Source organism: Kordia jejudonensis (assembly GCF_001005315.1).
Classification (GTDB): Bacteria; Bacteroidota; Bacteroidia; order Flavobacteriales; family Flavobacteriaceae; genus Kordia; species Kordia jejudonensis.
This window is the reverse complement of the sequence record NZ_LBMG01000051.1, coordinates 1-41,179: the sequence shown is the minus strand read 5'-3', so window position 1 is coordinate 41,179 and position 41,179 is coordinate 1. Positions and strand designations below refer to the sequence as shown.

General features: G+C 33.8%; 39 protein-coding genes and 1 pseudogene. 20 read left to right on the top strand and 20 right to left on the bottom strand.

Annotation, left to right across the window (positions count from 1 at the left end; genetic code table 11):
- Positions 1-60: 60 nt before the first annotated feature.
- On the bottom strand, positions 61-1,812 hold the full coding sequence (locus AA089_RS19420; RefSeq protein ID WP_046758661.1) for a M14 family metallopeptidase: 1,752 nt from the start codon (positions 1,810-1,812) through the stop codon (positions 61-63).
- 183 nt (positions 1,813-1,995) lie between these two features.
- Between AA089_RS19420 and AA089_RS19415 the strand changes: the two genes are divergently transcribed.
- The 3 genes from AA089_RS19415 (at position 1,996) to AA089_RS19405 (ending at position 8,107) form a co-directional block, all read left to right on the top strand.
- The gene (locus tag AA089_RS19415; protein ID WP_046758660.1) at positions 1,996-3,636 is read left to right on the top strand and encodes a SulP family inorganic anion transporter; all 1,641 of its coding nucleotides are present in this window, start codon (positions 1,996-1,998) and stop codon (positions 3,634-3,636) included.
- 87 nt (positions 3,637-3,723) lie between these two features.
- Positions 3,724-5,937 (top strand): ATP-binding response regulator, encoded by a 2,214-nt coding sequence (locus AA089_RS19410; RefSeq protein WP_046758659.1) that lies wholly within the window; start codon positions 3,724-3,726, stop codon positions 5,935-5,937.
- Entirely contained in the window at positions 5,927-8,107 is a 2,181-nt protein-coding gene (locus tag AA089_RS19405) for an ATP-binding protein (RefSeq protein ID WP_053002593.1), read from the top strand. Before AA089_RS19410 ends, AA089_RS19405 begins: the two co-directional genes overlap by 11 nt.
- Before the next feature lie 141 nt (positions 8,108-8,248).
- Here AA089_RS19405 and coaD read toward each other — a convergent pair whose 3' ends face one another.
- A complete protein-coding gene (coaD, locus tag AA089_RS19400; protein ID WP_046758658.1) occupies positions 8,249-8,713 on the bottom strand; it encodes a pantetheine-phosphate adenylyltransferase in 465 nt (154 codons plus the stop codon).
- A 36-nt stretch (positions 8,714-8,749) separates the two neighbouring features.
- Positions 8,750-9,730: a D-alanine--D-alanine ligase gene (locus tag AA089_RS19395; protein ID WP_046758657.1), complete on the bottom strand. Its 981-nt coding sequence runs from the start codon at positions 9,728-9,730 to the stop codon at positions 8,750-8,752.
- Positions 9,731-9,852: 122 nt separating this feature from the next.
- On the opposite strand from AA089_RS19395, the gene AA089_RS19390 reads away from it, so the two are divergent.
- Entirely contained in the window at positions 9,853-10,437 is a 585-nt protein-coding gene (locus AA089_RS19390; RefSeq protein ID WP_046758665.1) for a PASTA domain-containing protein, read from the top strand.
- Positions 10,437-11,477, top strand: coding sequence for an RluA family pseudouridine synthase (locus AA089_RS19385; RefSeq protein ID WP_046758656.1), 1,041 nt, complete (start codon positions 10,437-10,439; stop codon positions 11,475-11,477). The genes AA089_RS19390 and AA089_RS19385 overlap by 1 nt, the downstream gene beginning before the upstream one ends.
- Positions 11,478-12,040: 563 nt before the next feature.
- On the opposite strand, the gene AA089_RS19380 is transcribed toward AA089_RS19385, so the two are convergent.
- A complete protein-coding gene (locus tag AA089_RS19380; RefSeq protein WP_046758655.1) occupies positions 12,041-12,484 on the bottom strand; it encodes a hypothetical protein in 444 nt (147 codons plus the stop codon).
- Positions 12,485-12,519: 35 nt separating this feature from the next.
- On the bottom strand, positions 12,520-13,074 hold the full coding sequence (locus AA089_RS19375; RefSeq protein ID WP_046758654.1) for a hypothetical protein: 555 nt from the start codon (positions 13,072-13,074) through the stop codon (positions 12,520-12,522).
- A gap of 524 nt (positions 13,075-13,598) precedes the next feature.
- Here AA089_RS19375 and AA089_RS19365 point away from each other — a divergent pair.
- From AA089_RS19365 to AA089_RS19350, 4 genes are all read left to right on the top strand, one after another.
- Positions 13,599-14,261, top strand: coding sequence for a VOC family protein (locus tag AA089_RS19365; RefSeq protein WP_046758652.1), 663 nt, complete (start codon positions 13,599-13,601; stop codon positions 14,259-14,261).
- Between the two features lie 25 nt (positions 14,262-14,286).
- Complete coding sequence (yaaA, locus tag AA089_RS19360; protein WP_046758651.1) at positions 14,287-15,045, top strand: peroxide stress protein YaaA; 759 nt, start codon at positions 14,287-14,289, stop codon at positions 15,043-15,045.
- Positions 15,046-15,049: 4 nt separating this feature from the next.
- On the top strand, positions 15,050-15,778 hold the full coding sequence (locus tag AA089_RS19355; RefSeq protein ID WP_046758650.1) for a tetratricopeptide repeat protein: 729 nt from the start codon (positions 15,050-15,052) through the stop codon (positions 15,776-15,778).
- A 121-nt stretch (positions 15,779-15,899) separates the two neighbouring features.
- Positions 15,900-16,655, top strand: a complete 756-nt coding sequence (locus AA089_RS19350; RefSeq protein ID WP_046758649.1) for a uracil-DNA glycosylase family protein — start codon at positions 15,900-15,902, stop codon at positions 16,653-16,655.
- Positions 16,656-16,776: 121 nt separating this feature from the next.
- On the opposite strand, the gene rlmF is transcribed toward AA089_RS19350, so the two are convergent.
- The 14 genes from rlmF to AA089_RS19280 form a co-directional block, all read right to left on the bottom strand.
- Positions 16,777-17,700: a 23S rRNA (adenine(1618)-N(6))-methyltransferase RlmF gene (gene rlmF / locus AA089_RS19345; protein ID WP_046758648.1), complete on the bottom strand. Its 924-nt coding sequence runs from the start codon at positions 17,698-17,700 to the stop codon at positions 16,777-16,779.
- On the bottom strand, positions 17,670-19,469 hold the full coding sequence (locus AA089_RS19340; RefSeq protein ID WP_046758647.1) for a DUF885 domain-containing protein: 1,800 nt from the start codon (positions 19,467-19,469) through the stop codon (positions 17,670-17,672). The genes rlmF and AA089_RS19340 overlap by 31 nt, the downstream gene beginning before the upstream one ends.
- 45 nt (positions 19,470-19,514) lie before the next feature.
- A complete protein-coding gene (trpA, locus tag AA089_RS19335) occupies positions 19,515-20,276 on the bottom strand; it encodes a tryptophan synthase subunit alpha (RefSeq protein WP_046758664.1) in 762 nt (253 codons plus the stop codon).
- A gap of 67 nt (positions 20,277-20,343) precedes the next feature.
- Complete coding sequence (locus tag AA089_RS19330; protein WP_046758646.1) at positions 20,344-20,628, bottom strand: GIY-YIG nuclease family protein; 285 nt, start codon at positions 20,626-20,628, stop codon at positions 20,344-20,346.
- A 46-nt stretch (positions 20,629-20,674) separates the two neighbouring features.
- Positions 20,675-21,862, bottom strand: coding sequence for a tryptophan synthase subunit beta (gene trpB, locus AA089_RS19325; protein ID WP_046758645.1), 1,188 nt, complete (start codon positions 21,860-21,862; stop codon positions 20,675-20,677).
- Positions 21,863-22,023: 161 nt separating this feature from the next.
- Positions 22,024-22,302 carry a GIY-YIG nuclease family protein gene (locus AA089_RS19320; RefSeq protein ID WP_046758644.1) on the bottom strand — a complete coding sequence of 93 codons (279 nt, stop codon included), beginning with the start codon at positions 22,300-22,302 and terminating at the stop codon, positions 22,024-22,026.
- A gap of 44 nt (positions 22,303-22,346) precedes the next feature.
- Positions 22,347-23,045, bottom strand: coding sequence for a phosphoribosylanthranilate isomerase (locus AA089_RS19315; protein WP_046758643.1), 699 nt, complete (start codon positions 23,043-23,045; stop codon positions 22,347-22,349).
- A gap of 169 nt (positions 23,046-23,214) precedes the next feature.
- Entirely contained in the window at positions 23,215-23,493 is a 279-nt protein-coding gene (locus tag AA089_RS19310) for a GIY-YIG nuclease family protein (protein WP_046758642.1), read from the bottom strand.
- A gap of 62 nt (positions 23,494-23,555) precedes the next feature.
- A complete protein-coding gene (trpC, locus tag AA089_RS19305; RefSeq protein ID WP_046758641.1) occupies positions 23,556-24,338 on the bottom strand; it encodes an indole-3-glycerol phosphate synthase TrpC in 783 nt (260 codons plus the stop codon).
- Positions 24,339-24,381: 43 nt separating this feature from the next.
- A complete protein-coding gene (gene trpD / locus AA089_RS19300) occupies positions 24,382-25,374 on the bottom strand; it encodes an anthranilate phosphoribosyltransferase (protein WP_046758640.1) in 993 nt (330 codons plus the stop codon).
- 130 nt (positions 25,375-25,504) lie between these two features.
- Positions 25,505-26,071, bottom strand: coding sequence for an anthranilate synthase component II (locus tag AA089_RS19295; RefSeq protein WP_046758639.1), 567 nt, complete (start codon positions 26,069-26,071; stop codon positions 25,505-25,507).
- A gap of 92 nt (positions 26,072-26,163) precedes the next feature.
- Positions 26,164-27,558, bottom strand: a complete 1,395-nt coding sequence (locus tag AA089_RS19290; RefSeq protein ID WP_046758638.1) for an anthranilate synthase component I family protein — start codon at positions 27,556-27,558, stop codon at positions 26,164-26,166.
- 193 nt (positions 27,559-27,751) lie between these two features.
- On the bottom strand, positions 27,752-28,318 hold the full coding sequence (locus tag AA089_RS19285) for a YceI family protein (RefSeq protein ID WP_046758637.1): 567 nt from the start codon (positions 28,316-28,318) through the stop codon (positions 27,752-27,754).
- Positions 28,319-28,375: 57 nt separating this feature from the next.
- The gene (locus AA089_RS19280; RefSeq protein WP_046758663.1) at positions 28,376-28,828 is read right to left on the bottom strand and encodes a MarR family winged helix-turn-helix transcriptional regulator; all 453 of its coding nucleotides are present in this window, start codon (positions 28,826-28,828) and stop codon (positions 28,376-28,378) included.
- A 200-nt stretch (positions 28,829-29,028) separates the two neighbouring features.
- Here AA089_RS19280 and AA089_RS19275 point away from each other — a divergent pair, with 200 nt between their 5' ends.
- From AA089_RS19275 to AA089_RS19250, 6 genes are all read left to right on the top strand, one after another.
- On the top strand, positions 29,029-30,402 hold the full coding sequence (locus tag AA089_RS19275) for a DUF1800 domain-containing protein (protein WP_046758636.1): 1,374 nt from the start codon (positions 29,029-29,031) through the stop codon (positions 30,400-30,402).
- Positions 30,403-30,616: 214 nt separating this feature from the next.
- On the top strand, positions 30,617-31,807 hold the full coding sequence (locus AA089_RS19270) for a DUF1501 domain-containing protein (RefSeq protein ID WP_046758635.1): 1,191 nt from the start codon (positions 30,617-30,619) through the stop codon (positions 31,805-31,807).
- A gap of 62 nt (positions 31,808-31,869) precedes the next feature.
- Positions 31,870-32,421, top strand: coding sequence for a TlpA family protein disulfide reductase (locus AA089_RS19265; RefSeq protein WP_046758634.1), 552 nt, complete (start codon positions 31,870-31,872; stop codon positions 32,419-32,421).
- Positions 32,422-32,430: 9 nt separating this feature from the next.
- Positions 32,431-33,105, top strand: a complete 675-nt coding sequence (locus tag AA089_RS19260) for a thioredoxin family protein (RefSeq protein ID WP_046758633.1) — start codon at positions 32,431-32,433, stop codon at positions 33,103-33,105.
- Between the two features lie 1,415 nt (positions 33,106-34,520).
- Positions 34,521-34,832, top strand: a complete 312-nt coding sequence (locus tag AA089_RS19255) for a rhodanese-like domain-containing protein (RefSeq protein ID WP_046758632.1) — start codon at positions 34,521-34,523, stop codon at positions 34,830-34,832.
- A 10-nt stretch (positions 34,833-34,842) separates the two neighbouring features.
- A complete protein-coding gene (locus AA089_RS19250) occupies positions 34,843-35,238 on the top strand; it encodes a rhodanese-like domain-containing protein (protein ID WP_053002591.1) in 396 nt (131 codons plus the stop codon).
- 4 nt (positions 35,239-35,242) lie between these two features.
- On the opposite strand, the gene AA089_RS19245 is transcribed toward AA089_RS19250, so the two are convergent.
- Complete coding sequence (locus AA089_RS19245; protein ID WP_046758631.1) at positions 35,243-36,058, bottom strand: peroxiredoxin family protein; 816 nt, start codon at positions 36,056-36,058, stop codon at positions 35,243-35,245.
- Between the two features lie 197 nt (positions 36,059-36,255).
- Between AA089_RS19245 and AA089_RS19240 the strand changes: the two genes are divergently transcribed.
- The 5 genes and pseudogenes from AA089_RS19240 to AA089_RS19220 form a co-directional block, all read left to right on the top strand.
- Positions 36,256-37,536 carry a DUF2851 family protein gene (locus tag AA089_RS19240; protein WP_046758630.1) on the top strand — a complete coding sequence of 427 codons (1,281 nt, stop codon included), beginning with the start codon at positions 36,256-36,258 and terminating at the stop codon, positions 37,534-37,536.
- Positions 37,537-37,613: 77 nt separating this feature from the next.
- Positions 37,614-37,841 (top strand): PspC family transcriptional regulator, encoded by a 228-nt coding sequence (locus tag AA089_RS19235; protein WP_046758629.1) that lies wholly within the window; start codon positions 37,614-37,616, stop codon positions 37,839-37,841.
- Between the two features lie 7 nt (positions 37,842-37,848).
- Positions 37,849-38,856 (top strand): potassium channel family protein, encoded by a 1,008-nt coding sequence (locus AA089_RS19230; RefSeq protein WP_046758628.1) that lies wholly within the window; start codon positions 37,849-37,851, stop codon positions 38,854-38,856.
- Positions 38,857-38,971: 115 nt separating this feature from the next.
- Positions 38,972-40,561 carry an alanine/glycine:cation symporter family protein gene (locus tag AA089_RS19225; RefSeq protein ID WP_046758627.1) on the top strand — a complete coding sequence of 530 codons (1,590 nt, stop codon included), beginning with the start codon at positions 38,972-38,974 and terminating at the stop codon, positions 40,559-40,561.
- 78 nt (positions 40,562-40,639) lie between these two features.
- Positions 40,640-41,179, top strand: a pseudogene (locus AA089_RS19220) (helix-hairpin-helix domain-containing protein); the annotation flags it as partial.

Here is a 41,179-nt window from a genome sequence, read left to right as displayed (position 1 = left end):
CAACGAATTACTTAACCTTTACAGAAATGACACAGATTTTTACAATAAAAAAGCTGAAAATTATCTGAGAATTCTAAAAATAGGATAACGCAAATGTGCTTTTTCATAATGATTGGACTGTTTGTAAATCCAGCGTAATTGTTGAGAAGCACTGTTGGAAAAAGTGGTGTCTGTTGCTTTTTTCTGGGTAAATTCTTCGCGTAAGCGTTGATTACTAGCCAACATATCTTTGGCTTCATCTTCAAAAACATATGCCGAAAATCCTTCTTTTTGTTGTAAAATAGTGTCGAAAAAGTTCCAGTTAAAAAACGAATCTACAGCTTCTGGTTCCAAGGTTTCCAATAGATAACGAAATGCTGCTTGATCTGTATATACAATCAAATCTCCTTCACTGAAATTAATTTTTTGCGGTGTTTTTGTCACTTCAGTATTGTAATGTGTATAATGACCTTCAAACGGATTTGAATACGTTTTATAATTTTTAATATGATAGGTTTCTACGTTAATAATAGTATCATTTTCAATAGGTTTCATTGCAACATTATTCAACTCCAAAAGTTCAACAACCGTATGCCAACCTTTTGGAATTACATAGGCTTTTGGAACCACAACTTCTTTTTTCGATTTAAAAAAGTTTGCATATTCTACGTCTTTTGTAAATGGTTTTGAAGGATTATATTGTAAACGTTTCTGTCCAGTAAGGTCACTTGTAATAAAATTACCTTCATACCCTTTAAACCTTAAGATAGACTTATTATTTTTATCTAATTCCCATTGAACTGGATAGGTTTCTGCAGCTACAAAAGAGGCATGCGTCTTTTCGCGGATAGATTTTATTTCAGAATGATGTCTCGTTTCTATGTTTTCAATCAACGCGTCCATTAATGCATACGTTCCTTCCACACGTTGTTTGTAGGGTTTTAGCATGTGCGTTTCGACCATTAAACCTAGCGTATTAAACAATGTTGTATATCCTGTAGAATATCTTGGCGAATCCATAAATTGTGAAAATCCAGCTTCAGGTGTTCTTCCAAAAACATTTACATACGGCGTAATGTCCCAATTATTTTTTTGCAAAGTAACTTCCAAATCGGGCATCATGGTTTCATGTAAAAATTGTCCAGCTTCATGACCCAATTTGTTATGTTGTGTAAATAAATGTGTCAATGTATATTGATAATCTGCACCATTACTCACATGATTGTCCACAAAAACATCAGGTTGAACTTTATGAAATATTTCAGAAAATGCTTTGGCATTTTTTGTGTCAGATTTGATAAAATCACGATTCAAGTCATAATTTCTAGCATTTCCACGAAAACCATAGGCTTTTGGACCGTTTTGATTGGCTCTTGTGCCTGAATTTCGATTCAAACTTCCACCAACATTGTATACAGGAATCGCCGCAATAACTACATTAGCAGGCGCTTTTTTTGTACCATTTGCCAAATCGCGAAGCAATAACATGGTCGCATCAATTCCGTCGCTTTCGCCAGGATGAATTCCGTTATTAACTAATAAAATGGTTTTTTCGTTACGGATTTCATCAAAATCAAAATTTCCGTCAGGATTATACGTTACCAAATGCAACGGTTTGCCCGAATCCGTTTTTCCGATCGTTTCTAAGTGAATTTCGTTGTAAGTTTCTGCTAAATCTTCATAAAAACGGATTACTTGCGGATATGTTGGCGTTTCCGTTCCGTTTGACGTTTCAAAAATTGTAATAAAATCTGAATTAGTTTTTGAATCTTTTTGTTCAGAAGAACAGGCAAAAAATAATGAGAATGCTAAGAGTAGAAGCAGTTTTTTCATGAAGCTTTATTTTGGCTTTTCAAACTTAATCAAAAAAAATAGAAAAAATAGTGCGCTCATTGCGTAGATATTTTACAACATGCAAAAGCATTCTAGTTTCATATTCCGAAAAAACTTGCCAGAAGAAATAATAACTGTATTTTTGCGGCTTCTTAATTTTAAGAAATATTAGAGCAAAGAATTATGACTGAGTTTATTAGAAAGCGTGCGGCGAATGCCAAAAATGATATTTTGAGTGGTTTAACAGTGGCTTTAGCATTAGTGCCAGAAGCTGTTGCATTTGCCTTTGTCGCAGATGTGCCACCAATGGTAGGATTGTATGGAGCATTTATGATGGGATTGATTACGGCGATTTTTGGTGGACGTCCAGGAATGATTTCTGGAGCTACTGGCGCGATGGCAGTTGTAATGGTGGCTTTGGTAAAAAAAGGACATGCGTTTGGTTTAGAAAACGATATGGGCGAACAAGGATTGCAATTTTTGTTCATCACCTTATTAATGGTTGGCGTTATTCAAGCATTGGCGGGTGTTTTTAAACTTGGAAAATTTGTAAGACTGATTCCGCATCCTGTAATGATGGGATTTGTAAACGGTTTGGCAATTGTAATATTTATGTCGCAATTGGCGATGTTTCCACAAATTGCGCCTGATGGCGTTTCTTTTTGGTCAGATGCTGGTGCTTGGTTTTCAGCATTATTTAGCAATGCATCCTTTTGGTTAATGTTCGGATTGGTTGGATTGACGATGTTGATTATGTGGGGATTGCCAAAATTGACAAAGAAATTACCAGAAGCGTTAATTGCTATCATTGTAGTTTCTGCTATTGTTATTTTTGGAAATGTAGATGTTGCCACAGTAAAATCGTTTATAGTAGAAGGAAGTAATGGTACTGCTGACGGATTGAAAGGTGGATTGCCAGTATTTCAATCGGATATTTTTACAGGAAAATTATGGAGCATGGAAGCGTTGTTGATTATGGCGCCATATGCGTTTATTTTAGCGGCTATCGGATTGATAGAATCGTTAATGACGTTAAATTTAATTGACGAATTAACCGAAACACGTGGAAATAGTAACCGTGAATGTTTGGCACAAGGTGGCGCAAACTTTTTAAACGGACTTTTTGGTGGAATGGGCGGTTGTGCCATGATTGGACAATCAATTATTAATATAAAAGGTGGCGGACGCGGACGATTGTCTGGTATTGTTGCCGCTTTGGCTTTATTATGCTTTATATTATTTGCGTCAGGCTTAATAGAACAAGTGCCAATTGCAGCCTTAGTCGGAGTAATGTTTATGGTCGTTATCGGAACATTTGCCTGGAGTAGTTTTAGAATTTTAAGAAAAATTCCCGTAAGTGATGCTATCGTATTAATCGCGGTTTCATTAATTACCGTTTGGCAAGATTTAGCTGTTGCTGTTATTGCAGGTGTTATTATTTCTGCATTGGTATTTTCATGGGAAAATGCAAAACGTATTCGTGCACGAAAGAAAGAATTGGCAGACGGCACAAAAGTATATGAGATTTTTGGACCGTTATTTTTCGGAAGTGTTCAGGCATTTAATAGTAAGTTCGATATAAAAAATGATCCTGACAAAGTTGTGATTGACTTTATGGAATCGAGAGTTTCCGATCATTCTGCCTTGGAAGCAATTTTTAATCTTATTGAGAAGTACGAAAAGGCTGGAAAACAATTGCGCGTGAAACATTTAAGCGAAGATTGTAAGGCTTTAATGGTTAAAGCTTCTCCTAAATTGGCCAATGTAATTGAAGATGCTATCGATGATCCGAGATATTATGTCGTTATGGATCCTGAGAATTAGTCGTTTAGGTTGTTAAGGGTGAAAAAAAGTTAGATAAGTACACTAATTTTTGTACCTTTTCCACAGATTTTTAGCTTACTCCAACCCATGAGTATCATACGTGTTTTATTAGTATTTTTTGTCTTTGTTTCTATATCACATGGACAAATAAACCGTACGGTAGATAAAGATAGTATTATACACTTGCATTCTATTGCCAAAGAACTATCAACACAGCGAAAATTTAATGAAGCACTTTCTGTTGGTCAAAAAGCTTTGGCAAGTTCGAATTTCATAGAGAATGACAGCCTTATTGCTGAAAGTTATCGCACTTTAGGAATTGTATATATCCGAATGGAATATAATAAGCTTGCCATTGAAAACTACCGAAATTCCATTTCATATTATGAACGATCAAACAATCAGAAAGGGTTAATGAAAATCTATAATAACATCGGTTATTATTTATTTAAACAAAAAAAGTACGAAGAAGCAGAAGAACAGTTACGCAAAAGTTTAGCGCTTTCCGAAAATTTCAGTACAGACCTAAGTTCAATCTATCCAAAATATAATATTGGACAGTTATTTTTAGATAAAAAAGAATATTCAAAAGCTTCTGATTGTTTTCAAAAAGTAATTACATATTGCGATACAAGTGAAGCATATTCGGCAACTTCAAAGTTATTACCAACTTCCTATTATTTTAATGGTCAAGCATTACTTGGGCAACAAAAAATAAAAAAAGCAACGGAAGCCTATCAACAAGTTATAGCGTTATCTGATGAAAATGATCCAAATTATTACGAGTTGTTGGCGTTGACTTATGAACAATTGATTGAAGTGTACAGCTTGCAAAAAAATGAATCTGGCGAATTAAATGCGTTAGAAAAGCATATTCAATTTTACGAATTACACAAGAAAAAACAAAAAGATAAAACCTTCGAAGAAATTCTTCTAAAGTACGGAATCGACGCATATGAAAGTCGTTTGGAAATTATAGAAGAAGATCGAAAATTGAAAGAAGATTACATTAATTGGTATGAAAAATTGATCTACGTATTAATTGTAAGCTTGATTATTTTATTGTTGTTTACAGGTTTTTTCTATTTAAATCAACGTTGGCGAGTTCGGACAAATGCATTGTTAAGTAAGCAAAATAGACAACTGTTTGAAGCTAAAAAACAGATTGAAAATGTTTCTAAAATACGGTCAAATTTCTTTTCATTAATCAGTCACGAATTGCGAACACCTTTATATGCAATTATAGGAATGACAAATTTATTATTGCTTGAAAAACCTGCGGAATATCAAGAAAAATATCTGAAATCATTAAAATTTTCAGGCGAACACTTGCTGGCAATCATCAATAATATTCTGCAAATGAATAAAATTGAAGCGAGTAAGATGAATACCGTTGAAGAAATTGTTGATTTAAAGAAAAGTATTCAAAATGTCATTACGTCTGTAAGCTTTCTTGTCAAAGAAAATAAAAATACTATTACTATAAAATATGATGAGGGAATTCCTGATCAATTGTTGGGCGATAGTTTAAAAATATCACAAATACTTTTCAATTTACTTGACAATGCAGTGCGCTACACGTATGATGGAAATATTACACTAGCAATTTCAAAAGTTAGTGAAACCAACGAACATATAACGTTGAAATTTTTAATAAAAGATGACGGTTTAGGCATTCCACAACAGAAAAAACACATCATTTTTGAAAACCTAGAAAAAGGTGTCGTGTTAAGTGAGGACAATGGATATTTGGATTTAGGACTTGGTTTGACTACCGTAAATAATCTACTAAGAGTATTAAAATCGAAACTACATTTAAAAAGTGTATTAAATGAAGGTTCAGAATTTTACTTTCAGTTAGAACTTCTTAAAACCGAAACAGAAGAAGAAACAACTACGGTGTTTGAATCGAAAGTATATAACTTTTCAGGATTAACCGTTTTAATTGTAGACGACAATGCGGTAAATGGTTTATTAACACAAAAAATACTCGAACGAAAACAGATAGAAACTAAAGTGGTACACAGTGGTTTTTCAGCATTGGATATTTTGGACGAGCAAGAATTTGATTTGATTTTGATGGACATGTTTATGCCAAAACTAAATGGTGTTGAAACTATTGAGAAAATTCGTGAAAACAACAATAACATTCCGATTATATTATTAACAGCAATGGAAATTTCTGATGCCTACGCAAAAGTAGTTGATGCACAAATAAGTGGCGTTATTAGTAAGCCGTTTGAACCCGAAATGTTATACGATAAAATTGATACTGTAATTAAGGCTATAAATGAAGAATAACTGGAAATTACATATCATCCTTTTCTTTTTTGCTTTCGCAAATACGTTTGCGCAGGAAGTGAGTAAAGACAGCATCAAAAAACTAAATGATGAAGCTTTTAATCTAACGCGTCAATTTAGTTTTGGAAAATCACTTTCATACAGTTATTTGGCAATTCAGCATTCCACAAATAATAACGATTATGAGTCATTGGCAAGTTCGTACAATATATTAGGAATTACGTATACGCGCATGAACTATTTTAAAAAGGCGCAAAAATACTATGAGAAATCTTTAGAAATTCACACATCATTTGACAACAAACAACAAATTACCTTGTTGTATTATTATTTGGCAAAAATTTCTATAGATCAAGAAGAATATGAAGATGCTAAAAAGTATATCGACCTTGGATATAGTGTTGCAAACGCAACTGGCGACCCAGAAAATATTCTGGTATTAGATTGGATTTTGATTCAACTATACCAACTAAATGGCGAGTACAGAAAAGTAATTGCCTATGTGGAAACCATGGAAGAACGCATCAAAATTGCTTCAAATACAGCATTTTACGAAGCGCGAAAAAATTACTTAGGGTTCATACTTGGAGATACCTATTATCATTTAAAAGAATATGATAAGGCGCAAAAATATTTAGAAAAACATGTAAAAGATGAATATGTTCATAGTAGAGATTTAGCCGTTTCATATAAGCAATTGGCTGATATTTATAAATCGAAAGGAGACATAAAAAAATACAAAGAAGCACAAATAAAATATCAAGAAAACTTAAAAAAAGATTTAGATACAGATCATGAATTGCTCAAAGATGAATTGTTAATGAATTATAGTTTGAGTAAAGATCAGCTCAAATTAGACATATTAGAAGAAAAAAATCAGCGACAAACAGCAATTGTAAATCGTTCGCGAATCATAGTAATCATTATCATTATTTTACTTTTGGGTTGTATATTTTTAGGCGGTTTACTTATCAGAGCCATTTACAAAAAGATAAAAAGTAACAAGTTATTGCGTATCAAACACAATTTATTAGAAGAAGCAAAATTGAAGGCGGAAATTACCTCTAAAACAAGATCGAACTTTTTCTCCATAATGAGTCACGAATTGCGAACACCATTGTATGCTGTTACAGGAATTACACATTTGCTCTTAGAAGAAAATCCGAAACCATCGCAAAAACAATACTTAAAATCGTTAAAATTTTCAGGAGATCATTTATTGTCGTTAGTAAACAATATTCTGCAAGCCAATAAGTTAGAAGATAATACAATTACAATTGGTGCATCAACATTCAACCTGAAAACAAATATTGATAACATTATAAAATCGTTTGATTTACTCATAAAAGAGCGTGAAAACGAATTGCACATTGCGTACGATAAGGACATTCCTGAATTGTTAGTTGGCGATAGTTTAAAGATATCTCAAATTCTAATCAACCTCATTAGCAATGCGATAAAGTTTACCAAAGGCGGAACAATTCGTTTGAGTGTTGAAAAAGTAGATGAAAGTTTAGAAGATGTTTTGCTACATTTCTGCGTACAAGATACAGGAATAGGAATTCCGAAAGAAAAGCAAGAAAAAGTTTTTGAAATGTTTTCGCAAAATTACGATGCTATCAATGAAGAATATCAAGGTTCAGGATTGGGTTTATCCATCGTAAAAAAACTTTTAGAAGTCTACAATAGTGATATTAAACTTGAAAGCGAAGTGGACAAAGGCACAACGTTTACGTTTGATATTCGTTTTCCGAAAACTCAGGAAGCGGTTACAACCATTAGAGAGTTTGACATTGATGGCGTTGATTTTAGTCATCTAAAAATGTTGGTAGTTGATGACAATCGCATCAATCAAATGTTGACAAAGAAAATATTATCTACAAAAAACATTACGACAGATATTGTGGCGAGTGGAGCAGCAGCTATTGAAATTGTAAAACAAAACACGTATGATGTGATCTTGATGGACATTCATATGCCAGAAATGGACGGTTATCAAGCGACGAAAGCCATTCGTCAATTTAATAAAGAAGTGCCGATAATAGCTTTTACAGCGGTTTCTTTGGATGATAGTTTTCACAAAATTCATAACTCAGGAATGAACGACATGATTTTAAAACCATTTGTGGCTTCACAACTATTCAACCTTATTCATAAACATATGAAATAGTTCAATACTTTCGTAAGAAGGTTTATAAATTCAGTTAAATCAACAAACAACGAACAACGAATTGACAAATATCGAATTATGAATTATAAATGTTAAATACTAAATGTAAAAGTATCTTCCCCAACACCCAACACCCAAAACCTAATTCCCTGATTCAACTCTCACACTTTCAGGAACTAATAACGTATAATCTCCGTTGTTACGAATAACTTCACGCACAATAGAAGATGAAATATAAGAAGTACTTGCGGCCGTTAATAAAAAGATAGTTTCCACAGGCGCCAAATCACGATTGGTATGTGCAATGGCTTTTTCAAACTCAAAATCAGCAGGATTTCGTAGTCCACGTAAAATAAAATCTACATTATGTTTTTCACAAAAATGCACCGTTAAACCTTCATAAGTAACCACTTTTACTTTTGGTTCATCTTTAAAAGCATCTTCAATAAACTGTTTGCGCTGTTCCAAACTAAACATGTATTTCTTAGCAGAATTAACACCAATTGCCACGATGATTTCATCAAATAATTTTACGCCGCGTTTGATAATATCATAATGTCCTAACGTAATAGGATCAAATGATCCTGGGAAAATAGCTTTTTTCATTTCTATAAAAATTTTGAAATAAGTTGTAGCAAGGTACTACTTTTTAGATAAAGCCAATTCAATAGCATTTCCAAACAATTCTGGTAAAGAAATTCCAGCAACTTTTGCTTGTTGTGGTAAAATGCTTTCTTCGGTCATGCCAGGAATCGTGTTTACTTCCAGCAAATAAGGTTCATTGTCTTTAAAAATGAATTCACTTCTTGAAAATCCTTCCAATTTTAACACTTCGTAAATGTATTTGGCAACTTTTCTAACATTCGCTTCCATTTCTGGAGAAATTCGAGCAGGCGTAATTTCTTGTGATTTGCCTAAATACTTTGCTTCATAATCAAAAAAATCATTCTCCGAAACAATTTCCGTAATTGGCAAAACGGTTGTTTTTCCTTTATAATTAATAACACCGACAGAAACTTCTACACCATCCAAAAACGACTCAATAATCACTTCATCATCTTCTTTTAATGCAACATCAACGGCATTTTGTAGCTCAGAAATCTTATGTACTTTCGAAATTCCGAAACTACTTCCTGCTTTATTGGCTTTCACAAAACATGGCAAACCAACTTTTTCTATAATGGCTTGTTCGTCAATATCGTCGCCCGCATTTACATAATAGGAAGTTGCACATTGAATTCCGTAAGGTTTTAGGGTAGACAATAAATCACGCTTATTAAACGTCAATGCAGCTTGATACATGCTACAACTCGTATGTGGAATACCCAAAAGCTCCAAATAGCCTTGCATATAACCGTCTTCGCCTGGCGTTCCGTGAATAGCATTAAACACACAATCAAACGTAATCTTTACATCGTCAATAACTACTGAAAAATCATTTCTGTCAATGGGAAATTCGTTGTCATCTGTAGTGACACAAACCCACTTATCTTTAAAAATATGAACTTTATACGGATTATAAATTTCTGTATTTAAATGTGTATACACAACATTTCCAGTTTTCAGTGAGATGGCGTATTCACTAGAATATCCGCCCATTATGATGGCAATATTTTTCTTCATTCGGATAAGAAATAACTCAAATAAACGTTATGCAAACGAAAGTAAATCTTATTGTGGACAAATCAAAGTAGAAAATTAGGAATAATAGTATGTATATTTGTCCCATAAAATCGTTTGTAGACATGAATTTTTTAAAGTTTCTCATATCAAAAGTATTTTTAAAACAGCTTGGATTTGCTGTTGGAATATTGATTGTTATTATTTTTCTTACGATGCAATGGTTGAGCTTTTCAACAAATCAAGGAGATTTCAAAACGGTTCCTGACGTAAGTAAACTGTCGTTTGAAGAGGCAAAAGCCAAATTAGCGGAGAATGATTTAAAATACAAATTACAAGATACTTCTAACTACAATCCTGATTATCCAGCATTCTCAGTCATTGAGCAAAGTCCGATTGCAGGAGAAAAAGTAAAAGAAAATAGAAAAATATACCTAAAAATAAATCCTTCCAAATACCGTGAAATTACAATTCCACACGTGATCCAAATTACGAGAAGAACCGCAGAATCAACTTTAAATGCAGTTGGTTTTGGAGTTGAAAAAGTGACGTACAAAGACAATATTGGAAAAGACATGGTATTAGGATTGCAATACAAAGGAAAGCCGATAAAACCTGGGCAAACGCTGCCAAAAACGTCAAAAATTGAATTGATTTTAGGAAATGGAAATCGTCCAGGCGGAAGTTCTAATGATGAAAACGAAGAATAATGGAGGAATATAACTTTCCACAACCACAAGAGGAATCAGACGAATTATACGAACATTATTCGTTTACTGCCGAAAAAGGACAACAACCGTTACGTGTCGATAAATACTTAATGAATTTCATTGAAGGTGCTACGCGAAACAAAATTCAGCAAGCTGCCAAAGATGGAAATATCTATGTAAATGACAAGCCTGTAAAATCCAATTACAAAGTCAAAGGCAATGATGTCATCAAAGTATTATTTGCGCATCCACCTTATGAAAACTTATTAGTTGGAGAAGATATTCCTATTGATATTGTATATGAAGATGACGATTTGTTGGTAGTCAACAAACCTGCGGGAATGGTTGTGCATCCAGGACATGGAAACTACTCAGGAACTTTGATTAATGCGCTGATTTATCATATTGATAATCTTCCAAAAAACTCAAACGAACGTCCAGGATTGGTACATAGAATTGATAAAGATACCAGCGGTTTGTTGGTAGTTGCCAAAACGGAAGAAGCCATGACACACTTGGCAAAGCAATTTTTCGATAAAACTTCAGAGCGAATTTATTACGCATTAGTTTGGGGAAATGTAGAAGAAGATGAAGGCACTGTAGAAGGTAATATTGGACGACATCCTAAAAACAGGTTGCAAAATACGGTATTTTTTGGCGAAGATGCTGACAAAGGAAAACCTGCCGTTACGCATTACAAAGTGTTGGAACGTTTGGGATATGTAACCTTAGTTTCTTGTCAGCTAGAAACTGGTCGTACACATCAAATTCGTGTGCACATGAAGCATATTGGTCATACATTATTCAATGATGAACGTTATGGTGGCGAACGGATTTTAAAAGGAACAACCTTTACAAAATACAAGCAATTTGTAGACAACTGTTTTAAAATTTTACCACGACAAGCGTTACATGCAAAAACTTTAGGATTCATTCATCCAAGAACGGGCGAGAAGATGAGTTTTAACTCAGAAGTTCCAAATGATATTGCTGAATGCGTTGAAAAGTGGCGTAACTACGCGAAGCATACGGAAATGTAGTTTTTTGGGTGTTTGGTATTTTGTACTCAAAAGTTATTTTTACGCTTTTAGATTGTTTATTTGTCCATTTGTTTATTTGAAATTAAAAAAATTATAAATTTTAAATGCTAAATGTTGAATTTTAAATGTAAAAGTCTTTCTAGCAATCAACAGCGTCACTTCGAGTGAAATTTCCCAAGAAATTTAGTATCGAGAAGTATCAAAGGAACCGATATTTCAAACGTAAAAAAGTATTTTTAAGACCCAAGACCCAAGACCCAAGACCCAAGACCCAAGACCCAAAACCCAAGACCCAAAACCAATTAGTATTGAGAAGTATTTTCGAATATCAAATAAAGAACAAAGACCATCATTCGTGAATTCGTGACCAAAAAAATATTAAATTATAAATGCTAAATGTTGAATTTTAAATGTACAAGTCTTTCTAGTAATTAACAGCGTCACTTCGAGTGAAATTTCCCAAGAAATTTAGTATCGAGAAGTATCAAAGAAACCGATATTTCAAACGTAAAAAAGTATTTTTAAGACCCAAGACCCAAGACCCAAGACCCAAGACCTAAAAACTATTTCTTCACATCAAACAACAATGATTTCTTTTTAAAATCAAGTCGTATTTGGTTATACGTTCTCTTTTTGATGAAGTTCAAATCTTTCTTAGTAATTTCAAAACTAATTTGCGTAATCCAGCGATTGGAAACATTTGAATAATCAGAATCAATTTCGTAATTATCAGACTTTACCGTGAGTTCTTCTTCCGCTAAAAAAGTCAACGTAGCACCTTTCAACGTTTTAATTTTTGTAGTACCTAAAATAAAAGTATCTAAAAAGAGATATCCATTCAGTTCTTGAATGCCAGCCCAAATACCACCATGTTCAGAAATTGCAATTTGATCACCAGGAATATTTTCTATTTTGTTTTCTGTATACGTATCCACATGCGTACGTTCCATAGCACGAATATTTCCCATACGCGCCAACACTTTATCAATTGCTTTAAATAATTTCATGAACCTTTTTTTAAGGGCTGCAAGATATAATTATTCTAGGAAAGATGTGTCAATTGCTCAAAAATATCAAAATGATGAGCTTCGCTTCGCAATTCTATCGTCAGTTTATTTCTTTTAAGTGTAATTCTATATATTTTTTCAGCTTCAAAAAGCGGTGTTAAAATCTCTAAAATTGTTAGAAAAAAGTCAGATTGTTTGCCTTTTGATTTTATCACATAGGTTGGATACGCTTCCAATCTGTTGTAAAGTGGTTTGATGCGATCTGAAAATTTTCGTTTCCGAATAAAATAAGAAACCTTTTCTTGTGATACATTTTGACATGTCCATTCGACCAAAATCAAAAAATTTTCACGCTTTGAAGAACGCAATAACTTTCCAGCACTAGTGAAGATTGCTTTTTTATATTTTAAATCCCATGTGTAATTAGAGGGAATATTTCCATAAATAATATAGCCAACAGTGTTGTACGTACCTTTGACACTTCCTTTTTTGCTCGCAATAAAACGTTCAAATACTTGACAAAATTTCTTGTTTGCTTCGTAAAAAGGAGAATCTTGCTCATGTGGCAATGCATTGGATTTTATTTTCATAGAAAGAAGATTTGTACTATAAGTTTCTTAAAGATACGGATTGTTATAGGTTACTTGTGCCAATGAAGTACTAAATTTTAAATGTCAACTATAAAATATCGAATATCGAATAAAGAATAAAGAATAAAGAACAACGAATATTGAAATTATAAATGTTAAATGTAAAAGTATTTTCGAACAAAGAACAAAGAACAAAGAACAAAGAACAAAGAACAAAGAACAAAGACCCAAGACCCAAGACCCAAGACCAAAAGAAACTAGTATTGAGATGTGAATATTGAGTATTGAGAATTAAATTCAAACAACTAATAACGAAGTTAAAATGTTGAATGCTACATGTTGAATTTTGAATTGAAAAGAATACTTTTAACAAGCAACAAGCAACAAGCAACAAGCAACAAGCAACCATCAACCAGCAACCAACAAACAACCAGCAACCAATCCATAAACAATTCTTATTTCCATATAAAAGATAACTCTTTGAAAGACGATTCGAATTTTTACAAAAATTGTATTTTTATCCTATGAAGATTAGTGAATTAACGCTTTTTACCAACAATTTAGAAGATCAGAAACAGTTTTACACAACAGTGTTAGAGTTGCCTTTGGTGTATGCTGACACAGAAAAATTTATCGTAAAAATTGGTGTTTCTTCATTGACATTTGTAAAAGCAAAAAAGTCAAATCCTGCGCATTTTGCCATCAATATTTCTTCGTATAAAATTGAAGAAGCGTTGTATTGGATTCAAAAACGAACAGCAATTTTACTTTGTGAAGGCGAACAAATTGCCGATTTTTCCAATTGGAATGCAGAAGCGTTGTATTTTTATGATGCAGATGGAAATATTGTGGAATTTATTGCTAGGAAAGACTTAAATATCATTAATTCACATCCGTTTTCTGCAACCGATTTAATAAATATTAGCGAAATCGGAATTGTTTCAAATGATCACAAAACCATATACGAGAAACTTCACGCCATGCGTCCGATTTCAATCTATGATGGAAGTTTAGACCGCTTCTGCGCGTTGGGAAATGCGGAAGGTTTGTTCATTTTGGTCAACAACACAAAGAAGAAGTGGTTTCCAACACAAGAAGAAGCATTGATAGCCGATTTTCAAGTGAAAGGCGACTATAATTTTGCATTTACAAATGGTCAAATAATCACAGAAAAAGAGTACATTTAACAACATAAAAAACGAAAAAGAAAAAATGAAGATTGTCATATCACCAGCAAAATCGTTAGATTTAGATAGCAAAATTCCAACACAAAAATATACAGAAGCTTGTTTCTTAAAAGAAGCCGAACGCCTGAGCAACGTATTAAAAAAGAAATCTCCTAAAAGTTTAGGGAAATTGATGCATATTTCAGATTCGTTAGCCGAATTGAACTGGCAACGTAATCAAGATTGGAGTTTACCATTTAACACAGAAAATGCGCGTCCGAGTATTTACACGTTTAGCGGACAGGTTTTTCAAGGATTAGATGCGTATTCGTTACCAGAAGAAAAAATAGACGTTTTACAAAATACATTGCGAATTCTTTCAGGACAATATGGATTGCTAAAACCGCTAGATTTAATGCAACCATATCGTTTGGAAATGGGCACAAAATTGCCAGTCGGAAAAAATAAAAATCTATACGAATTCTGGAAAAAGAAAATTACCACACAATTAAATGATGAACTTGAAGATGATGAGTTATTTGTAAACTTAGCAAGTAACGAATATTACAAAGCGGTAGACGCAAAAGCTTTAAAAGTTCCCGTAATTACGCCCGTTTTCAAAGATTTAAAGAATGGCGAATACAAAACCATTATGACCTACGCAAAATTGGCAAGAGGTTACATGACGCGTTACATTGTAGAAAAAGAGGCAAAAACGATTGATGATTTAAAAGGTTTCAACTACGAGGGTTATGGCTTTAGTGAAGAAATGTCTAACGAAAATGAATTAGTCTTTACACGATAAACATATGTTTCGCTTTTTTACGCCAATTCTCATCTTTCAAATCTTTTGCTTGTATCATGCATACAAAAACCGCAAAGATTACTTTTGGTATCTCATGATATTGATGCTGCCCGTAATTGGAGCTTTGTTGTATATATTTACGCAAGTTTTTAACAAAAAAGACTTGGAAAAAATCTCTGAAGAAATCGTAACGGCAATCGTACCTTCCAAAAAAGTAAAAGATGCTGAAAAACAGTTGGCATTTGCTGATACATTTCAGAATAGAGTAGCGCTGGCAGATGCACATTTTGAAAATGCTGATTATGAAAACGCAAGCATTCATTATGAAGCGGCATTAAAAGGGAATTTTCAAAAAGATTTCTACGTCATAAAGCAAATGATGGGCGCTATGAATCAATCGCAAAACTATACTGAGGTAATTCGGTTAGCCGAAAAAATCAAAGACAATTACGAATTTGAAAAATCAAATGCACAGTTTATTTACGGTTTGGCATTGGATAAATTGGGACGAATAGAAGAAGCAGAAAAAAATCTAAAACCAATTGACCAACGGTATTCAAACTATCAAGAACGTTTAGTGTTGGCAGAGTTTTATGTTCGAAACGGGAAACGTGAGGAAGCCAAAGAAATTTTGGATGAAATCATTACAGAATCTGAACACATGACGAAACTCAATAAAAAAACACATCGTCAGGTAATTGCGAATGTTCGAAAATATCGTGCAGAACTTTAAAGTAATTTGAAGATTTGAAAATGTGTTAAGTTGATAATACAATTCGTGTAAATTCAACATAATAATTTCCAATCTTCTAATCTTTCAATCTTTCAATCTTTCAATCTTTCAATTTACACCAATGTTCCACCACAAACATCCTTACGAACCTTTCCTTCAATCGGATACTGAAAAACTCATTGTCGGAACGTTGCCACCACCACGATTTTCCACAGGCGATTTACTCGAAAAAGATGTTGATTTCTGTTATGGGAGTTATTACAATTCGTTGTGGTTGTTTATTGATAAAATTCACAATTTGAACTTGCGTTATGACAATTCACAAGAAGCGATTGACGAACGTAAGCAATTCCTAATCAATCATAAAATAGGAGTTTGTGACATTGTAGATAGTTGCAAACGTGAAAAAATAGATGCTTCCGATTTGGGAATGCAACACATTCAATTGCGTGATGTAGTTGGATATTTGCAGAAATTTCCAAGCATTCACACGATTCTATTTACTGGTGGAAACTCTAAAAATGGTCCTGAATATTTCTTCCGAAAACACCTGAAAAATTACAATTTAAAATTAGAAGTTGTATCTGATGTTGTTCCTAGAATTCATAAATTTGATCTCAGTCGAGCTGAAAAAAACTCAGACACAACGTATTCAATATCGACAAAAAAAATGTCACATCGAGCGTGTCACATCGAGCGCAGTCGAGATGCTATTGAAATACAATCAAGAATAATAAAAACCGTTTCACTCACTTCAGCTTCTGGCGCAGCAAACAGAGCAGTCGGAAGCATTCCATTATACCGAAGACTAAAACGCGAAAACCCAAAGTTTACTACGTTTGATTTTCGCGTGATGCAGTATCGGGAATTTTTTTAGTGAAACTCCATTTTGAGAAGTCAGCAAGACGAATTTGTAGCGATTAAAAGTACATTTTCAACAAGTTACTATTTCGTCTCTATTCTATAATTTAACAGCGTAGCGATCTTTTATCTTTTCTTTACGAAAAACGCCAAGCCAAAATCCGACTCACTTTATTTCCTTGTCCCATCGGGATAGTTTTTACCGTTGTGGCGTTGACACGTTTTAGCGCATCATACATTGCTGGAAGATTGTCTTTTTTAGAAACTAAGGTTGTAAACCACGTACATTGTTTGGCAAACTGTTTACTTTCCTGAATCATATTTTTAATAAACTTCTTTTCGCCACCTTTACACCACAATTCATTTGCTTGTCCACCAAAATTAAGTTCAGTTGTTACATTTGTAGTACCTTTTAAATTCTGTAATTTACGCAATGTGCCTTCTTGTGCTTGTTTGGCAGATCGATGAAATGGCGGATTGCAAAGTGTCACAGTTATTTGATCGTCTTGCTGAATAATTCCTTTAAATATTTGATTCGGATTTTCCTGTTGTCGAATTTCAATGCGATCTTTTAAAACTTCATTTTTTGAAATAATGTGCTGTGTATTTTCAATGGAAACTTTATCAATATCAGAAGCAATAAATGTCCAACCGTATTCCTGTGTTCCAATAATGGGATACACCAAATTTGCACCAGTTCCAATATCTAAACACGTAATATGTTTTCCTTTCGGGATTTCATTCTGATTAGATTCAGATAATAAAGTTGCCAAATGATGAATGTAATCTGCTCTGCCAGGAATTGGCGGACACAAATAGCCATCAGGAATGTCCCAAAATTCAATTTGATAATACTGCTTCAACAATGCTTTATTGAGCATTTTAACAGCTTTCGGATCAAAAAAGTTGATAGATTCATCGCCAAATTTGTTAAATGCAACAAATGGTTTCAATTCAGGACATATTTTTGTCAATTGATCAAAATCATAACGTCCTTGATGTTTGTTAAGCGGATGTAATTTTGAAGTTGCTACTGAGCGCTTTTTACGTTTTGAATCCATGCGTTGATTTTATCTTCAAGCAATTGTAATGGAATACAACCTGTACTCAATACTTGATTGTGAAATGCTCTAATGTCAAATTTATCGCCTAATTCCTGCTCCGCTTTAGCACGCAACTCACGAATTTTTAATTGTCCAATTTTATAAGATAATGCTTGTCCCGGCATTGCCATATAACGTTCGATTTCAGAAATAATGCTTGCTTCACTTTCTGCTTCATTATTCAACGAATATGCTATGGCTTCTTCGCGCGTCCAACCTTTTGCGTGCAATCCTGTGTCAACTACCAAACGAATCGCACGGTGCATTTCCATGCCCAACATTCCAAAATATTGATACGGATCTGTGTATAAACCTAATTCTTTTCCTAAGGATTCTGTGTACAATGCCCAACCTTCGCCGTATGCGCTGTACCAAAGTGTTTTTCGAAACGCAGGTAAATCCTCGTTTTCTTGTGTTAAGGAAATTTGATAATGATGTCCTGGAATTGCTTCGTGTAAAAATAAGGCTTCATCTGAAAATACATTGTATGTTGAAGCGTTAGGAATTGGTGTGTAGAAAATTCCCGGACGTGTTCCGTCTAACGAACCTGGATTGTATTCAGCACTTGCAGAAGCTTCTCTAAACGCTTCCGTACGACGAACTTCAAAAGGTGTTTTTGGTTTTACATCAAACAGTTTTTCTATTTGAGGCTTCATTTTATCATGAATCGCATTGAAATTGTCAATAATCTGTTGCGGTTCTGTATAAGGCATCAATTCTTTATTTTCTCGCACAAAATTGAAAAATGCTTTGATATCTCCTTTAAAACCAACTTGTGTTTTTACTTTTTCCATTTCTGCTAAAATTCGTGCTACTTCTTTCAAACCTAGCTCGTGAATTTCATCCGCAGTCATGTTTGTAGTTGTGTAATTTTTTATGGAATGATTGTAATAGGCTTCTCCATGTGGAAGTGCTGCAATTCCGCTACTTTCACGACCAGCTTTTAAATAATCGCCTTTTAAAAATTGATACACGTCATTAAAAGAAGGAATCAATTTTTCCGTTAGCATTTTTGTATACGAAGCTGTCAATTGTTTTTTATCGTCATCTGAAAAATCTGTCGGAAAGTTTTTGATTGGCGAATAAAATAAATGGTTTTCAACATCTTTTGAAGCTAATACTTCAAATTGTGGAATTACTTTTTTTATCAACGATTTTGGCAATACAAATTCTTCTTGAATTCCTTCTTGCATGCGTTCTTTCGCCGTTTGTAACCAAATGTTATATCCTTCCAAACGTTGCAGCCAATTGTTGTAATCTGCAACAGTTTTAAACGGTTGTGCACTTGCGCCACTTGCCAATTGTCCCACCACTAAATTCAATGTCCACATTTGATTTAATGGCAATAAGCGATCATTTTTAAAACTCAGTTGTCTTAAATTCATGTCACAATCCCAACGTAAAATTTCTTTACTCAATTGTTCACTTTCAGAAAGCGAAGCATCTTCAAAGTTTGTAAGTTCTTCTTTAAATGATGCATAATGCGCTTTCATCTTTTCATGATGTTCGTCAGATAAGAAATTCGGAAACTGATCGTTGTACGTGTTTATTCCTGCAAAGGTTGCATTCAACGGATTCAATTCAAGTCCTTTTTGATAATAACTATCTAAAAATTCAGCAAAATTTTGTGTTGATTTTGCAGTTTCCGTTTCGTTATTTTTCTTCTCGTCTTCACAAGAAATGAACGCTACTAGAAAGATTGAGAAAATATAAATGTATTTCTTCATTTGGTGAGTTTGATTAATGAATGTTTAAAAGTACTACTTTTTAGCTTACAGAATTTGTGAAACGAAATCGGCAATTGTTTTTGTTCCGTTTTTAGTCAAATGTTTGATGAAAGCACTTCCTATAATAGCGCCTTTTGCTTTTTTTGTTGCCTGATTGAAGGTTTCTCGGTTGGAAATTCCGAAACCGACAATTTGCGGATTTTTTAAATTCATGGTGCCAATTCTATCGAAATAATCGGCTTGTGTAGTACCAAAACTACTTTTTGCTCCTGTGGTTCCTGCCGAACTCACCATGTAAATAAATCCGTTAGAAATGCTATCGATAAATCGGATGCGTTCCTCAGACGTTTGCGGTGTAATTAGAAACACATTGATCAATCCATATTTTTCAAAAATAGCTTGAAACTGCTCATGATACACGGCAACGGGCATATTTGGAATAATTAATCCGTCAATTCCGACTTCTTGACATTTTTTACAAAACGCTTCAATTCCATATTGCATCATTGGATTTAAATACCCCATTATTATCAATGGAATAGAAACGGTTTTACGAATATCTTTTAGCTGATCAAATAAAATTTGACTCGTCATTCCGTTTTCCAATGCTTGGGTAGAACTCGCTTGAATCGTTGGTCCATCTGCTAACGGATCGCTAAATGGTAAGCCAATTTCGATCATATCGACACCATTTTTTTCCAATTCTTCAATCACGCCAACCGTATCATTCAAACTTGGATAACCTGCTGTGAAATATATGGAAAGTAACTTTTTATCTTCTTGTAATTTTTGGTTTATTCTATTCATGGTATTCATATTTTTTGCATTCCTGCGAAGGCAGGAATCTTCTTTTTCATTTCATAAAAACGTACATCTAGACATATTCTGAAAGATCTTTCCAATCAGGATTTAATCCATTAATTAAATTAATTTTCCATTCACGTTTCCATTTCTTCAATTGTCGTTCTCTTTGGATAGCATTGTTTACATATTTGGTAGTTTCAAAATATACAAGCTTGTGTACATTATATTTTCCTGTAAAAGTCCGTATTCCATTATTCTTATGTTGATATAATCTTCTCTTTAATTGATTTGTTCTACCAATATATAAAACTGTATGACTTTTGTTTGTTAGTATGTAAACGTAATGCGTATCCATGTTTTTTATAAGATTCCTGCCTACGCAGGAATACAAAATGATTCAGTTATAATTTAAAATAATCAATATACGTATTCAAATCCTTGTCGCCACGACCTGATAAATTCAAGATTACAATTTCGTCTGCTTTGAATTTTCGTTGTTCAAAAACAGCTAATGCATGCGACGTTTCAATGGCAGGAATAATGCCTTCTAATTGTGATAACTCTAAACCAGCGGTCATGGCTTCGTCATCTGTAATAGAGATGAATTCGGCACGTTTACTATCATATAAATGTGCGTGCATGGGTCCGACACCAGGATAATCTAAACCAGCCGAAATAGAATACGGCTCTGTAATTTGTCCGTCTTTGGTTTGCATTAATAAGGTTCTACTTCCGTGAATAATGCCGTCTTCGCCTAATACCGAAGTTGCAGCACTTTCGCCAGAATGGATTCCTTTTCCAGCCGCTTCAACAGCAATCAAATTGACGCGTTCGTCATCTAAATATTGATAAAAAGCGCCAGCTGCATTGCTTCCGCCACCAACACATGCAATGACATGATCTGGATACGAACGACCTTCTTTTTCTTGTAATTGCCATTCCATTTCCTCAGAAATTACAGCTTGAAAACGTGCGACCATATCTGGATACGGATGTGGTCCAACCACAGAACCAATGATATAATGCGTATCTACAGGATTGCTAATCCAATCGCGAATGGCTTCGTTTGTAGCATCTTTCAAGGTTCTACTTCCAGATAGTGCCGCACGAACTTCTGCGCCTAACATTTTCATACGTGCTACATTTGGTGCTTGTCGTGCAATGTCAATTTCGCCCATATACACAATACATTCCATGCCCATTAAGGCACAAACGGTTGCGGTGGCTACGCCGTGTTGTCCAGCGCCCGTTTCAGCAATAATTCTCGTTTTACCCAAACGTTTTGCCATCAAAATTTGCCCAATCGTGTTGTTTACTTTGTGCGCGCCTGTATGGTTTAAATCTTCACGTTTTAGGTAAATTTTTGTATTGTATTTTTCAGATAAACGTTTGGCATAAAATAGAGGAGAAGGACGACCAACATAGTCTTTCAGTAATTGTTTGAATTCTTTTTGAAAAGAATCTTCATACATAATTTCCAAATATTTTTGGCGTAATTCTTCTACATTCGGATATAACATTTCAGGAATGTACGCGCCGCCAAATGTGCCGTAATATCCTTTTTCGTTAACGTGATAAGTCTTTTTCATAGTCTTTGTTTTTTCGCGTATGCGGGAATCTATTTTAATTATTTCATTTCCTTTATTTCTAGTGTGATGCTGAATCGAGTTCAGCATGACTGACGTACTGTATAAAATATTGTTACTTACGTCAGCCTGAACTTGATTCAGGCTCTCATAATCTTTTTCTTTTAGTATAGAATTGTTTCTAGAGTTGGGTTTAATTTTTTTATTAAATCAATTTTCCAATCTCTTTTCCAACTCTTCAATTGTTTTTCTCTTGAAATTGCTTGGTTAACGTCTAAAAACTCTTCATAATATATCAAATCGATTACATTATACTTTTTTGTAAACTTAGAACCTACTCCAGCTGCATGATCATTTATTCTTTTTTTTAAATCAGTTGTTACGCCAATATAAAATGTAGTTCTATATGTATTCGTGAGTATGTATATATAACTTTTTTTCATTTCTTGTGTGATGCTGAATCAAGTTCAGCATGACGAATTATTTTCTATATATTTTTTTGTTTAAACTCTTTTAGTAGTTCAATATTCTTCAATCCTGGAACAATTTCAAATTTACTATTTACATCTAAAGCATAACAGTATTTTGACGCGTTACTTTTCATAAAATCATTCAATTTTGTGATAGTTTCCAAACCAATTCCGCCACTTAAAAAGAATGGTTTTGTAGATGGATAGTTTTCCAATACTTTCCAATCGAACGTAACACCGTTTCCGCCAGGTAATTTTCCTTTCGTATCAAATAAGAAATAGTCAACAACTTCTTCGTATTCTTTTAACACAGAAAAATCAAATTCATCTTTTATAGAGAATACTTTGATGATTTCCACAGACGAGTTTCGTTCGTTGAAATTATCATGCTTTACTTGATTCAGCATTTCATCAGTTGCATCTCGACTGCGCTCGATGTGACACTTTTCCTTTAACTCTTTACAAAACTCAGGATTTTCACTTCCATGTAATTGTATGGCTTGTAAATCGTGTAATTTTATCTTGTTTACGATTTCTTCAACAGAAGCATTTACAAAAACACCAGTTTTTTTGATCTCTTTGGGAATTTCAGGAATAACCGTATCAAAATAACGTGATGATTTTTTGTAGAATATAAAGCCCAAATAATCAGGTTGTAAGTTGCTTACAGCCGTCATATTGTCTTCGTATTTCATTCCACATATTTTGAGTTTCATAGTTTGGTACTTATTTATTATTCCTGTGTAGGCAGGAATCTGTTTATTTTTTTCATTTCTTGTGTGATGCTGAATCAATACTCAATCTAGTTCAGTACATGGTTCAGCATGACGTTCTGCGCTAATTTGCGTCATCCTGAACTTGATTCAGGATCTCATAGCCTTTGTTTTATAGATTAATTGTTTCCAATGATGGATTCAATTTCTTTATTAATTCGATTTTCCAATCTCTTTTCCAGTTTTTTAATTGTTTTTCTCTAGCAATCGCTTGATTTATATCTAAAAATTCTTCGTAATACACTAAATCAGTTACGTTATATTTTTTTGTGAATTCAGAACCTTTTCCATCTGCATGAGAAATTATTCTATTTTTTAAATCTGCCGTAATGCCAATGTAGAAAGTAGTTCTATATGTATTCGTGAGTATGTATATATAACTTTTTTTCATTTCATATGCGATGCTGAATCAATACTGAATCGAGTTCAGCATGACGACGTTTTGATTAACTTTCAACTCAATTCTCTAATAAACTCCAACGCACTTTTACCTGGATTTTCAGTTTTCATAAAGTTTTCTCCAATTAAAAAACCTTGATACCCAAAAGGTTTCAACTCGTTGATCGCTTCAACAGAACTAATACCACTTTCTGAAACTTTTACAAAGTCATCAGGAATATGCGTTGATAATTCTTTACTGATATCCGTGCTGACTTCAAAGGTTTTTAAGTTTCTGTTATTTACACCTAACATGTCTAATGATGGCATGATGGATTTTTGCAATTCTTCCAAATTGTGAACTTCCAACAGAACATCTAAGTCTAAACTTTTTGCTGTTTCTGAAAGTGTTTTAATTTCTTCTCGTGTCAATACTGCTGCAATTAATAAAATGACATCTGTGCCATGTGCTTTTGCTTCTAGAATTTGATATTCGTCAATGATGAATTCTTTTCTAAGAATTGGCAATTGCGCACTCGCTCTTGCTAGTAACACATCGTCTAATGATCCGCCAAAGTATTTTCCATCGGTTAAGACAGACATTCCGCAAACACCAGCATGTTCGTATCCTTTGGCAACATCTTCCACACTTGCATTTTGATTGATGACACTTTTGGAAGGCGAGCGTCTTTTAAATTCGGCAATAATTCCTGTATTACTTTTGCGTAAAGCGTTTGCTAATGAAACAGTTTCACGCTCAAATAGCACAGAAGCTTCCAATTGCGAAATCGGAATGATACTTTTTTTAAGTGCAACTTCTTTGTATTTGTCTGCTATGATTTTATCTAAAATGGTCATAAAAATTTTCAATTTTTATTCCCGAGAAATCGGGAACCTCTTATTATTTACTCAATTCCTGCAACTTCTTCAATACTTCCAACGCTTTTCCAGATTGCAAGGATTCTTTGGCAATTTCGAAACCTTCTTTGGCTTCTAAACCTTTTACGGTAGCAATTGCCATTCCTGCATTGGCACAAACTACATTGTTTTGTGGATCTGTTCCTTTTCCTGCTAAGATGTTTGTGAAGATTTCAGCAGCCGAAGCGACAGAATCTCCACCATAAATAGAAGCTTGTGTGTGTTGCGGAACGCCAAAATCTTCAGGAGTTAACATTTCTTCTGAGTTGTTTCTGATTGCTTTTGTTGGTCCTGTTAAGGATATTTCATCGTAACCATCTAATGCGTGTAAAATGGTATAGTTTTTATCTGTATTTTGATATAAATAGCCATACATTCTTGCCAATTCTAAGTTGAAAACACCAACCATTTGATTTTTCGGAAACGACGGATTTACCATCGGACCCAACATGTTGAAGAATGTTTTTACACCGAGTTCTCTACGAATTGGCGCTACATTTTTCATAGCTGGATGAAATAAAGGCGCATGCAATACACAGATTCCTGCTTTGTCAATACATTTTTCTAGAAAGTCTGTATCGTTTGTAAATTTTATGCCTAAATGTTCCATGACATTGGATGAACCACTTACCGACGAAACTCCGTAGTTTCCGTGTTTGGCAACTTTTACATCGGCGCCAGCCGTAATGAACGAAGCTAAGGTTGAAATGTTGAATGTGTCTTTTCCATCGCCGCCAGTTCCACATAAATCTATAGCGTTATAAGCAGATAAATCTACAGGAATACAGAGTTCGAGTAATGCATCGCGGAAACCTTTGAGTTCTTCAATGGTTACGCTTCGCATCATGAAAACCGTTAGGAAAGAAGCAATTTGACTCGGATTGTACATGTCTTTTGACATATTGACAATTACCTGTTTAGCTTCTGCTTCCGAGATGCTTTCGTGATTGATGAGTCTATTTAATAGTTTTTTCATGTTTTTTATAAAGTATTGAGGTTTTAGTCTTGAGTATTGAGATAGTTTTTTAAGAAACAGATTGCTTCTGCTGTTACCTCGCAATGACGTTTTATTTGAAGTCTCATTACTCAATTCTCACATCTAATGTCTATTTACCAACCCAATTTTCTAAAATTTGCTTTCCATGTGGTGTTAACACAGATTCTGGATGATATTGCACACCGCGAACATCGAATTCTTTGTGACGAAGCGACATGATTTGTCCGTTTTCATCAAAAGAAGTTGCTTCCAAACTTTCGGGTAATGGACTGGCAACAATCCAAGAATGATAACGTCCGACATCAAAAGATTTTGGCAAACCATTGAATAAGGATTCATCTTCCACAGAAACTTCCACTTTCGTGGCAACTCCATGATAGACTTCCGATAGATTTGATAACGAACCGCCAAATACTTCTCCGATAGCTTGTTGTCCCAAACACACACCTAAGATGCTTTTCGTTGGTGCATATTCGGCAATAATTGCTTTTAGCAAACCTGCTTCATCAGGAATTCCTGGTCCTGGCGAAAGAATGATTTTTTCATAATCGTCAACTTCTTCAAGTGTAAGTTGGTCGTTTCGTTTTACGGTAACATCACAGTCTAAATCTTCTAAATAGTGTACAAGATTGTAGGTGAAACTGTCGTAATTATCTATGACTAGTATTTTTTTCATTTCTTTTTATTTAGTATTGAGATGTTAGTATTGAGAATTGAGACGCGTTTTATTTTAAATCTCACTACTCAATTCTCATATCTCACTTCTTCTTATATTGTTTCTGCTATTTCCAACGCTGTATTCAATGCTCTTAACTTATTATACACTTCCTGATTTTCGTTTTCTTCGGATGATTTTGCTACAATTCCTGCGCCAGCTTGGTAATGTAATTTATGGTTTTTACTTAGAAATGTTCTGATCATAATCGCGTGATTGAAGTTTCCGTCAAAGTCCATAAAACCGATAGCGCCACCATAAAAGTCACGGTTTGATGTTTCATATTTTTCAATGAGTTGCATGGCTTTGTGTTTTGGTGCGCCACTTAGTGTTCCTGCTGGAAATGTATCAGCTACAACCTGCATGGTTAAGGCGTTTTTATGTTTTTGCGCCGTTACTTTGGATACTAAATGAATGACATGCGAAAAGAATTGCAACTCTTTGTAGGTTTCTACTTTTACTTGATTTCCGTTTCTGCTTAAATCGTTTCGCGCTAAATCGACCAACATGACATGTTCTGCATTTTCCTTTGGATCGTCAAATAGTTTTTTCGCGGAAGCGGCATCTTCTTCATCATTTCCAGTACGTTTGAAAGTTCCAGCAATTGGATGAATTTCGGTGTGATTGTCTTGAACAACCAATTGTGCTTCTGGCGAAGATCCAAAAATTTTGAAATCGCCATAGTCGAAATAGAATAAATAAGGAGAAGGATTGATGCTTCGTAATGCACGATATACATTGAATTCATCTCCTTTGAATTTTTGAATGAATCTTCTTGATAACACCAACTGAAATACGTCGCCACGGTAACAATGTTTTTTGGCTAAAGCCACATTTTGTTTGAACTGCTCGTCATCTAAATTTGACGTGCGTTCGCCATCAATTTTGAAATTATATGTCGTAAAGTTTTTAGAACTTAGTAAATGTTCAATTGTAGCAATATTATCATCTTTTTCATAACAATGTGAAAATATATACGCTTCATTTTTAAAATGATTGAACGCAATGATATTTTGATAAACGGCATAATAAATATCTGGAATATCAAGTGTTTGTTCTTTTTTAGCAATTTCTACATCTTCAAAATACCGAACAGCGTCGTACGCAATGTAACCAAACAAACCATTGTTGATAAATTTGAAATCGTTTTTATCCGTTTCAAACTGTTGTGAAAATTCATGGATTAAGGCAGGAACATCAGTTGTAGCATCAATGGCAAGCTGATTTTTTTCTCCATTTGGAAATTCGCGCGTAAGCGTTTCATTTTCTACTTTAATACTCGCAATAGGATTGCAACATACATAGGAGAAACTGTTTCCACTCGCGTGATAATCACTACTTTCGAGCAATAAGCTATTTGGATATTTATCTCGGATTTTGAGATATACGCTTACTGGCGTAATGGTATCTGCCAGAATTTTTTTGTAGGTTGTTTTTAAAGAATACATAGTTCAGTTTGTTTCAAAAAAAAAGACTTGTCGTGATTGACAAGTCTTTTTATATATCTATTAATAGTAAATAGGGACTTAGCTCACGATTGTTGAAGTTCGTAAGTTCCACCACCAAGTATTTACTAAATTTGTGTTCATTTTTATTGTTTCAACAAATATAAAGAATGCATTCTGAAAATAAAAAGTTTTTTTAGAATTTTAATGTAACATTTAAATCAAATTCATCCTTGATGGCTTTGTCTTTTAATCCATCAATAAATGAAGCTGATTTGTATTTGATTCCAAATTTTGTACGATCTATTTTCAATCCAGCTTCAGCGATATCTTCTTCCAACTCAATGTCAAATGTTATTGGCGAAGTATTTCCTTTAATGGTTAAGTTTGCTGCAACTCTGTATAGATTATCGTCCGTTTCAACTACTTTTCTAAATTTCAAAACAGCTTCTGGATATTTTGTTGTATCAAAGAAATCATCAGATTTTAAGTGTCCATCAAGACTTTTTTTGCTATCTCCTGACAAATCTATGGTATTAATTGTGGTCATGTCAATAATAAATGTTCCGCCCACTAATTTTCCATTTTTGAAGTTTAATGTTCCTTCTTTAAAATCAATTGTTCCTTCGTGTTGTCCTGTAACTTTGTAACCTGTCCAGTTGATGGAGCTTTTTTCTACATTAATTTTTTTGTCTTGTGCAAACGCTGTGGTAACCGTTGCAACTATAAATAAGACTACTAATGTTAAAATACGTGTTTTCATTTTCTTGTTGTTTAATTTATGTCGATTTTGTTTTGTTTCACAATTTTACAAGGATTGCTAACCTCTTAATTTTTCTAATAATATATTGAGTGTTTCGGCTTCTGCTGTGGTAAGTGGCTGAATCGCTTTTTCTTCTAATTCGTTTAGTTTCGGATCAATGGTTTCTAACAAATACAATCCACTTTCGGTAATTACAATTTCTACTTTTCTTCTGTTTTCAGGACAAATAGTACGTTTTACAAAACCTTTTACAAGCAACTTATCAATCAATCGTGTCGTATTACTGTTCTTGTGAATCATGCGTTCTTGAATTGTAGCTAAGTTTGCAGGTTTCCCTTTTTGACCTCTCAAAATTCGCAACACATTAAATTGCTGTGTAGAAATATCGTACTGTTTAAAAAAGTCTAAGAATTTTTCAGAAAACGAAGTATTCGTAATCATAAAATTCAACGCTGTTCGTTTTGCCAATGGCAAGGCAACATCACTTTTTAAAACATCTTGTAATTTCATAATTGTATGTACAATATTTGTATATACAAATGTAATGTTATTTTGCAAACAGAAAAGTAGAGAAGTGTTAAAATTTCATTAAAAGATATTTTGGAATATTAGAACTCATCTCACTACTCAATACTAACAATTCAATACTACTTCACATACCAAATTAAACTTTTTACACGTTTAACAGTCATACTTACAAACAGTTTGTCATGACTTTACAAGAAATTGTGCATTTGTATCATAGAGTAGGATTTGGAATTTCTTATGCGGAAGCTACTGCGTTGGAAAACAAATCTAGGGAAGCGATTGTCAATAAAATTTTCAGTGATTCAGATACGTTTACGTCATTAACGATTGACATTTCTGAGTTGTTGTCAACATTAGAAGTTATAAAAATGCGTGATCGTAAAAAAGTGCGTTCACTCATAAAAGAAAGTGCTAAAAAAGTACACGAGCTCAACAGCGCTTGGATAGCTCGCTTAGGCACTTCAAACCAATTATTACGTGAAAAAATGACGCTTTTTTGGGCAAATCATTTTGTGTGTCACGATAAAAATATTCTTCATATTCAACAATACAATAATACGCTTCGCAAACATGCGCTTGGCAATTTTAAAGATTTTGTTATTGCCATTTCCAAAGAAGCTTCCATGATAAAATATTTAAACACAAAACAAAATCGCAAGCAAAAACCGAATGAAAATTTTGCGCGTGAGTTGATGGAATTGTTTACGCTTGGACGCGATCAGTATTCTGAAAAAGATATCAAAGAAGCGGCACGTGCTTTTACGGGATGGAATCATGATTTGAAAGGAAATTTTCGCTTCCGCAGATTTCAGCATGATACTGGAAATAAAACCTTTTTTGGAGAAACAGGAAATTTTGATGGTTCAGACATTATTGAAATCATCCTAAAACAAAAACAATGTGCGCAATTTATCTGTGAAAAAATATATACATACTTTGTAAATGATCAAATTAACGATGCTCACGTACGTGAAATGACTGAACTATTTTACAAAGAGTACGATATTGAAAACTTGATGCGTTTCGTATTACTATCAGATTGGTTTTACGATAAAAAAAACATTGGAACAAAGATAAAATCGCCAATGGAATTCTTAGTTGGTGTGCATAAAGTAGTTCCGATGCAGTTTGAAAAAAAGCGTGAATTAATTTATCTACAAAAATTATTAGGACAGCATTTACTGTTTCCGCCAAATGTAGCAGGTTGGAAAGGCGGACGCAATTGGATCAATCCGAATACCATGATGTTACGACTTCGATTGCCTTCTGTTTTGTTAGCAAATGGTGTCATTTCGTTGGATGAAAAAGGAGAATTTGAAGACGATTTTCAACGACTCAACGCACGACAAAATCGACAACGAAGACTAAAAGTGAAAGCCGATTGGCAAACATTTACGGCTGCAAATAAAACTGTATCGTTGCAACAATTACAAAAAACACTATTGGTAAGTCCTATAAATAAAGGAACACAGGAATATTTAGAGAAATTAGAAAAAGAAGACATTAAAGAATATTGCATTCAACTAATGTCGTTGCCTGAATATCAATTGTGTTAAGTGAATAATAGTAGGTATTTGAAAAGTCAAAGTCTCATCAAACCGAACTTGATTCGGTTTCTCATCATCATTGTAAATTAATATAATGAGATTCTGAATCAAGTTCAGAATGACGACTTTTTAAACTTTCCAGATAATCTCACAAAATAAGTTTTTGGATAAAAAGAGTGTTTAAGTGAGATTCCCGTCTACACGGGAATACAAAATAAATAGTATGAAGAGAAGAGATTTTTTAAAACGGACATCTTTGGCAAGTACAGCGTTATTGTTGCCAAAATTTTTATCAGGCTTTAACTTGCTTGATGAAGCCGTTGCGACTGGAAAAAAGTTAGTGATCATTCAACTTTCGGGTGGAAATGATGGTTTAAATACAATTGTGCCGTTTCGAAATGATATTTATTATAAAAAACGTCCATCTTTAGCACATCAAAAAAGTAACTTGATCGGAATTACAGATGAAATCGCGTTTCATGAAAGTCTCGTTGCGCACAGTAATTTATACAACAACGGAGAATTGTGTGTCATCAACAATGTTGGTTATCCAAATCCAAATCGTTCACATTTTAGAGCAACGGATATTTGGCAAACCGCAAGCGATGCAGACGAATATTTACAATCGGGTTGGATTGGTCGTTACTTAGATGTTTCCAAAAGTAAATCGTTAGACGCCATTGAAGTTGATGATACGTTATCATTGGCTTTAAAAGGAGAACTAACAGACGGAATTGCCACAAAAGATCCCAATATCTTTTACAAAACAACGCAAGCGCCATATTTCAAAAAAGTAGTTTCACATCATGATGATGCGCATTTGAGCGAGCATAATTTGGGTTATTTGTACAAAACCATGGTTACCGCTTCTTCTTCTGCAAAGTACATTTACGAAACCTCAAAAACGTACACTTCAAAAACGACCTATCCGAATAATAAATTTTCAAAACAACTCAAGCAAGTTGCACAATTTATCAATTCAGGATTGCAAACAAAAGTATATTATACATCGCTTGGCGGATTTGACACACATGCCAATCAAGCCAACAAACAAAAGCGATTGCTAAAAGTGTACGATGAAGCCATGGCAGCGTTTATAAAAGATTTGAAACAACAAGATTCGTTTAAAGACACCTTAATTTTAACCTTTTCAGAATTTGGACGTCGTGTGCAACAAAATGCAGCCAATGGAACCGATCATGGAACGGCAAATCAAGTATTTCTCATTGGAAGTCAATTGAAGAAACAAGGTTTTTACAATCCGATGCCCAATTTGACAAACTTAGACGCCAATGGCGATTTGATATACGATGTAGATTTCAGAAAAATTTACGCATCCGTATTAAACAATTGGCTAGACATTGATGCTAAAAAGGTAATTAACAAGTCATTTTCAGGATTGAATATTGTTTAAATTATGTTAAAGAAAGGTTCATCAAAGCTACTTTTCGTATTTTTATACTGAAAACTATAACCATGCTACAAAAAAGTATTTTTATCATTCTTTGTCTCGTAATTTTTTCGTGCAAAAACGAAACAAAATCACCAGCTGTTATAGCTGATACAAGTGTTGACAAAGAAACCAACGCAACCACACAACCTGAAACTTCAACGTCAGAAATTCCAGTTTTAAATTTTGAAGAGTTTGAAAAGTATCTTCAAATAGAAGATGATAACATTCATGTAGTCAACTTTTGGGCAACGTGGTGTGCGCCTTGCGTGAAAGAATTGCCATATTTTGAAGCGGTAAACGAAGAATACAAAGACAAAAACGTCAAAGTATTGTTAGTTAGTTTAGATTTCAATCTCAAGAAATTGAATACATTTTTGGCAAAAAACGAATTAAAATCTGAAAAAGTTTTGTTAGATGATCCTGATCAAAATGCTTGGATTCCGAAAGTGTCCAAAGACTGGTCTGGCGCAATTCCGGCAACGGTAATTTATGGAAAAGGGAAGCGTAAATTTTATGAACATTCCTTTACAAAAGCAGAATTAGAAAGTGAACTTAGAAATTTTATAAACCAATAAACCCGCAAAATGAAAACACTAAAATTAGCAGTAGTAGCCATACTTTTTATGACCTTTTCATGTAAGGATAAAAAGAAAGAAGATACTACAGACGCAAAAACACAAACGGTTGCTGAAAACGTTTCAACACCGAAAAAAGAAGTAGCAAACGGTTACCAAGTTGGAGATATCGTAAAAGATTTCTCTCTGAAAAATGTAGATGGAAAAATGGTTTCTATGGCCGATTACAAAGACGCTAAAGGATTTATTATCACATTTACTTGCAACACGTGTCCGTATTCTGTAGCGTATGAAGACAGATTAATTGAACTCGACAAGAAGTATGCAAGTCAAGGATATCCTGTAATTGCGATCAATCCAAATAGTCCAGAAGCACGACCAGATGATAGTTTTGAAGCAATGCAAGTACGTGCAAAAGAAAAAGGATTTACATTTCCATATATTTTTGATGATGGACAAAAAGTATATCCAGTATTTGGCGCAACACGTACGCCACACATGTATGTAATTGCAAAAACACCAAAAGGAAATCAAGTAAAATATATTGGCGCTATTGACAACAATCATAAAGATGCTGCTGCAGTCACAAAACGTTATGTAGAAGATGCAGTTGATGCATTATTGGCAGGAAAAGAAGTTGAGGTAAAAACGACGAAAGCAATTGGTTGCTCCATTAAAGTATAAGTACTTAATTTGAGAATGATTCAATTTGATAATTTGAAAATTGAATGTATTGTCTTAAAAATAACAAAGGCATAACTTTTGCCTACAAAAAAACCGAAGTGTTCAACTTCGGTTTTTTTATGGAAGAAATATTCTGAAAAAGTTTAACTTTGAAAATAAAACAACGAATAAAGAAATTAAAAATGTAAAACACAAAATGTAAAATGTAAAAGTATTTCTTTCATTCAACAACTCAACAAATAACGAATATCGAATAACAAACAATAAATATCGAAGTTTAAAATCATCTAAATTTGAACTTTGAACTTTGAACTTTGAACCTTGAACCTTGAACCTTGAACCAAGACCAAAGACCCAAGACCAATTAGTATTTTCGAATAACGAATGATGAATAACGAATGATGAATAACAAACAACGAACAAAGAAATTAAAAATGTAAAACACTAAATGTAAAATGTAAAAGTGTTTCTTTCATTCAACAATTCAACAATTCAACAATTCAACAACTCAACAAATAACGAATATCGAATAACAAACAATAAATATCGAAGTTTAAAATCATCTAAATTTTGAACTTTGAACTTTGAACTTTGACCCAAGACCCAAGACCCAAGACCCAAGACCAATTAGTATTTTAGAATAACGAACAAAGAAATCAAAAACGTAAAACACTAAATGTAAAATGTAAAAGTGTTTCATTCAACAAATCAACAAATCAACAAATCAACAAATAGCTAATATCGAATAACAAATAATGAATATCGAAGTTTAAAATCATCTAAATTTGAACCTTGAACCAAGACCCAAGACCCAAGACCAAAGACCAAAGACCCAAGACCAATTAGTATTTTCGAATAACGAATAACGAATAACGAATAACGAACAACAAACAACGAAATCAAAAATGTAAAACACTAAATGTAAAATGTAAAAGTGTTTCATTCAACAAATCAACAAATAACGAATATCGAATAACAAACAATGAATATTGAAGTTTAAAATCATCTAAATTTTGAACCTTGAACCTTGAACCTTGAACCTTGAACCTTGAACCTTGAACCTTGAATCTTGAACCTTGAACCTTGAACCTAGACCAAAGACCCAAGACCCAAGACCCAATTAGTATTTTCGAATAACGAATAAAGAAATTAAAAATGTTAAACACTAAATGCTAAATGTAAAAGTGTTTCATTCAACAACTCAACAAATAACGAATATCGAATAACAAACAATAAATATCGAAGTTTAAAATCATCTAAATTTGAACCTTGAACCTTGAACCTTGAACCTTGAACCTTGAACCTTTAACTTTGAACCTTGAACCTTGAACTTTGAACCAAGACCCAAGAACCAAGTAGTATTTTCGAATAACGAATAACGAATAACAAACAATAAACAACTATTTACAAAAGCTATGGCAGATTTAACACAGCAAGAATGGCAAGAACAACTTGCAAATGATACAAATGCAGTAATCCTTGATGTTCGTACACAAGACGAAGTAGACGAAGGATACATTCCAAATGCAAAACATATTGATATCTTTTTAGGACAAGGTTTTATGGATGAAGTTCAAAAACTAGACAAGTCTAAAAACTTCTATATATACTGTCGTTCAGGCGGACGAAGCGGACAAGCATGTGCTGTGATGAACAGTTTAGGTTTTGAAAACACGTACAACTTAATGGGCGGATTTTCAGAATGGGAAGGCGATACTACAAACTAAAACTACTTTTATGAAACTTTCAAAGCTTATGTTTTCAGTCTTTTTAGCTTCTATATTGTCATTTTTTGGATGTTCCAATGGACCTAAAGAAAATAACGTGTCGGTTGCACAACTTCACGAGTTATTGGAAAACGAACAAATTACCGTTTTAGACGTGCGAACACCTAAAGAAATTGCGCAGGGAAAAATAACAGAAAACGCATTGGAAGCTGATTTTTTTGAAGATGATTTTATAGCAAAAGCTACGTCAAAAATTTCAAAAGATGAAACTGTTTATGTGTATTGCAAAGGCGGCGGCAGAAGTGCAAAAGCCGTTGTGAAACTTCGCGAGTTGGGATATACAAAATGCTACAATGTGGAAGGCGGAATCAAAGCTTGGAAAGCAGAAAATTACACAGTAGAATAACTTTTTAACTATTTACATCAATCACTTTGAGCAATTCAGAAGGCGTTGGCCTAGTTCTGTAATGATCTGTTTGATTGGTGTAAATAATCTTTTCTTCAGCATCGGTAATAATTACGGTTGGCAGTGTTGTGTCAGATGAAAATCCAAAAATTTGGAATCCAAATGGCAATCCATTTTCATCGAAAATATGCAATTGCTTTGAAACTTTATGTTCAACATCAACTAAAAATTGAAAGTCTAAAGAATGCTTTTCCGTTAGTTTTTTGCTAAAATTATGTGGTTGCGAACTTATAAAAATGGTATTGATATTTCTATCACTAAGTTCTTTATGATTGTCGACCATTTCTTGAATTTGTGCCATGCAAAACGGACACCAATTCCCTCTGTAAAACATAAAAATACTGGGCGTGCCCGCAAAACGATCGCTTGTAACTACAGCACCTTGCGCATTTTCAAACGTTAATAATGGAAGCTTATTTCCAATATTTAGGAGGTGATTTTCTTCTTCATTTCTATGCTGAAAATACGAATACCAAACCAAATAGGTAACCCAGCCCAATACAAGTGTGAAATTTAAAATTGTGCACGTTAGATGAATTTCTCCAATCAAATTTCCCGATATAAAACTGGAAATACAGCCCAAAAATACCAAAAATGTGTAGCTTTTTAAAACCGTATCTGTTCGCGGAATTGGTTTTATAAAAATTTTAGCGAAGAAAAAAACAATACTTCCCGCAGTAATAAAATGTCCAAAATGTTGTATTGAAAATGCACCTTTAAACAGATGTATCATACCATCTGCCAAAGCTATCAATGCCATGATTGGGAAAATAACTATAAAAATAGACTTGCTAGGGAAGTTCATTAAAAAAATTCGAGACTAAAGTAGGTTTTCAAAAATGTTAGATACAATGTATGAAAAAAATATAAAAAAGTGTATTTTTACATTAATAATCTTACAAAAGAATACTAAATCTCTCTCCTCATTGAAATTATTAATCATTAATAATTGTCAATATGAAAGTACGCGAAGATTTTTTATACTACCTCTGGGAATTTAGTAAACTTCAACTTCAAAAATTAGAAACAGCACAAGGCGAAACCATTCAAATTTTAAGTTTGGGAACCCGAAATATGTATGCAGGTCCAGATTTTTTTAATGCGAAAATTCACATAGGAAATCAACTTTGGGCAGGAAACGTAGAAATGCACGTAAATGCTTCCGATTGGTTTGTACATCATCACGAAAAAGATAAAAATTATGACAGCGTCATTTTGCATGTTGTTTGGAATTACGATATGGACATTTACCGCAAAGATAATTCTGTTGTGCCCACATTAGAACTAAAAAAATATACGGAATTGTCACAAACACATGCATATCTACAATTGCTCAATTCGCCAAAAAAGTGGATTAACTGTGAAACTGATTTTCCTGCGGTATCAGAATTTCAATTTAGCAATTGGATCGAACGTTTATATATAGAACGCTTGGCGCGAAAAGCCTCAGAAATAGAAACACTGGTTAAAGAAACAAACTACGATTGGGAAGCTGTTTTGTTTCAATTATTGGCAAAAGGTTTCGGATTGAAATTGAATAGTGAAGCATTCCTAAACGCTTCAAAAACCATTGATTTTTCAATCATTCGGAAGCTTCGTAGCCATCAAATTTCGCTCGAAGCATTTCTATTTGGTAGTTTTGGATTGCTGCTGCAAGAAGATACTCAGGAAGTTTATCATGAAAACTTACAGCGTGAATTTCAATACATTGCAAACAAATTTAAGTATCAAAAAAATCCGCACATTTCGATACAATTTTTTAGAACACGACCTGCAAATTTTCCAACGATTCGCGTTTCACAATTGGCAACTTTATACCATCGTGAAGCTGCTTTATTTTCAAAGTTAATAGCGTCCATTTCATTAACTGAAATATATTCTTTATTGCAAGTGCCAACATCCACTTTTTGGGAAACGCATTACACGTTTGACAAAAGTTCGCCCAAACGAAAAAAAGTAGTTTCAAAAAACTTTATAGATGTGTTGTTGATTAATACCATATTGCCTTTAAAATATTGTTATGAAAAATACCTTGGAAAATCGCCTATTGAGTCTATTTTGGAGTTGCTAACAATGATTCAACCTGAAAAAAATACGATCATTCAAAAATTTGCAGCAACAGAAATTTCCATCGAAAATGCGTTGCAAACACAAGCATTGTTAGAATTAAAGAAAAACTACTGTGATATTCAGAAATGTTTGCAATGTGTTACTGGAAATGCATTGCTACAATCGTAATATCTTTTTAAAAAAGATAAGAAGTGTTTCTGTAAAAAACTTTATCTTGCAGTACATGTGTAAAACACGCAATACAAATGAAATTCATCTATAAATTACGATACTTTTTTGAGAAACACGGTTTTGGTGTCCTGTCGCGATTGGCAGAACGTTTAGGAATGCGCGCAAAAAACGTACGCTTATTTTTTGTCTATGTAACCTTCGCTACTTTGGGTGTGAGTTTTGGCTTGTACCTTACGTTGGCATTTATATTGCGATTAAAAGACTTAATTTACACCAAACGAACTTCAGTATTTGACTTATAATTGAATTATGTATAGATTTTTCAAGTCGAAATTTTACCTAGCTTTATTTCTTCTCATCTTCGTATTGGTTGTCGGAACCCTAGGTTTTAGATTGGTGTCCAATGCAAGTTGGATAGATTCTTTGTACATGACGATCATCACGATCACTACCGTTGGATTTGAAGAAACAGTTTCTTTGGATGACAATGGAAAGATATTCACTATATTCTTAATCATTATCAGTGTTTTTGTATTTGCATATGCTATTTCGGTTATAACCGAGTACATACTCAGTAGAAGTTCTTTAAAAAATATCATAAAACGTACGACTCTAAAAAAAATTAAGCGCATGGAAAATCATATCATTATTTGTGGATTTGGACGAAATGGAAAGCAAGCCGCTGAAAAATTAATTGTACACAATCAAGAATTCGTAATCATTGAAATGGATAGAGACATCATTGAGCGTTATGAGGATTTTGATGGATACTTTGTAGAAGGAAATGCCAGTGAAGATGAAGTGTTAATGAGAGCTGGAATAGAACAGGCAAAATGTTTAATTACCGCACTTCCGAGTGATGCAGATAATTTATTTGTGGTATTGTCAGCACGTCAGATCAATGAAAAATTACTGATTATCAGCAGAGCTTCGGAAGAAACATCATACAAAAAACTAAAACTTGCAGGAGCAGACAATGTGATTATGCCTGACAAAATAGGCGGCGAACATATGGCGTCTTTAGTAGTAGTTCCTGATTTGGTAGAATTTATAGATAATCTTTCCATAAGTGGCGATAACACTACGAATGTAGAGGAAATAAAAATGGAAGATTTGGCAACTTCTGGAAAAGAAATCACGCTCAAAGAATTGGATCTTCGAAGAGAAACAGGTTGTACTGTAATTGGTTACAAAACACCTGATGGCGAATATATTATCAATCCTGAAGCAGAACTAAAACTCGCCAAAGAATCTAAAATAATTGTGTTAGGTCGTCCTGAACAAATAGAATTACTAAAAGAAAAATACGACTTATAGAAAGTGTCGAAAAATCTTATTTAACGCGCTAAAACTTGATTAAGCAATTTTTTTTTAGCATCTTGCTAGCTTATAAAATTGGACACAATAAATATTAACTAACTGAGACTATATCATGAAGAAATATCTTCTATCATTATTTACAATCTTATTACCCATACTAACTTTTGGACAAGAAGTCGCCGAAAAAGGACTCGATCAACAAATCGATGCATGGTTTGGCTGGGCGACAGGCTGGTTTGTGAGTTTTATCTTTTATCAAATTCCATTTACAGATGACATTAAAGTATTTTGGGTATTATTTCCATTAATTCTTGGAGCCTTGTACTTTACATTTTACTTTAAGTTTATCAACTTTAGAGGTTTCTTTACATCTGTAAATATTGTAAGAGGAAAATATGACGATATTGATCATCATGAATCTATGGTAGGAGCAGGAGATGCTACGCCTGGTGGCGATGCTATCGAAACTATTGCTATTGAAGGTCATGAAGGAGAAGTTTCGCATTTCCAAGCTTTAACGGCTGCCTTATCGGCAACAGTTGGTTTAGGAAACATTGCAGGTGTTGCTATTGCTGTATCTATTGGTGGTGCAGGAGCAACGTTTTGGATGATCATTGCAGGATTATTAGGAATGGCATCTAAATTTGTAGAATGTACACTTGGTGTAAAATACAGAGATATTGGAGAAGATGGAACTGTATATGGTGGACCAATGTACTACCTTACAAAAGGATTAAAGTCTAAAGGTTTAGAAGGCTTAGGAAAAGTATTGGCAGTATTATTTGCCATCTTCGTAATTGGAGGTTCATTTGGTGGTGGAAACATGTTCCAAGTAAATCAAGCTTTTCAATTAGTTGAAAATATTACTGGAGGAGATGCATCGATTCTACACGGAAAAGGATGGTTGTTCGGTTTAGTAATGTCTATTTTAGTAGGTATTGTAATTATTGGTGGAATTAAGAAAATTGCCAAAGTAACAGACAAAATTGTACCATTTATGGTGGTTATTTACGTTGCTGCTTCTTTATTTGTAATCTTTGCAAATATTGGAATGGTAGGCGATGCATTTGCACAAATATTCAATGGAGCATTTAGCCCTGAAGGAATTGCCGGTGGTGCTATTGGTGTGTTAATTCAAGGATTTAGACGTGCAGCATTTTCTAATGAAGCAGGTATTGGATCGTCATCAATTGCGCATTCAGCAGTAAAAACAAAATATGCAGCAAGTGAAGGAATGGTGGCTTTATTAGAACCATTTATTGATACTGTAGTTGTATGTACAATGACAGCACTCGTATTAATCATTACAGGAGCTTTAGCTGCTGGTGGTGGACCTTCAAATGATGCAGAAGCTATTTTAATGACTTCAGGAGCATTTGGTAGTGTTATCAGTTGGTTCCCATATGTATTAACAGTTGCCGTAGTATTATTTGCATTTAGTACAATGATTTCATGGTCGTATTACGGTTTCCAAGGTTGGGCATACCTTTTTGGAAGAAGTAAAAGAGCAGAGTATACGTATAAAATTGTATTCTGTTTGTTCGTAATTGTTGGTGCAGCGGCAAGTTTAGGATCTGTAATTGGATTCTCAGATGCCATGATATTTGCGATGATGGTTCCAAACATGATTGGATTGGTATTATTAGCGCCAAAAGTAAAAGAAGAACTCACACGATATATGAACGCTATCAAAGGAAAATAATCATAAAAATCACTTTTTGATTATAGAATAATAAACCCAAAAATACTCATGTAACGATTCATCTAAAACAATCGAAACATGAAAAATATCAAATCTCACTTCAAATTTGCAACAGCAGAACGGAGTGGGATTTTGTGTATATTATTCCTAATTTTTATTGCACAAGGAATCTACTTTTACACAAATCCCACGACGACGACAGTACCTTTTACAGACCATCAACTTATAGCTTATCAAGAACATATTGATTCGTTAAAGGCAATTGCATTGTTAGAGAAGCAACCTAAAATTTATCCGTTCAATCCAAACTTTATTTCCGATTATAAGGGTTTTACGTTGGGAATGTCTACGGCAGAAATTGACCGATTACACAAGTTTCGGGAAACCAATAAATATGTTAACTCTGCGAAAGAATTTCAAGGCGTAACGAAGGTTTCAGATTCATTACTCAACAAACTACAACCGTATTTTAAATTCCCCGAATGGGTCACTAAAAAGAAGAAAAAGTATCCAAATACTTCAACTGGATATTCTAAAAAAGAAGCAGTAGCCGTTAAAAAAATAGACATCAATCTGGCAACAGTTGCAGAACTCAGAAAAGTATATGGAATTGGCGAA

Bases quoted from the DNA above. Each gene is read 5' to 3' on its own strand.
- AA089_RS19315 (WP_046758643.1), bottom strand. From the start codon at position 23,045: ATGAAACTCAAAATATGTGGAATGAAATACGAAGACAATATGACGGCT.
- trpB (WP_046758645.1), bottom strand. From the start codon at position 21,862: ATGAAAAAGACTTATCACGTTAACGAAAAAGGATATTACGGCACATTT.
- AA089_RS19385 (WP_046758656.1), top strand. From the start codon at position 10,437: ATGGAGGAATATAACTTTCCACAACCACAAGAGGAATCAGACGAATTA.
- AA089_RS19240 (WP_046758630.1), top strand. From the start codon at position 36,256: ATGAAAGTACGCGAAGATTTTTTATACTACCTCTGGGAATTTAGTAAA.
- AA089_RS19270 (WP_046758635.1), top strand. From the start codon at position 30,617: ATGAAGAGAAGAGATTTTTTAAAACGGACATCTTTGGCAAGTACAGCG.
- AA089_RS19355 (WP_046758650.1), top strand. From the start codon at position 15,050: ATGTTTCGCTTTTTTACGCCAATTCTCATCTTTCAAATCTTTTGCTTG.
- AA089_RS19340 (WP_046758647.1), bottom strand. From the start codon at position 19,469: ATGAAGAAATACATTTATATTTTCTCAATCTTTCTAGTAGCGTTCATT.
- AA089_RS19365 (WP_046758652.1), top strand. From the start codon at position 13,599: ATGAAGATTAGTGAATTAACGCTTTTTACCAACAATTTAGAAGATCAG.
- yaaA (WP_046758651.1), top strand. From the start codon at position 14,287: ATGAAGATTGTCATATCACCAGCAAAATCGTTAGATTTAGATAGCAAA.
- AA089_RS19295 (WP_046758639.1), bottom strand. From the start codon at position 26,071: ATGAAAAAAATACTAGTCATAGATAATTACGACAGTTTCACCTACAAT.
- AA089_RS19265 (WP_046758634.1), top strand. From the start codon at position 31,870: ATGCTACAAAAAAGTATTTTTATCATTCTTTGTCTCGTAATTTTTTCG.
- AA089_RS19250 (WP_053002591.1), top strand. From the start codon at position 34,843: ATGAAACTTTCAAAGCTTATGTTTTCAGTCTTTTTAGCTTCTATATTG.
- trpA (WP_046758664.1), bottom strand. From the start codon at position 20,276: ATGAATAGAATAAACCAAAAATTACAAGAAGATAAAAAGTTACTTTCC.
- AA089_RS19330 (WP_046758646.1), bottom strand. From the start codon at position 20,628: ATGGATACGCATTACGTTTACATACTAACAAACAAAAGTCATACAGTT.
- AA089_RS19320 (WP_046758644.1), bottom strand. From the start codon at position 22,302: ATGAAAAAAAGTTATATATACATACTCACGAATACATATAGAACTACA.
- AA089_RS19350 (WP_046758649.1), top strand. From the start codon at position 15,900: ATGTTCCACCACAAACATCCTTACGAACCTTTCCTTCAATCGGATACT.
- AA089_RS19230 (WP_046758628.1), top strand. From the start codon at position 37,849: ATGTATAGATTTTTCAAGTCGAAATTTTACCTAGCTTTATTTCTTCTC.
- AA089_RS19375 (WP_046758654.1), bottom strand. From the start codon at position 13,074: ATGAAAATAAAATCCAATGCATTGCCACATGAGCAAGATTCTCCTTTT.
- AA089_RS19235 (WP_046758629.1), top strand. From the start codon at position 37,614: ATGAAATTCATCTATAAATTACGATACTTTTTTGAGAAACACGGTTTT.
- AA089_RS19285 (WP_046758637.1), bottom strand. From the start codon at position 28,318: ATGAAAACACGTATTTTAACATTAGTAGTCTTATTTATAGTTGCAACG.
- AA089_RS19395 (WP_046758657.1), bottom strand. From the start codon at position 9,730: ATGAAGAAAAATATTGCCATCATAATGGGCGGATATTCTAGTGAATAC.
- trpD (WP_046758640.1), bottom strand. From the start codon at position 25,374: ATGAAAAAACTATTAAATAGACTCATCAATCACGAAAGCATCTCGGAA.
- AA089_RS19290 (WP_046758638.1), bottom strand. From the start codon at position 27,558: ATGTATTCTTTAAAAACAACCTACAAAAAAATTCTGGCAGATACCATT.
- AA089_RS19415 (WP_046758660.1), top strand. From the start codon at position 1,996: ATGACTGAGTTTATTAGAAAGCGTGCGGCGAATGCCAAAAATGATATT.
- AA089_RS19245 (WP_046758631.1), bottom strand. From the start codon at position 36,058: ATGGCATTGATAGCTTTGGCAGATGGTATGATACATCTGTTTAAAGGT.
- AA089_RS19275 (WP_046758636.1), top strand. From the start codon at position 29,029: ATGACTTTACAAGAAATTGTGCATTTGTATCATAGAGTAGGATTTGGA.
- AA089_RS19255 (WP_046758632.1), top strand. From the start codon at position 34,521: ATGGCAGATTTAACACAGCAAGAATGGCAAGAACAACTTGCAAATGAT.
- AA089_RS19380 (WP_046758655.1), bottom strand. From the start codon at position 12,484: ATGAAATTATTTAAAGCAATTGATAAAGTGTTGGCGCGTATGGGAAAT.
- AA089_RS19405 (WP_053002593.1), top strand. From the start codon at position 5,927: ATGAAGAATAACTGGAAATTACATATCATCCTTTTCTTTTTTGCTTTC.
- rlmF (WP_046758648.1), bottom strand. From the start codon at position 17,700: ATGGATTCAAAACGTAAAAAGCGCTCAGTAGCAACTTCAAAATTACAT.
- AA089_RS19310 (WP_046758642.1), bottom strand. From the start codon at position 23,493: ATGAAAAAAAGTTATATATACATACTCACGAATACATATAGAACTACT.
- AA089_RS19280 (WP_046758663.1), bottom strand. From the start codon at position 28,828: ATGAAATTACAAGATGTTTTAAAAAGTGATGTTGCCTTGCCATTGGCA.
- AA089_RS19225 (WP_046758627.1), top strand. From the start codon at position 38,972: ATGAAGAAATATCTTCTATCATTATTTACAATCTTATTACCCATACTA.
- AA089_RS19420 (WP_046758661.1), bottom strand. From the start codon at position 1,812: ATGAAAAAACTGCTTCTACTCTTAGCATTCTCATTATTTTTTGCCTGT.
- AA089_RS19390 (WP_046758665.1), top strand. From the start codon at position 9,853: ATGAATTTTTTAAAGTTTCTCATATCAAAAGTATTTTTAAAACAGCTT.
- AA089_RS19410 (WP_046758659.1), top strand. From the start codon at position 3,724: ATGAGTATCATACGTGTTTTATTAGTATTTTTTGTCTTTGTTTCTATA.
- AA089_RS19260 (WP_046758633.1), top strand. From the start codon at position 32,431: ATGAAAACACTAAAATTAGCAGTAGTAGCCATACTTTTTATGACCTTT.
- coaD (WP_046758658.1), bottom strand. From the start codon at position 8,713: ATGAAAAAAGCTATTTTCCCAGGATCATTTGATCCTATTACGTTAGGA.
- trpC (WP_046758641.1), bottom strand. From the start codon at position 24,338: ATGACCATTTTAGATAAAATCATAGCAGACAAATACAAAGAAGTTGCA.